Below are 57,671 nucleotides of genomic sequence, written 5' to 3'. Positions count from 1 at the left end.
GCGCGCTTGACACGTGCCATAATCTATTCCTCAGCTTTCTAAAACGTTTTTTCGCGAATCGGCTTCAGGCGGCTCAGCGGCCCAGCAGCTTCTTCATGACCTTGGTCTGCGACGGAGCCAGCACGGCATCGGCCTTCAGGGCGCGACGCTTGCGAGCGGACTTGTGCTCCAGGTTGTGGCGCATGGCGCTGCCATTCTGAACCAGCTTGCCCTTGCCGGTGACGCGGACGCGCTTGGACGCGGCGGAATTTGTTTTCATCTTCGGCATTGCTGCCCTCCTTGTTGGTTACTTCTTTTCGGAAGTCGTGTTGTCTTCGGTGCCGTTGACCGCGGCCTTCGCCTCGGCTGCGGCCTGTGCCTGGGCCTCCTGCTTGGCGGCCAGACGAGCGGCCTGGCGCGCCTGGCGTTCGGCGCGGGACTGGTCGCCGCGGCGGCGCTGTTCGGACTGCGTGTGCACCTTCTTGCCCTTGGGCGCAAGCGTCATGATGATGTTGCGGCCCTCCTGCTTGGGAGCGGACTCGATGGTACCGTACTCCTGCACGTCGTCGGCCAGTCGCTGCAGCAGTTCCACGCCGCCGATCGGGCGGGACTGTTCGCGGCCGCGCAGCATGATCGTGACCTTGACCTTGTCGCCGCCGCTCAGGAAGCGGGTGACATGGCCCTTCTTGACTTCGAAGTCGTGGTCGTCGATCTTCAGGCGGAAGCGGATCTCCTTGATCTCCGCGGTGCTCTGGTTGCGGCGGGCTTCGCGAGCCTTGATCTTCTCGTTGTACTTGAACTTGCCGTAGTCGATGAGCTTGGCGACCGGAGGCTTCGCGTTGGGTGCCACCTCGACGAGATCGAGGTTCGCTTCCTTGGCCAGGTTCAGGGCGACGGAAGTCGCGATGACTCCCACCTGCTCGCCGTTCGGTCCGATCAGACGCACCTGGGAGACGCGAATCTCGTCGTTAATGCGTGGTTCGTCGCTAATGATGACTCCAATCCTCATGTTCCTTCAGCAGGTCACCCCGGACGGACGCGATGCATCGCACGAATTCATGGCATGCCATAGCAGACGTCAACCTACGTCCTCAACACATCGAATCATGTGCTTCATGTCGTTCGCGACATGTTCCGGCGTCTCGCCGCCGGTCTTGGCTGTTGCCGTGAACCCGAGGCCATGACAGGCTTCCAGGTGGGGTTGCCCCGCTTTCTTGATTTCTCAAGCCTTGTAGATAATACCATATGCCTCGACCTGCGCGTGTCGCGGCCGAACGGCGGCCGATCGGCGACCGTATACAGCCGATCGCAGCCGTCCCGCGACCGATCCCAAGGTCAGGCGAACACGGTCTGTACCAGCACCATATACAGGATCGTGCCGCCCGCGATCGACAGCAGCATGTTCTTCTTCCACATATGCAGTCCGATGATCGCCAGCATCGCGATCGCCTCAGGGATGCCGTGGCTGCCGGAAGTCAGCGACACGTCCTTGAGCGAATACACGACGAGCAGTCCGGTCATCGCATACGGCAACACCTTGCCGAGGTAGCGCACGAACCGTGGCGGCTCCTTCGATTCGGGGAACAGCAGGAACGGCACGAACCGGGTGAGCATCGTGCCCAACGCGACGACCGCGATCGTCGCCACGGCCTGCCACAGGCTCATCGTCATCGTCCGTCCTCCTTGCGCCCATCACTATGTCCGCGCTGTCCGTCGTCCGCCGCCGCAGCAGCGATCGCAGCCCTGGCCCGTTCGTCCGTCTTGACGTCGTCCAGATACGGACGCAGCGCGACGAACAACGCCAGCATCAGCACCAGCGAGGGAATCATGAACCGGTCCGCGCCGAACACCAGCAGACACGCGGCCGACGCGAGCACGCCGACCATCGCCGGCACATGCCGCTTCTCCCCCATCCACTGATCGAGGAAGATCACCAGGAACAGCGCGGTCAGCACGAATTCGATGCCGCGCGTCGAGAACGGCAGCAGCCCGCCGACCAGCCAGCCGAGCGCCGTGCCGCCGATCCAATACCAGCGGTTGAGCAGCGAGACGAACAGCATGAACCAGCCGCGGTCCACGTCGTCCGGGATCTTCGCGGACGAGTTGATCGCGAACGTCTCGTCGCACATCGCGAAGATCAGGTACGGCTTCTTCCAACCCATGTTCCTGAACTTGCCGAGCATCGACAGACCGTAGAACAGGTGCCGCGCGTTGACCATGATCGCCAGCAGGAACGCGGCGATCGGGTCGAACGCCGACAGCAGCAGGTTCACTGTGACGAATTCCATCGATCCGGCGAAGATGAAGAACGCCATCGAGACCGGATACCAGAACGCGAAGCCCTTGGCGTGCATGAGCAGGCCGTACGAGCAGCCGAGGAACAGGAATCCGGCGGCGATCGGCAGGGTCAGCGGCATCGCGGCCCCGAACGCGCGGGATATCACGCCCCTGTTGGTGCCGTCGTCCGTGCCGCCTCCGCCAGCGAGTCGCATGTCGCCTCCCGTTGTTTCATCCGCCGTTGTGCCGTGACCTTATCTTAGACCGCGCGCCGACAGAACACCGGCCGGAGACCACGCGCTCACGAGGACAGCGGCAAGGTGATGAGCATCGCGGTGCCGCCCGGCGACGACGATTCGACGTCCAGCGTGCCGCCGTAGCGGTCGGCCACGTCGCGGGCGAGCGCGAGTCCCAGCCCGTAGCCCTGGTGCGCGGCGCCGTCGTCGTCGCGGGCGAACCGGCGGAACAGCCGCTCCGGGTCGCCGCCGATGCCAGGTCCGCGGTCGGTCACGCGGATCGCCGCGTCGCCGTGACGGTAGCCGAGCGATACGGTGACCTCGGAGCCGTCCGGCGCGTGCGCGACCGCATTGTCGAGCACGGCCACGACGCAGCGCGACAGGCCGACCGCATTGCCGGAGACGACGAAATGGTTCCGTTCGCCGTCGATGCGCGTGGCGATCGTCACCTTGCGTTTGTCGGCGAGCGGACGCACCGCGTCGGCGGACTGTTCGATCACGCCGGCGAGCGCGACCGGTTCGGTGTTGACCGCGCCGCGTGCGGCGACGAGCAGGTCGGTGAGGATCGCGTTCATGCGGTCGACGTCGCCGCGCAGGTCGGCGAGCGGCTTGTCGATGCTCTGGCCGTGCGAGCGGCGGAAGTCGATGAGATCGATGCGCGTGGAGATGACGGCGAGCGGCGTTTTCAGCTCGTGGCTGGCGTCGGCGACGAAATCCTTCTGCAAGGCGAAGGCGCGTTCGAGCGGTTCGACCTCCTTGCGCGAGTAATGCCATCCGACGATGGCGACGGCGGCGATCACGCCCACGACGAAGAGCAGGGTGAAGGCGACGGCCTTGCGCGTGTCGATGACCATCATGCCGGAGCCGAACTGTTCGGTCACGGACATGGCGTTCGGGTCGAGGCCGCGTTCGGTGAATTCGTGGCGTGAGCCGAGCAATACGCCGGCGACGAACAGGATGCCGCCGATCAGGGTGACGATGCTCATGGCGATGGTCATGCGCAGGCTGATCAGCCCGGCTTTCGTGCGACCGGGCCGCAGTCCGTCGCGCAGGACGGCGGCGATGGACTGCCATCCGTGGTGTTTCGTGTCGTTCATGAGTCCAGGTTTCTCGTACAGGATGGTGATGACGGCCGGGACCGACGCCGGTCAGCGGGCCATCGGGCTGCCGATGCGGTAGCCGCGCCCGCGTACCGTGTCGATGATCGTACGGTCGGTTTTGCCGCGCACGTAGGAGACGTACACGTCGACGGTGCCCGCGTCGGCGCCGTCGGAGAACACTTGGCCGAGCAGTTCGTCGCGGGAGAACACGTGGTCGGGCGACGCGGCGAGCGTGGCGAGCAGCTTCGTCTCGGAGTCGGTGAGCGAGACGGCGCGTCCGTCCGGGTCCTCGATGAGGTTCGACCCGGGCTTGAGCAGCCAGTCGCCGATCGCGACGCCGGCGGCCTGCGCGTGGAATCCACGCAGCAGCGCGCGCAATCGGGCTTCGAGTTCGACGAAGTGGAACGGTTTGGCGAGATAGTCGTTGGCGCCGGAGTCGAGTCCTTCGACGATGTCGTCGACGCCGGACAGGGCGGTGAGCACGAGCGCCGGAACGGCGATGCCGCTGCCGCGCAAGGTGCGGATGAGGTCAAGCCCGTCGCCGTCCGGCAGACGACGATCAACCACGAGCACGTCGTAACGGCCGGATTGCAGCCGCTTACGGGCGGCACTCACCGATTCGACCCAGTCGACACGGTAGTCCGGGTCGAGCATTTCGCTGGTCATCGAACCGAGGTTCGGATCGTCTTCGATCAGCAGCACCGCGGGCAGCAGCAGTCGCATCGGATCGTGCATCGCATCGGTCGCACGCTGTCCGCCGCCGGTGTTCGTCTCATTCATCGTCCATCACGTTCCTCATTGTAGTGTCCGCGGGAATCGGTCCCGGGCAGTCAGATCCATCGTTGCGCACGTGTCTGCGAGCGGCCGCGCAACCTTCCTGCTATCGCATCGTCCACTCAATGCCAAGCCGTCTAAGAGAACGCTTAGAATCGCCGCAAATGGCCGTATCGTCGCGTTTCCTCGTAGCATTGCGAGCATGAAGACAAGTACTCAACCACTGTTCACGGCAGAACATGCGACGTGCCGGATGCCGAAGACGACGACGGCCGTGGCGGACGACTCGGTGCGGCTGCCGTCGCTGTTCCGCGGCTTCGAGCGTAGGCATGACGACGTCGAGTTCAAGACCATTTTCTCCGACGTGGCGTTCACGCTGCATCGCGGCGACATCGTCGATCTGGTCGGCCCGTCCGGCACCGGCAAGAGCACGCTGCTGACGACCGTCGCGCAGCTCAACCCGTATGCGAGCGCCGATCTGACGTTGGAGGGCACGCCGAGCACGGCGATGACGCCGGAACGCTGGCGTCGCGAGGTCGCGTACCTGCCGCAGCGGCCGACGCTGACCGGTTCGAGCGTGCGCGAGGCGATTCTCATGCCGTTCACGTTGCGCGTGCACCGGTTCTCCGACGACGGCTCGTCGCTGGAGGAGCGCCGGCCGGACGAGGCGACGCTGCGGCGCACGTTGAACACGGTGGGCTGTTCGGACATCGAGTTGGAGCGTCCGCCGCAGGATCTGTCGGTGGGCCAGCAGGCGCGCGTGTGTCTGCTGCGCACGCTGCTCACGTTGCCGAAGGTGATGCTGGCCGACGAGGTCGATGCCGGTCTGGACGAGGAGAACGCGGACAAGGTGGGCGATATCCTCGCGTATGCGGCCCGGGAGAAGGGCATGGCGATCGTGCGTGTGCGGCATCGTGCGGCGGATGGCCGGGCGACGCGCACGCTGCATCTTGAGGCGGGCGTGCTGACGGAGATCACGGGGGATGCCGCGGACGCGCCCACGCAGGCGCATGGCGGCGAACGTAAGGAAAGCGAGGCGGCGCGATGAGCACCGGGAATGCGGGAGCCTATCCCATTGACGTATGGGGTCTGATCATCACCATCGTGCTGGTGGCCGTGGCCGCCGGATTGTCGTATGCGATGCGGCTCGGCGTGCACCGGCAGATGCTGTGGGCGACGATCCGTTCGCTCATCCAGCTGCTCGCGATGGGCTACATCCTCAAGTTCGTCATCGAACAGAACAACCCGTGGCTGGTGTTCGCACTGATCGCGGTGATGATTCTCGCGGCCGTGCAGATCACGATGTCGCGTGCGACGAACATTCCGCGATCGGTCATGCCGTCGGTGTTCCTCACCCTGACGGCGAGCGTGATATTGCAGGTGTGCGTGGTCACGGAGATGGTAATCCGCCCGCATCCGTGGTATGCGCCGACCGTGCTGGCGACGATGAGCGGCATGCTGCTGGGCAATGTGGTGTCGGCGATCGCCGTGGCGATGAGCCGGTTCTTCTCCGACATGGACGCGCGGCGCTATGAGATCGAGATGATGCTCAGCCTGGGCGCGACGCCGTTCGAGGCGGCCAAGCCGTCGATCATCTCATCGGTCAAGCTGGGCATGATCCCGACGATCTCGCAGCTCGCATCGAGCGGCATCGTGCTGATTCCGGGCATGATGGCAGGACAGGTGATCGCGGGCGCCGACCCGTTGACGGCCGCGAAATACCAGTTCGTGGTGCTGGCGGTGATCAGCGCGCTCACGTTGATGGCGGATTCGCTCATCATGATCCTGATCTACAAGACCTCGTTCACGGCCCTGCACCAGTACAAGACCGCCGACGCGCGATAGCGCGGGGCGGTTCGCGGCGGAATCGTGCTACGCGCGATCGATCAAGCGGCTTCGCTGCGAGTATTATGGACGGACTTCGTCCGCGTTGTCGTTGGCGGCTGGCGCCGTGTAGGTGCCCCACCCGTCAGCTTCAGGACACCCGCTCTGCTATGGACGACCTGACGGCCGCGGTGTCGTAAGCGGCTTCGCCGCGAGTACCCCAACCCGGCGCTTCGCTGCCACCCGTCCTGCAATTACGGACGGACTGCGTCCGCGCTGTTGTTGGCTCGCCTGTCGGCTCGCACTTCGCCTACAAACGCCGCCGGCGTTTGCTTCACGGCGAAGTCCCTGAAAGGGGAGGGAAAGATCAAAACACTTCCCTCCCCTCTTAGGGGAGGGTGCCCGGCGTAGGCCGGGCGGGTTGGGGTACTGCGGCGAAGCCGCTTAATACAACGCGACCGTCAGGTCGTCCATACCTCAAAGCCGGGTGCTCAGCGACCCATGCGGAACGGGGCGCGCTTGATCTTGGAGTGACGGCGGCGCGGACCGTCCGTGTTGCCGTATTTGGCGATCATACGCCGCTCGTGGCGCTTGACGGCCTCGCCGCGTTCGTCGGTGATGATGCGGTTTTCGTCCTTGCGGTGGATGCGCTTGCCTCCGCCGTTGCCGTCATGGCGACGCGACTGGTACGCATCGTGACCGGCACGCCCGTTGCGGGCTTGACGGTCGCGGTCGGATGAACGGCCGACGCGATCACGGTCGCGGTCGGCACCGCGGCTCCTTCTGTCGTTGCGTTCGTCGGACGATGTGGCCCGGCGATCGGCCCGATCATCATGCTTGCCCGGCGTACGCGGCTTGCCGCCGCGGCGCTCCTCGGGATGTTCGAACAGGTAGTCGCGGCGTTCCAACGCGGGATCGCTCAGTCCCGCCCGGCGTTCGGCGCGGTTCTGCTTCGCGGGCTTGGTCTCGACGGTCTCCTGCGCGGCGGCCTGTGCGCGTTCGAGCCGTTCGGCCGCGCGGCGACGGCGACGTTCCTTCTTCATCGCGTTGCGCTCATGCATCAGCCGTTCCGCACGCTTCTGGCGGCTCTCGCCGCCCGTCTCGTCGGCGTCGTCCACCAGATCGGTGCCGGGCATATGGCGAAGCGCCTTGCCCCGGTCGCCGCCCTTGCGATCACGCGACTTGCGTCCTCGACCGCCGGCCGGCTGTGTCTGCTCAAGGCTCCAGCCTTCCACCAGTTCGGCTCTCTCCCCCACCAGTTCGAGCACTTCGGGCGAATCGTGGCGCACCTTGACCGTCTCGGCCTCGATGCCGGCCGCCTTGAGCAGACGCCGGGCCTCGCGCCGCTGGTCCGGGGTGACGAGCGTGACCACGACACCGGACTTGCCGGCACGCGCGGTGCGTCCGGAACGGTGCACGAACGACTTCGGCCCTTCCGGCGGGTCGACCTGCACGACGAGCTCCACGTCGCTCACGTCGATGCCACGTGCGGCCACGTCGGTGGCGACCATCACGTTCACGTCGCCTTCCTCGAACGCGGCGAGGTTGCGGTCGCGCTGGTTCTGCGACAGGTTGCCGTGCAGCTCGGATGCGGGGATGCCGGACTGGGTGAGCTTCTTGGCGAGGTTCTTCGCCTGGTATTTGGTGCGCGTGAACAGGATGCGACGGCCCTTGCCGGAGGCGAGCGTGCGCACCATGTCGTTCTTGTCGGCCTTCTCGATCTCGAACACGTACTGTTCCATCATGTCGGCCGCGTCTTCCGGCTCGGCCACGCTGTGCACCTTCGGGTCGCGCAGGAATTCGCGCACGACCTCGTCGATGCCGTGGTCGAGCGTGGCCGAGAACAGCATGTGCTGCGCGTCGGGACGGATCTGTTCGAGGATGCGCTTGACCGGCGGCAGGAAGCCCATGTCGGCCATCTCATCGGCCTCGTCGAGCACGACGACCTGCACGTCGGACAGCACGAGCGCCTCCTGGCGCAGCAGATCCTCGAGTCGGCCCGGGCATGCGACGACGATGTCCGCGCCGGCCTTGAGGTCGCGGATCTGACGGCTGTATTTGACGCCGCCGTACACGGTGGTGGTGGTCATGCCCGCCATGCCGGCAAGCGGTTCGAGCACGTCGTTGATCTGGTTGGCCAGTTCGCGGGTCGGCGCGAGGATGAGTCCGCGCGGATGCGGCATGAAGCCGTCGGCCGTACGCTCCTCGTGGCGGGCGGCGCGGACGGCCTTGATGTTGCGGCGGTAGTCGGCCATCGGCATGCCCGGCTCCCATGCGGCCTCGCACAGGCGTGCGGCGAGCGGGATACAGAACGCGAGCGTCTTGCCGGAGCCGGTGCGGCCGCGGCCGAGGATGTCACGGCCGCGCAGCGAATCGGGCAGCGTGTCGGCCTGGATGGGGAACGCCTCGGTCTTGCCGTCGGCGGCGAGGACGCGCAGCAGCGGCTCGGGCACGCCGAGTTCGGCGAACGGGACCGGCTCGATGTCGACGGCGGCCGTGGTCACGGCGAACGGCTCGGCGGTTTCCTCAGTGAAGGTCTTCTTGGTCTTGGAGGGCTTCTTCTTGGTAAATTTCTTGGGCACAGCGGCCTTTCATGTCAGGTTCTCGCGCAAGGTGCGCAAACCTAGCCACTATAGCTGGTTCCCGGGATTTTTCCGCAATAATCCCGGGAACCACGGCCTGTGCGGTTTTCCGCCGGAAAGGGCGGCAATACGCCGATCCTCACATGTGCGTATGAGCGAAAATGTACGGTTTCCGGTCCCCGGGATGATTCCGCCCGATCCCGGGAACCCATCTCACACGTAGTTGCGTTCGATGAGAATGTCGGAGACGGTCAGGTTCGCGTCGTTGACGAGGTTGAACAGGATGACCTCGGCCAGTTCGGCCGGATTCATGAACGTGTGCTGCTTCTCCTCGGACACGTAATCGTGGCTGTCGCGGTAGAACGCGGTGTCGATGCCGCCCGGGTAGACGCCGACGATCTTCACGCTCGTGCCCTTGTAGGCCGCCTTGAGACTTTGCGTGTATCCCTTCTCGCCCCATTTGGTCGCGCAGTACACGGATTCGTTCGCGTTGCCGCGCGTAGCGGCGGTGCTCATCACGTTCGCGATTTTGAGATCGGTCTCCCCGTCGGCCTTGAGTGTTTCGACCGACCACAGGATCATGCCTTTCAGGCCCTTGAGGCACTTGTCGATGTCGGCGGCCTCATAGCCTGTCGGCACCTTGAACGACGGCTGGCCGGCATTGTTGACGAGCAGGTCGATATGGCCGAGCGCCTTGATTTCGGCGACGGACTGCCGAACGAACGCCTCGTCGGACACGTCGCCCACATAGCCGCGGTACACGTCGGACGGGAATTCCTCGGCGAGCGCGTCCTGGCGTTCGGCGTTGAAGTCGATGCCGGCGACGAACCAGCCGCGTTCGATGAGCTGCCGGGTCAGCTCGTAGCCAAGCCCGAGCGCGCTGCCGGTGACGATCGCGATCTTCTTGCCGTGTGCGGTTGCCATGATTGCCTCCTTGCCGTCGCGTGTATCGTGGGTCAGCTTACCGAATCGTCGTGACGCCACGAAAAACGGCTCCCCTCCTACTTATCGGAGGGAAGCCGTAACGATGGACGACGCGAGCCGGCTGTCGGCTACAGGATGTCCGGATCGTTCTTGTCGATGGTGCCGGTGGCCTTGCCGATGGCCTTGAGGCCGTGGTAGGCGACGAGGATCACGATCGTGCCGATGGCGATGCCGTTGAACTGGATGCCGTTGAACGCGAACTCGAACTGGCCGATGGCGATGATCATGACGATCGCGGCGACCATGATGTTGAGCGGCTTGTCGAAGTTGACCTTGTTCTCGACCCAGATGCGGATGCCCATCATGCCGATCATGCCGTAGAGCAGCGTGGTCACGCCGCCGAGCACGCCGGCGGGGATCGTGTTGATGATCGCGCCGAACTTCGGGCACAGGCTCAGCAGCAGGGCGAAGCCGGCGGCGCACCAGTAGGCGGCGGTCGAGTAGACCTTGGTGGCGGCCATCACGCCGATGTTCTCGCCGTACGTGGTGGTGCCGGAGCCGCCGCCGAAGCCGGCGATCGCGGTGCCCAGGCCGTCTGCGAACAGGGCGGTGCCCATCTGGTTGTCGTAGTCGCGGCCGGTCATCTGCGCGACGGACTTGACGTGGCCGACGTTCTCGGCGACGAGCACGAGCACGACCGGCAGGAACATCGGCAGGATGGAGAAGTCGACCTGCGGGGTGTGGAAGTGCGGCAGGCCGATCCATGCGGCCTTGCCGATGGCGGAGAAGTCGACCTGGCCGCGCGCGCAGGCGTACGCGTATCCGACGATCACGCCGAGCAGGATGTTGAGTCGGCCCGTCAGCCCCTTGAACAGCACGGCGACGAGCAGCACGGCGACCAGCGTGACGAGCGCGGTGTCGGGCGCGGCCTTGAAGTTGTTCCACACGCTCGGCGCGAGGTTGAAGCCGATGATCGCGACGATGGCGCCGTTGACGACCGGCGGCATGATGATGTCGATCCACTTGGAGCCGGCGTAGTGGACGGCCACGCCGACGAGCGCGAGCAGCAGGCCGGTGACCATGATGCCGAAGCTGGCGACCGCGGGGCCCTTGTGCGCGGTGGTGACGGCGGTGATCGGCGCGATGAAGCCGAACGACGAGCCGAGGTAGCTCGGCAGCACGTTCTTGTTGATGAGCAGGAACAGCGCGGTCGACAGCGCGGTGAAGAACAGCGTGGTCGACGGGTCGAAGCCGGTGAGGATCGGCACGAGGAAGGTCGCGCCGAACATGGCGACGACGTGCTGCGCGCCGATGCCGGCGGTGCGCGGCCAGGTCAGGCGTTCGTCGGGTTCGACGACCTCGCCGGGGGCGAGCGTCTTGCCGTCGCCGTGCAACGCCCATGTGAACAGGTTCTTCATAGATGAACTCCTTCGGTTCTCTCCGAGCGGGCGCGTTACGTCATGCGCCCGCGCATCGTGAGCCATTGTAGCCTGTTCACCAGTCCTTCACGTTTCGGTTCGGCCTTCCCGCTCCCCTAATCGGTCCCGCCGGCAGTCTTCCCGAGCGGGACAGGCCGGGTGGCAGCGCCATGTGCTCACAGGTGCGGGTCGACGGCGTGCACCACGTCCACGAGGTCGCCGTTGGACAGGGTCGGCTTCTTGAACGAACGCCAGTCGGTCACCTGCACCTCCCATTTGCCGTTCTCCTCATTGAGCACCGGCCGCGCGGTCTGCTCCCAGCGGAACCGCTTGTACGTGCGCCCGGTCGCCGGATCACGCCGTGAATAATGCAGACACGTGCAGTTCGTGATCTGCCATTCCGCAGAGGCCGCGCGATGCATGAACTCCTCGTCCGAGAGGTCCTCGAGCACGAGCATGAGCGCGAGCATGAGGTCGCCGTGGCTGACCATCACCACCGACTGCGCGTCGGATTTGCGGTCGAGCGAGGTGAGCAGGTTGTGCACGCGGTTCTCCGCCACGTCGGCGATCGACTCGCCTGCCGGCGGACGCCAGTACAGCGGATCGGTGTTCTTGAACATCCAGTTGCGCGGGTAGTTGCTGCGGAAGTCGTCCTTGGTGATCGTGTTGATCTCGCCCCACGAACGCTCGCGCAGTACGCGGTTCTCCTCCCATTTCGCTTTCGGCAGCGCCATCGTGGCGGCCGTCTCGCGCGTGCGCACGTACGGCGAGACGAGATAGCGGTCGAACAGCTGCTGCTGGTCGACGAGCCACCGGCCGATGCAGTCGGCCTGCTTGCGACCGGTCGCGGTCAGTCTCCATGAACGGTCGGGCACGGTGACGTTGTCCTGCGTGTACAGCGAGTTGTCGCCGCGGTCGCCGGCGCTGATGATCACGTTCGCCTCCGATTCGCCGTGGCGAATCACGTATACGTCGAGCGGCATTCCCATAAGCCTTGCTCCTTTCGTTCTGTCAGGTCTTCTGTCGTTTTCAACCGGACAATTCCGCGCGACACGCCGGGCGACGCTATTTGACCTGTGTGATCCGGTCGCCCTTGACCATGTACGCCTTGCGTGCCATGTCGATCATCGGCTGGTCGAACTTGCTGTCGGTGTAGAATTCGTCGATCGGCGCGTCGCCGAACAGTTCGCGGAACCGTTTCGGCTTGTTCGTGTTGAAGTTCAGATAGGTGACCTCCAGCGTCTGCGGGTCGATCGTCGATGCGACCAGATTATGCAAGCCGAGTCTGCGGCATGCCTCGCCCACGGTCACGTCGAACGATGCGGTGAGGATCACGTCGTCGGACTGCGGATGATACCACGGCTTGATCCTGCGCATGTTGCGGTCCCAGAAGCGGCTGACCAGCGCCTCCAGTCCGCCGTTAAGCCGTTCGTCCTGCGCGACGATGCGCCCGGTTTCGACGTCGTGCGCGACGCCGTCCAGAATGATGTCCAGATCGCCCGGCTGTCCGTCGGATTGTCCGTCTTCCGGTTCGCATAGGGAGTTCACCTTGCGCGACCGGGCGAGATCATGCAGGTATTTGCGGGCGATGTCGCCGACGCCGCGTTCCATCTGTTCGAGCGTGGCCTTGCCGAGCTTGTATTTGATCGCATACCGCAGCACCGGCGCGAGATGGCGGAATACCTTGGGATCGTAGCGGGCGCTGAACAGATACAGGTCGAACAGGCTTTCGCCGTCGTAGATCGTGCCGTCAAAATCAAAAACCCGCATACCGCTCCCTGTTCCTTTGATAGAGGCCATCATAGCGGACACGATACGGAGCGCCGGCTTATCGCCGGCTAATGTTCCCCTGCGTTCGGCAACCGTTCACCCACGCGTAAGCCGGCGGAGCTCCGACGGCCGAGCCGTCAAAGAAACAGTCCGGTGGACTGTTTCTAGGTTCAGTGAGCCGCCTGCGGCGAAGGCTGCCGTCCGCGCAGCTCGGACGGCAGCACGAAGTGCATGTTCTCCTTGATCGTCTCCACCGAGGACACGTCGGTGAACCCGCGGGCCTTGAGCGTCTCGATCACGCCGGCGACCAGTTCGTCGGGCACGGACGCGCCGGACGACACGCCGACCGCCTCCACGCCGTCGAACCATGCCGGGTCCATCTCCGAGGCGTCGTCGACGCGGTGCGCCGTACCGCGGTCACCCAGCGCGTCCTGCGCGACTTCCATGAGCCGCACGGAATTGGACGAGTTCGCCGATCCGACGATCACCACGCAGTCGGACTGCTCCGCGATGAGCTTGACCGCGGTCTGGCGGTTCGACGTGGCGTAGCAGATGTCCGAGCTGGGCGGCTCCTTGAGCCACGGGAACTTGGCCTTGAGCGCGGCGATCGTGCCGGCCGTCTCGTCGATGCTCAGCGTGGTCTGGCTCAGCAGCACGAGCTTCGTGCCGGGCGCGAAGTCCAGCGAATCCACGTCGCCGGCGTGTTCGATCAGGTGGACGTGCTCGGGGTTCTCCCCCACCACGCCGACCGCCTCGTCGTGGCCCTTGTGCCCGATGTAGATGATCTCGTAGCCTTCCTTGACGAAGCGCAGCACTTCGCGGTGCACCTTGCTCACCAGCGGGCAGGTGGCGTCGACCACGTGCATGCCGCGCGAGGCGGCCTCGGCCTTGACCGACGGCGACACGCCGTGCGCGGAGAAGACGACCGGAATGCCGGCCTTCGCGGCCTCGTCGGGGATTTCGGCGAGTTCCTGCACGAACACCGCGCCCTGGGACGCGAGGTCCTCCACGACATGCTTGTTATGCACGATCTGACGGCGCACGTACACCGGCGGCAGCCCGTCCTCGCGCGGCGCACGGGACGCCTTGAGGATCGTCTGCACGGTCAGAATCGCCCGATCCACACCCGCGCAGAAGCCGCGCGGGTCCGCCAACACGATCCGTTTCGCCATCATATCCGCCTTTCGTTTTTCGCATGTCCCCGACCATAGTAATCGACGCACGCGCTACACTGGAGCGTTAGCGGTAACATCCGTTACCGGGCACACGAAAACCACACATACCTCACTATGGAGTGATGCATATGACGAAGAACATCCCGCCGCGCACCGGCCAGCAGTATTCCATCCACTACGGCGACTGGGCCGCGGTGATCACCGAGCTGGGCGCGACGATGCGCAAGGTGACCTATCAGGGCAAGAACGTGATCGTGCCGCTCGGACCGGACGACCCGGTCACCTGCTGCCACGGCCAGCTGCTCGTCCCGTTCCCGAACCGCATCGAGGCCGGCACCTACACGTTCGAGGGCAAGACGTACACGCTGCCGATCGACGAGCACGACCGCAACACCGCCATCCACGGCTACGGCTACCGCTCCTACTGGAAGCTCGAGGAGCTGACCGAGAACTCCGTCACCCAGTCGTGGCGCGTGCCGTTCCTGCTCGGCTACCCGTTCGACGTGATCGTGACCGCCAAGCATGAGCTGGACGCCGACGGACTGCACATCACCGTGAGCGCCTACAACAACGGCAAGACGGACGCGCCGTGGGCGCTGGCGATTCACCCGTGGCTCGACAACGGCTTCAACGGCTACGGCGACGAGATCGACGGCCACAACGCGCAGTGCCGCCTGACCATCCCGGCCGACACGCACGTGACCGTGGACGAGAACCTGATCCCGACCGGCACCGAGCCGGTGGACGGCACGAAGTACGATCTGCGCGAGCACCCGCTGCTGACCGGCCAGCCGTTCGACGACGCGTGGACGAACGTGCACCACGATGCGGACGGCACCGTGACCGCCACGTTCACCCGCCCGGACGGATTGGAGATCAAGGTGGGCGGCGACGAGACGATCACCTCGTTCCAGGTGTGCACCGGTACCGGCTTCCCTGCGTTCCAGCATCCGGCCGGCACCGCCGTCGAGCCGCAGACCGCGTACGCGAACGCGTTCAACACCGGCAACGAGCTGATCGTCATCAAGCCGGGCGAGACGAGCACGACCAAACTGTTCATCAAGGCCGAGCAGCACTGACCGCAGGTTCGGCCGACGGCAAGTTGCGAACGTCTGCGGGATGTGCGATAATCCCGTAGGCTTATTAATCTTGTAGTAAAGGAGTCCATCATGGGCATGCGCGGACGTAAGCGCAAGGATCGTCGCAAGAAGGCTGCCAACCACGGCAAGCGTCCGAACGCCTGATCCGAGCCTGTTTCAGGCTGCGTGAATAACGCTGGAAAAGCCCCCGTGCCATGTCGGCAACGGGGGCTTTTCGCAATGCTTGGCTCCCTCGGCTGAGGGAGCTGTCAGCCGCGGGCTGACTGAGGGAGCGTCACAGCATAACACCTCATATGCATACCATCGGTCTTAATGCGACCACACAGCGCCCATCGCCTATTCGTCCGAATCGCAGCAGCAGTGGTCGAGCGTCTCGCGCAGCCGGCGCATCAGACATTCGGGGGCGACGTCCGGGCGCAGGTAGGCGCGCATCATGTCGATCAGCGCACGCTCGCGCGCATCGCAGCAGGTGGCCGGATCAAAGCACTCCTCGGCCTCGTCGCCGGTGCCGCAGAGCGCATCCGGCTGCACGCCGGGGCGGATGGCCGGATCGGGATGCACCGCGGCAACGTGCACGTCGGTGCGGATCACCGTGCCGTCGGCGGTCTGACGGGTTACCGAGATATGACGCTCCATCTGCTCGCTCATGACCGCTCCTTATGTCCGACTTCGACCGTCTTCCTGCTCTCTTCTCCATTATCGCCGTCCGCAACGCGCTTCGCGGACAGTGAACCGTCGGCACCGCGGCCGTCGCCCTTCACGTATCCCCGCTCTCTCGCATACGAGGCCAGGTCGCGTTTGAGCTGCGTGCGGGCGCGGTTGAGCCGGCTCATCACCGTGCCGATCTTCACGCCCTGCTCGTCGGCCACCTGCTGATAGGTCTTGCCGTCGATCACCGTGTCGATGAACACCTGCCGGCGTTCGGGCGACAGCCGGTCGAGCGCGACCATGATCTCCTCGGGCGCGAACGTGTCGAGATACTCGTCCTCGGCGGATTTCAGGCCCTCCGACGAATGTTCGGACGCCGAGTAGATGTCCCAGTCGTCGTATTCGCCGGTCGAATCGTTGGCCCGCTGCGGACGGCGCTTGGCCTTCGCGTACTGGTTGAAGTAGGCGTTGCGTTCGATCGTGGTCATCCACGCCTCGAAGTTCGACCCTTCCTGGAACGAGTCGAACGCCTTGAACCCGCGTTCGAACGTGTCCTGCACCAGATCCTGCGCGTCGTCGGAATTGTTGGTCAGTTTCATCGCCTGACGGTACAGCGCGTCCACGGCCGGCATGGCAAGCCGTTCGAACCGTTCGCGTTTCGCCGCCATCTCGGGCGTCATGTGCCCCGCACGCCCCGGTTCATCCACGGCGCGCCCCCGCGCCGTCCGACCGGCGTCTTCCCCGTCCCTCTCGCGTTCGTTCACGTTTTCGTCTGCCACGGCTCCCATTGTAACGGCAGCGGCACGGCTCGTCCGGCCAGTAGGCCGGGACACGCCCGGGGCCGCCACCGAACGTGCACATGGCGCACGGTAGAATGGCTAGTCGTCACGAACATAAGGGAGAGCATCATCATGGCTTTGACGTTGCAATCGGCCGCCCGACTGCTGGACGAGCATCATCTGCTGCGCGAGATCATCGCCGGCGACCTGTGGACGCTGAACGCGACCGACGTCAACGGATACGACCAGCCGTTCTCCGACGTCACGTACGACACGCGTCAAGTCGGCGCGGGAACGCTGCTGTTCTGCAAGGGCAATTTCAAGCCGGACTACCTGCGCGACGTCGATGCGCACGGACTGGCCGCGTATGTGGCCGAAACCGATTTCTCCGCCGCGACCCGCGCCCCCGGCCTGATCGTCGACGACGTGCGCAAGGCGATGAGCCTGCTGTCGGCCGCGTTCTTCGGCCGCCCGCAGGACGAGCTGACCGTGATCGGCATCACCGGCACCAAAGGCAAGACGACGACCGCGTACTTCACGCAGGCCGTGCTCAACGCTTACTCCGGCGGCCGTTGCGCCCTGTTCTCGTCGGTCGACAACTGCCTCGACGGCCACACGTACGCCGAATCCGCGCTGACCACGCCGGAAAGCCTCGACGCGTTCCGCATGATGCGGCAGGCGCTCGGCAACGGCATGCGCTACCTGGTGATGGAGGTCTCCTCCCAGGCGTACAAGGTGCAGCGCGTCTACGGGCTCACGTTCGACGTGGCCGCGTTCCTGAATATCTCACCCGACCATATCTCCCCGATCGAGCATCCGACGTTCGAGGACTACCTGCATTGCAAGCGGCAGATCTCGTACAACTGCCGCACGCTGGTGCTTGGTGAGGACTGCGACCACGCCGATCTGATCCGTCAGGACGCGAGCCGGGCCGGCGTGCCGATCGTCACGTTCGCGCTGCGCGACCAGGCCGGCGACGATGACGGCATCGACGTCGTCGCCACGCCGGACCCGCATCACCCGACGCAGTACGTGTTCCTCGATCACGGCGCGACGATCGGCGATTTCTCGCTCGAACTCGAAGGCGGCTTCAACGCGGCCAACGCGGCGGCCGCGATCGCACTGGCCCGCGAAGCCGGCGTGCCGCAGGACTCCCCCGCGTTCGCCGCGCTCGAACAGGTGCGCATCTCCGGCCGTATGGAACGGTTCGCGAGCGCCGACGGCAACATCGTCGCCTATGTCGATTACGCGCATAATTACGTGAGCACCAAGACGCTTGCCGAGTTCGTGCTGCGCAAGTATGCTGACCGCGCTCCGAAGCTCGTGCTGGTGACCGGTTCGGTCGGAGACAAGGCCGTGGACCGCCGTCAGGGCATCATCGACGGCGCGCAGGACAAGGTCGATCGGATCATCCTCACCTCGGAGGACACCGTCAAGGAGCCGATGGCCGACATTCTGAACGAGATGCGCGGCTACATCACGAACCCGCATGTGTCGTCCACGATCATCCTCGACCGCGCCAAGGCCATCGAAACCGCGGTCGACGAGGCGCGTGCCGACGCGGCGGCCGGACGCCTGACCGTGCTGCTGGTCATCGGCAAGGGCGAGGAGCAGTGGATCAAGGTCGGCGGCAAGCATGCACCATATGAGGGCGACGGCCATGTGATCCGTCGTCTGTTCGGCATCGCGCAGAACTGAACGCCGCACGGACGCCACACGCCCATCGCACCCACGTATCCCGCCGTCCGCCCCGCCATCGTGCGTCACGGCCCGTACCTACACTCGTCACCAGTCAATCGCAAGGAGCATCATGATCACGCTGGAAGCCGTCACCCCCGAAGCCTTGGAAGCGTCCGCCGCCGAGCACGGCGTCAATCTTCCCATCGAACAGACCGCCGTATGGGCGGCATATCAGGCCGACATCGACGGGCGCACCCCGTGGGGCGCGTATCTGGTCAAGCGCGACGGCGAGACGGTCGCGTTCGTCTCCCTGATCGATTTCGAAACGCACGGCTACCACTATCTGCGTTCGGTGCATGGTCCGACCTGGATCGCCAAGCCGAGCGAGGACGAGGAGCATGCCGTGATCGACGCGCTGGCCGAGGCAGTGCACAAGAAGGACGGCAATGTCGCGTTCCTGCGCATCGACACGTGGTATACGGCCGGTACGGTGCCGGTGCTGTCCACCGTGCCGTACGATCAGACCGTGGTGATCGACGTGACCGGCGGCGATGACGCGATCCTGGCGCGTATGAAGCGCCGCGGCCGCCGCGACGTGCGCAAGTCGCTGCGTGAGTGCCCGGCCGAGTGCGCGGACGAGACCGCTCAGGCGATGGCCGATTTCAGCGAGTATTACGACGTGATGGTCGAGACCGGCGAGCGCGACGGGTTCACGCCGGCTCCGATGAGCGACTATTCGGATATGATCGGCGCGCTCGGCGCGGACCACTGCCGCGTGTTCGCCGCCCGCATCGACGGCCGTGTGGTGGCATGGTCGATCGTGACCGTGAACGGAGCGCATGCGGTGCGCTACTATGCCGGCATGCGTTCCGAGGTGATGCGGCTGCATGTGACCGACAAGCTCCTGTATCAGGAGTGCTGCATCCTCGGCTCGCAGGGCATCGCCGAATACGATCTCATGGGCATCGGCTCCGATTTCGCCCCCTCGCTCATGGGCCTGAACGAGTTCAAGACCAAGTTCACCGAGGAGGTCACGCCGGTGGCCCCGGCGCGCGACGTGCCAATCAAGAAGGTGTTCTACGGCACGCTGACCGCCGTGCAGAAGGTGCGCAAGTCGTTGCGCAAGTAGGCGCGCCCTTCCCTGTTCATAATGCGCATGGACGAAGAGAGGGTGCGGTTTTCCGTTGCAATTCGGAAAGCCGCACCCTCTCTTCGTCTATGCGCGACGGTTACTTCGTCATATCGCGGTAGATCGGGTTGTTCTGCCAGTCGAACTTGAAGTTCTTCAGATCCTTGCTGGCCACGCCGTTCGCGTTGCCGTAGTACAGCGGCACGCTCGGCAGGTCGTTGAGCAGGATCTCCTCGGCGGCCTGGTAGTCCTTGATCGCCGCGTCGGTGGAGGATTCCTGGTTGCCCTTCGTGAGCAGCGCGTCGAACTTGGGGTTCTTGTAGTCGCCGGTGTTCGCGCCGTTGCCGTCGGCCGCGGCGGTCGTGTACAGCGACGTCATGTAGTTCTCCAGCGACGGGTAGTCCGGCGACCAGCCCATACGGTGCGGCTTGTGCAGCGTGCGACCGTCGGTGACCTCGCTCAGTTCGGCGCTTGTGGCGAACACCTGCGTGGCCGCATCGATGCCCAGCGTGTTCTTGATCGAGTTGATGACCGCGTCATACACGCTCTTCATACCGCCGTCCGAATTGTATGCGATTTCGAAGGTGCCGCTCCACGGGGAGATCTTGTTGGCCTCCGCCCACAGCTCCTTGGCCTTGGTCGGATTGTACTTGAGGTTGTCCGCGCCCTTGAGCGAGTCGGAGTGGCCGTTGATCGTCGGCGCCGCGAAATCGGTGGCGGGGGTGCACAGGCCGGCCATGATCTTGTCGCAGATCTGCTGGCGGTTGATGGCCATCGAGATGGCCTGACGGCGCAGCTGGCCTTCCTTACCCGGTTCGAAGTGCTTGTAGTCCTGCGTGATCACGAACATGGTGATCGACGAGCCGGACTGGTTGTACACCTGCACGTTCTTCGCGGTCTTGAGGTTGCCGGCCACGGTGGACGGCACCGCGTCCATCACGTCGAGGTTGCCGGAGAGCACATCGGCGTATGCGGACTGCGGGCTGGTGTACAGCATGAAGTTCACGCCGGCGTTCTTCGCGGGGAAGTTGCCCTTGTAGTCGGGGTTCTTCACCACGTCGAGTTCCTTGTTATGGTCCCACTTGACGAACTTGTACGCACCGTTGCCGACCGGATGTTCGCCGAACGCCTTCGGGTCCTTGTAGAACGATTCCGGCAGCGGGGCGAACGCGGTGTATCCGATCTTGATCGGGAAGTTCGAGTTCGGCGCGTTGAGGTCAACGGTGAACGTGTGGTCGTTGACGACCTTGAGTCCCTCGAGTTGCGCGTCGGAGGCCACGCCCTTCTCCTGCAGCTTGTCGTAGCCCTTGATGTCGGAAAAGAAGTTCGCGTTGATCTGCGCGTTCGTCGCGTCCGCCGCGTAGCTCCACGCCTTGGTGAACGATTCGGCGGTCACCGGCGTTCCGTCGGTGAACTTCCAGCCGTCCTTGATGGTGATGGTGAACTGCGTCGCGTTGTCGTTGGACTTGATTTCCTTGGCGACCTCGTTGACCGGCTTGCCGTTGGCGTCGAAGGCGATCAGCTGGGAGAACAGCAGGTCAAGCACCCTGATGCCCGGAGTGCCGTTGCTGTTGCCGGGCAGCAGACCCGTGGCCATTTCGGTGTTCATCGCGGTGATCGTACCGCCGTCCGCACTCGAGGCTGAATTATCCTTCGTTCCGGTCGAACCGCATCCGGCCAGGGCGAGGGACATCGCCGCGATCGCGGACGCCACGGCCATCGCCTTGGAATGACGCATGTCGAACATAACGTTCCTTTCCTCATGTCAACCTTGTCGTGAATAGGCATACTTCCTTAACAATTCCGGAATGTTACCGACAATCGAATCGTGAGACAGAATCATGGTTATGAACGATGAGGACCACCGCGCAGCCGATATGTGGTAGTGATAGTGGCCATGTCGACACATGATCTCTTCAACGGCAACAATGTTTGCATTACCGTCGAGTCGGACGGACGACGGCTTACGATCGGCAACGCGATGGTCGAACGCGTTTTCTCGTTGGAAGACGGCCGCCTGTCCACGATATCAGTCGGCAATCGCCGTGCGAACGTGACGTTCACGCCCGCTCACGGCAGCGCGGAGTTCGTCATCCGTATGACGCGGAAGACGACCGACGGAGAACCTCGTACCGACGACGACCCGTCGGATGGACGCGAACGGTACGAGTGCTCCTCCGCCGATCTGACGTTGGACGGCGCACCGTCGGTCCGCGATGTCGTGTGTCGCTCGAACGACGTGCGCGATGCCGCGACGGACGGCGGGCAGCCGGGCCGGACACCGCAGCAGCCGGACGGATGCCGGCACGGCAAGGAGGTCGTCTTCTCGTTCCTCCCCTACCATTTCCGCGGCGTCGAGTTCACCATCCGCGAGCATATCGTCATGTTCGACGGCGACCACTACATGCGCAAGTTCCTCGAGATCGCCGTGCCCACAACGCAACGGGACGAGGCATCGATCGACCGCATCGACCTCGAGTCGGTCGCCATCAACCCCGCAACGGACACCTGCTGGACCATCCCGACCGGCACCGGCGGCCTGGTGGGCACCGACGAGTACACGTCGAATCTCGGCCAGCCGATCTACATCGACGGCATGTTCCTCGGCTGCGAATTCCCGCAGACCGACACGCAGATCGTCGACCGGCTCGGCCGCATCCGCTACTACACCGGCAAATCGTTCTCGCGACTGCTCGCCGACGGTCAGGCACGGCTGTCGGCCGACCGGCGAACCATCGTCTACGCCACGTGGCCGACCGTGCTCGGCGCCGCGCGCAGCCGCGACAACGCCGTCATCCAAGCCGATTTCTTCCGCTACATCGCCGACATCGCCACGCCGACCAAGTTCCGCATCCAATACAATTCGTGGCTCGACAACATGATGACGATCGACGACGAGAAGATCCTCGCCTCGTTCCAGGCGGTCGCCGATCATCTGCGCGAGGCCGGCGCACGGCCGCTCGACAGCTACGTCGTCGACGACGGATGGAACAACTACAACGACACCGACGTTTCCGTGGACGAATCCTGTTCCGGCGTCGGTCGCAACACGTCCGGATTCTGGGCGTTCAATTCCAAGTTCCCGCACGGATTCGGGCCGGCCAGCGCCCTGGCGCACCGTCTCGGCAGCAATTTCGGCGCGTGGATCGGCCCGCGTGGCGGCTACGATTTCTACGGCAATCTGGCGAACATCCTGACCGCCAGCGGCAAGGGATCGAGCGCCGGCGGCTCCGTCGACGTCGCCGATCGCACGTACGTCAGGGAGTTCTCCGCGATGGTGCGCCGCTGGCAGCACGACTACCGGATCAACTATTGGAAGTGGGATGGGTTTGCGGATGAGCGGCAGTACGCCGCGTTCCCCGCGACCGACGGCGTACCGGGATACGCGAACCGGCATATGACCGGCGGCGCGCATCACATGTACCATGTGACCGACCTGTGGGAGGCGTGGATCGGACTCATGCGCGAGGCCCGGCGGGACGCGGCCTCGCTGGACATCGACCTGTGGATCTCACTGACCTGCTATGTCAATCCCAGCCCGTGGCTGTTGCAGTGGGCGAATTCCGTATGGCTGCAATGCGCGTACGATCAGGCCGACGCGGGAGCCAGCCCCAGCAAGATGGACCGGCAGCTCACCTACCGTGACGCCGCGTACTACGACTTCATCACGCGGCATCAGTTCCAGTTCCCGCTCGCCCACCTGTACAACCATGATCCGATCTACGGCAAGCACGGCACCGGCATCACCGCCGACACGGCGAACGACGCGCAGTTCAGGAACTATCTGATCACGCAGGCCAGCCGCGGCACCGCGTTCTGGGAGCTGTACCTGTCCGCGAGCCTGATGAACGCCGGCAAATGGCGCATTCTGGCCGATACGCTCGCATGGGCGGAACGCAATCATCATATTCTGCGTCACGCGGTGATGTTCGGTGGCTCACCGAACCGCGCGATACAGCTTGACAGTCACACCAACGGCGACGATTTGGGCGACGCCTACGGGTTCTCCGCGTTCGACGGCACGGACGGACTGGTGATGATGCGCAACCCGTCCACGAAGCCGGCCGATATCGTCTACCGGTTCGACGATTCCAACGGAGTGCCGGCCGATTCGGGCGTCTTCCGCGTCTCGGTCGAGCACTCCTACAATCCGTCCGCGGCCGACGCCGCCACGCCGGGCGATCCGCGAGTGCAGGGCACGCGTGAGTTCGCCTATGGGCGGGACTACACGTTCACCCTGCAGCCGGACGAATCGATCACCCTGCGCGTACGGCGATGAACCGCGCTCAGTCCCGTTCCACAAGCTTCTGGCTGACAACCGCCGTCACGCCGTCCGACCGCATCGTCACGCCATACAACGCATCCGCAATACTCATGGTGCGCTGCTGATGCGTGATGACGATCAGCTGGGCGTGGTCGCGCAGCTGGTCGAACGCGTCGAGCAGACGGGTGAGGTTCACGTCGTCCAGCGCGGCTTCGACCTCGTCCATCACGTAGAACGGGCTGGGTCGCGCGGTGAAGATCGCGAACAGCAGTGCCAGCGCGGTCAGCGACCGTTCGCCGCCGGACAGCAGGCTCAGCTGCTTGACGCGTTTGCCGGCCGGGCTGGCTTCCACGATCACGCCCGTCGAGAGCAGATCGTCCGGGTTTTCCAGCCGCAGCCGGCCGGTGCCGCCCGGGAACAGCGTGGCGAACACCCGCTCGAACGCCGCAGCCGTATCCTCAAACGCCTGGCGGAACACGTCGATCATGGTCGAGTCGAGATCGCGGATCAGCTGCATGAGGTCGTCGCGCGACTTGGCCACGTCGTCGCGCTGGCCGTGCAGGTACTGGTTGCGGGTCTGCAACGCATCGTATTCCTCGGTGGCCAGCGGGTTCACCTTGCCGAGCGCGGTCAGATCGCGTTTGGCCTTCTCCAGGCGCTTCACCTGCTCCTCGCGCACGTACGGCACGGTCTGGTACTGCGGTTCGCTTTCGGCAACGTGGTCATCGTCGCTGTGCTCGGCCGACGTCTGGTCCGGTTCGTCGGTCTGGTCCGGTTCGACCGGCACGGGGTTGCCGGCCTCGTCCAATACTGGCACCGGCCGGTCCGGCCCGTAGTCGCGTACGAGTTCGTCCAACCCCATGCCGAGTTCGGCGGCGACCTTGCCCACGATCTGCTCATAGTCGGCCGTCGCCCGTTCGCGGTTCACGTCGAGCGTATGCTCGCGCATGACCAGCGCGTTGACCGTCGGCTCGATCTCGTCGCGACGTGCGCGCAACATTTTCAGCTCCTCGTCATGGCTGGACGCGGCCTGTTGCAACGTCTCACGCCGTTGCGCGACCTGTGCGACGCTCTGGGCGGCCAGTTCGGCCACGGCCGTGGCGTCGGCGGCGATGCGACGGGCGCGTTCGGCCTTGTTCCGGCGCTGCTCGTTGGCGGCGTGGATGCGTTCGCGCCGTTCGGTCGCGGCCTTCGCCTGATCGCGCAGCAGACCGGCCTGGCGTTGCAATGATGCTGTTTGCCGTTGCGCTTCGCCCCAGGCGAGTTTGGCGGCCATCTCGCCTTCCCGAGCCTCGTCCAACGACCGTTCGAGCACGTGTTCGCGTTCGGTCAGTTCGTCGAAATCGCCGTCGGCCGTATCCGCCGACTGCGCTGCGGCAAGCGCACGGTTCAGATCGTCGACTTTCAGCTGATGCGATTCTCGGACATGCCCGGCTTCGGCGATCCGTTCGGCGGTCGCGTGGATCTGCCGTTCGAGATCGGCGATGCGATCGTTCGTCTCGCGCAACGACTGCGCGGCCTGTTCGATCATCATGCGCGTCTCGGTGCGCTTGGCGGCCGCCTGATCGACGGCGAGCCGCGCCTGATCACGAACGGCCCTTGCCTGGTCGACCTGCTGGTCCAACTCATCGAGCTGGACGCGCAACTGCTCCACCTGGGCGAGCGCCTTGTCGCGACGGGCGGCCAGCGACAGGTCGCTTTGCGCCGGCGATGATCCGCCGACGGCTCCCACCGGGTTGACGACCTCGCCGGCCTTGGTGACGGCCTGCGCGAACCGGCGCGACGGCGCGTCCGCCGGCCGATCGTCGTCAAGATCCTCGGCGGTGGCCGCGATCGCCTCGTCCAACGTGTCTACCGCGGCCACGTCGGCCAGCAGCGAGCGCACGGCGCGGACCACGCCTTCGGCCTGATGCAAGTCCTGCGCGGCCGGATTCACGTCGATCAGTTCGGCGGCGGAACGCCATCCGGGCACCGACGGCACGGCTGCGGCACCCGTATCATCCCCGTTGACCGGATCGTCCACCGGCGTGATCACCACGGCTTTGCCGAGCCGGTCCTCACGCGCGTATTCGAGCGCATGCAGCAGGTTCTCGCGCTCCGGCACCACGAGCGCGCTTGCGAACACGTCGAGCGCGTGCGCGACGGCCTCCTCCCAGCCTTCGGCCACATGGATGAAGTCGGTGAGCTTGCCGAGCGTGGGCACCGTGTCGTCGCGTTCCAGCGCGCCGGACGCGTTGCGGTTCTCCAACGTGTCGGTCAACGCGTCGGCCTTGGCCTGAAGCGCGATGATGCGGGCGTTGAGGTCGCGTTGGCGGTTCTGCAGCTCGTTCAACGCGTCCTGTCTGGCCGCCAGTTCCCGTCGGGCCGTATCGAGCGCGGCAGACCCGTCGTCTTCGGCATGGCGCTTGCCGGTGCGATGCAGCGCGTCGCGTTGCGCGACGACCGCCTCCCGTTGGGCGATCAGCTGGCTGCGCTGCGCTGTGAAATCCTTGCCGCGCGTGTCGGCAAGCTGCACGGCCGACTCCTCGCGGGCGATCATCTCGCGCAGGTTCGCCACACGCGTCTCGCGTTGCTGCGTCATGCGGCGCAGTTCGTCGAGCGTCTGGCGGACCGAGACGAGCTGGCGTTCCTGTTCGGCGCGGCGTTCGCTTGCCCGGTCGAGCGCCAGCTTCCCCTCCTGCGTTCGTTGCATCAGCTCGGCATGCTGCGCGTCGAGTTCGTCAGCGCGACGGTTCAGCAGATCGGGGTCCTCGCCGAAGTTGGTCACGATCTGCCCGTCCAGCGCCCGGGCGCGCTCCTCGGCCACGGATGCGAGCGCGCGCAGTCGTTCCTGCACGCGCGACAGGTCGTGCCACTGCTGGTTGGCTTGGGCGATGGCCGGCGATGATGCGGCGCTCATCGCCTCGACCTGTTCGATGCGTACCTTGACCCGGGCCAGTTCGCGCTGGGATGCGGTCAGGTCGCCGCGCACGTCGGCCAGTTCCCGGTGCAGCGTGTCGCGTCGGCTCATGGCCTGGCGGGCGTCGTCGGCGTAGATGCGCGAGGTCGCGTCGCGTAGCGTGACCTGGATGCCGTCGGCGCGCCGCGAGACGCGGGCCTGCCGGCCGAGCGGGCCGAGCTGGCGGTGGATTTCGCCGAGCAGGTCGTCAAGTCGGGCCAGATTAGCTTCGGTGTTGGCGAGCTTGCGCAGCGCGCGTTCCTTGCGTTTGCGGTGTTTGAGGATGCCGGCGGCCTCTTCGATGAACGCGCGGTGGCCGCTCGGATCGGCTTTGAGGATCTGGTCGAGACGGCCCTGGCCGACGATCACGTGCATCTGCTGGCCGAGGCCGGTGTCGCTCAGGAGTTCCTGGATGTCGAGCAGTCGGCATGGGCTGCCGTTGATCGCGTATTCGGAGCCGCCGTTGCGGAAGATGGTGCGCGAGATCGTGACTTCCGTGTAGTCGATGTCGAGCGCGTGGTCGGTGTTGTCGATGGTGAGCGTCACCTGGGCGCGGCCGAGCGGCGGGCGTGAGGACGTGCCGGCGAAGATCACGTCCTCCATCGCGGTGCCGCGCAGGTTCTTCGCGCCCTGTTCGCCCATCACCCAGGCGAGCGCGTCCACGATGTTTGACTTGCCGGAGCCGTTGGGACCGACTACGGCCGTGATGCCCGGCTCGAATCGCAGGGTGGTTGCGGATGCGAAGGATTTGAAGCCTTTGAGTGTGAGTTCCTTGAGATACATCTGATGTTTCGTCTGTGGCGGCTCCGTGGGAACCGGTCGGATCGTACTACTGCTCGTCGCCCGCGTTCGACGCGTCGTCGGCGTCCTGCTCGGCGGCTTCCTTGGCTATCTTCGACAGTCCGAAGTCACCGAAGTCGTCCAGGTTGAAGTCCGGGTTCGCGTCGGTTTCGAAGTCGCGGTCGGCGTCGGCCGACGGGTCGGCGGCGTCGGCTGCCGTGGTGCCGTCGGCGCGCACGACGGGTCCGGAGCCGAGGTTCGGTTCGACGCGTTCGGCCTTCGGCTTGGCAAGATCGGCGTTCATGCGTTCCTTGAGCAGCACGCGCGCGTCGCCGGCGGTGACGAAGCTGCCGCAGATCAGGACGCCGTGGCCGTAGCCGACGCCCAGTTCGTCCTCGGCGTCGACCATGTTGACGGCCTCCTGGATCGCGTCGGGCAACGAATCCTCGCGGATGACGCGGTCGCGGCCGAACACGCGCACGGCGACCTTTTCGAGTTCCTCTGCCGGCATCACGCGGTCGCGCCACGAGTTTTCGGTGACGATGATCTTGCTCAACACCGGTTCGAGGATGCCGAGGTACTCCTCGACCTGCTTGTCGCCCATCATGGCGACCACGCCGACGAGCTGCTGGAAGTCGTAGTTCTCCTCGATCGCGGCGCGCAGCGATTCGGCTGCGTTCACGTTGTGGCCGCCGTCGATGATGATGGTCGGCGACGTACGCACCTGCTCGATGCGTCCGGGGATCTTCACGCCGCTCAAGGCCTCGCCGACCAGATCGCCGTCGAGCGCGCCGGAGACGGGGATGACGACTTCGGCGGCGGCGAGCGCGGCGAGCGCATTGTGCGCCTGATGCTCGCCGAACTTGGCAATCGGCACTTCCGTGTAGGTGCCCAGCGGCGTGGAGAGCGTGGCGACCTGACCGCCGACAGCGGGCATGCGGTTGACGACCTCCATCTCGTAACCGTCGCGCACAAGCGTGGCGTGATTGCGGCGGGCGGCCTCCTCGAGGATCGGCATGACCTCCTCCTCGTGCGGCTGGCGGCCGATGATGGCGGTGCAGCCGGGCTTGATGATGCCGGCCTTCTGTTCGGCGATCTTTTCGACCGTGTCGCCGAGCCACATCATGTGGTCCATGTCGACGGGGCCGATGATGGCCGCGTCCGCGTTGAGCACGTTGGTCGCGTCCGTCAGGCCTCCCATGCCGACCTCGACGATGGCGACGTCGACCGGAGCGTCGGCGAACTTCCAGATCGCCATCGCGGTGAGCACCTCGAAGAAGCTCATGCGCGGCTTGCCCTGTTCGCTCATCTTGGCGTCCACGAGGTCGACAAGGTCCTTGACCTGATCCCAGATGTCCACGAAGTCGTCATCGGACAGCTCCTGGCCGTCGATGGCGATGCGCTCGTTGATACGTTCGAGATGCGGGGACGTGTACAGGCCGGTGCGCATGCCGTACGCGCGGCAGATCGCCTCGGCCATGCGCGCGGTGGAACCCTTGCCGTTCGTGCCGGTGACGTGGATCACGCGGAACGATTCCTCCGGGTGGCCGAACAGGTCGAGGATGAGGTTCATCCGGTCGAGGTCCATGTTCGTGGTGTTGTGCTCCGGCGGACGGCCCATGATGTCGCGTTCCACGTCGCGGATGGTCTCGTTGTTGCGGTTCGGATGCTCGTATGACATGCCTGTGCAGCTCCCCTCAAGGACATTACTCAAACTTCCCCTAGTGTAATGTCCCGCCCCGAATTCATCCACCGGCTCATTCCCGCGACAATCCTCATAGCGCCGGCGGCGTATCATGGCATGGCGGTTTTGAATGATCACCTTCCTGCATTTCGGCGTGTATGCGAATCGTTCATTGACATCGGAATCATGCTGTCACGCTTTGATGAAACGGCTCGGAACCGACAGGGTGTGACGTGACATGATGTCATACCTAGAGATTTCTCCGGGATTCTTTCCAAGTGTGACAGGACGCCAGTCCGGCCGCTTCCCGGCCGATAGACCATTTGCTTGGAATTCCAAGGGCTTGCGGATTGTCGGGTTTGTCAGGCTAGGTTCCGGCAAGGTCTTTCTCGTGATGTGTGACAGATCGGTTGTCACACCTTGCCAACGATGCCCGGTTCTGTCAAAGAGTGACAACACCAGACAATAACAGCAGCCGCCAGCCACTTCAACGACATTGAGCATGTCTCCCATCCATAACACCGCAGTACGGAGAACAAGAGAAGCCGCCGGAAAATAGCTGAACATAGCATGTCTTGCCTTGGAATCGCGTTACATGTGATTCTGCAATATGTACGACCGACGGCCGTGGCGCTCTCTCAATCAGCCCGACAAAGCACTAATCCAAAACTACACTTACTCGCAGGCGACGCCGTCGCCGTCTCGGTCGAGCTTGGCGCGGTAGCCGGGCTGGCCCTTGTAGAGGGGTGCGGCTCCTGCGGCGCGGGCGGCTGAACAGTTCTGGTAGTACACGTCGCCATTGGTGTCCGTGCCGGCGGTAGCACCTTCGGAACCGGTGTTCGATGTCGACTGCTGGTCGGTGGATGACGGGGACTGGTCCTGCTGTGTGGCATCGTTCGCCGCGTTGTTGTCCGTCGTGGTGCCATCGGTCGTGGCATCGGATGAACCGGTATCAGTCGAGCCGGTATCGCCCGTCGTGTCGTCGGCGCTTACGCCGCCGTGTTCGGGCACCCGCTGGTCGGGGCAGGACGCGAGCACGTTCGCCATCGCGTCATGTTCGGCCTGGGTCACCCACAACGAGTACTTGTGCTTCACACCGATCTGGCGCGCGACGTACGTGCAGCGGAACGATTTGTTGGCCGGCAGCCATGTCGCCGCGTCGCCGTCGCTTTTCTGCTGGTTGGATGGCCCGTCCACGGCCAGCAGATTGTACGGGTCGTTCGCCAGTTGCTTGCGCTGGTCGGAGGACAGCTGCTGCGCGCCCTTCTGCCATGCGTCGGACAGGGCGACGACATGGTCGATCTGCACGGCCGAACTGGTGTTCTGCCCGCGCACGAAATCGATCGTCTTGCCGGTGTATGGGTCCGCGAGCTTGCCGGACGCGACGACGCAGTCATGCGTGTTGGCCTTGTAGGTCTTGTCGGTCAGGTCGCGGTTCAGGATGTCGTTGCGCGTGTCGCAGCCGTTGTGGTCGACGTCGGCCCATGCGGCGCCGAACTGGTCGCGCGAGTATCCGGTCTTCGGCGCGCGTCCCTTGACCGGCAGCGTCGCCAGCACCGTCGTCGCCAGATCGTCGGCCGCACCGCCGGCATCATTCGAAGCTGACGATGACGAATCACCACTCCCCTGCTGCGCCGCCGAATCGTCGCCACCGGTATCGGCACCCGCGTTCTTGTTGTCGGTCGACGAATCGCTCTGCGTCGAAGTCGTGCCGCTGTTCGCGGCATTGGTGTCGACGGTCGACTGGCATGCTCCCAGCGGCAGGCACAGTCCAACGAGCGCAGCCAGCGCGGCGCACCATGTCCAAGTCTTGCGTCCCATCATCATCGTTCTCCCATCCGTCATCGGAACTGTTCATAATAGTAAACCGGACAACTTGCGGTCCGGGTAGCAAAGGGGAACAGCATGGGCATCGTCTTCCACGAATCGGGCAACGTATTCCACATCATGAATCGTGAATTCAGCTACATCTTCACCGTGCTGAAGAACGGCCAGCTCGGCCAACTGTATTTCGGCGCCCCGCTGGCCGACCGCGACGGCTTCGAGCATATGCTGGTCGCCGCGCACCGCGATATGGCGCCCTGCCCGTTCGAGGGCGACGGCGATTTCTCGATGGAGGACATCAAACAGGAGTATCCGGTCAACGGCAACGGCGACCTGCGCAACGTCGCGTGCATGATCGAGACGCCGGACGGCGCGCGCAACGCGGATTTCCGGTACGTCTCGCACCGCGTCTTCCCCGGTAAGCCTCGACTCGACGGACTGCCGGCCACGTACGTCGAACGCAATGACGAAGCGGAGACGTTGGAGATCACGTTGCGCGACGAATTGCTGGATCTGCGCATGATCCTGAGCTATACGACGTACCGCGATCTGCCGGTGCTCACACGCAACGTGCGGTTCGTCAACGACAGCACCGCGGACGACGACAACTGCGCGACCGGTAGCGGCACGACCGGCGGCAGCACCGGCACGGTCACGCTGCGCCGCGCCCTGAGCGCCAGCCTCGACCTGCCGGACGCGCACTGGAGTATGATGCAGTTCACCGGCGCGTGGGGCCGCGAGCGCCGCCCGCAGACGTTCCGGCTGCATACCGGTGTGCAGGAGATCTATTCGTTGCGCGGCCACAGCAGTCACCAGTTCAACCCGTTCCTGATACTGAAGCGTCCGAACACGACCGAATCCGCGGGCGAGGCGACCGGCGCGGCGCTCGTGTACAGCGGCAACTTCCTCGGTTCGGTGGAGGTCGACAACTATCACGTCACGCGGCTGATGATGGGCATCCATCCCGAAGGGTTCGCGTGGACGCTGCGGCCCGGCGAATCGTTCCAGACGCCGGAAATGGTGATCGCGTACACGCGCGACGGGCTGAACGCGTTGAGTCAGTCGTTCCATACGCTGTTTCGCACGCGACTCGCTCGCGGCTACTGGCGCGACCGGCCGCGGCCGATCCTCATCAACAGCTGGGAGTCCACGTACATGAGGTTCGACGAGGCGAAACTGTTGTCGATCGCCGGCAAGGCGCATGAGCTGGGCATCGACCTGTTCGTGCTGGACGACGGTTGGTTCGGCCACCGCGACGACGCGACGAGTTCGCTGGGCGATTGGACGGCGGACCGGCGCAAGCTGCCGGACGGCGTCGACGGTCTGGCGCGGAAGATCAACGATCTGGGCATGATGTTCGGTCTGTGGTTCGAGCCGGAGATGGTCAGTAAGGATTCCGACCTGTATCGTGCGCATCCGGATTGGATGATTCGCGTGCCCGGCCGGGAGCCTCTGCAGGGACGCAACCAGTACGAGCTTGACCTGAGTAAGAGCGAGGTGGTCAACTATCTGTTCGCCGCGATGGGCGCGATTCTCGCGTCCGGCCGCATCTCGTATGTCAAGTGGGATATGAACCGCAGCATCACCGACGTGTTCTCGCAAGGTCGGCCGGCCGCGTTCCAGGGCGAGCTGCTGCATCGGCAGATCCTTGGCGTGTACGCGCTGTATGAGCGGCTGACAGCCGCGTTTCCGAAGGTGCTGTTCGAGTCGTGCGCGTCGGGCGGCGCTCGGTTCGATCCGGGCATGCTGTATTACGCGCCGCAGGGTTGGATTTCCGACGATACGGATGCGGTGGAGCGCGTGAAGATCCAGTTCGGCACGTCGTACGCGTATCCGGTCTCCAGCATGGGCAGTCATGTTTCGGCGGTGCCGAACCATCAGCTCATGCGCGTCACGCCATTGAAGACCCGCGCGGACGTCGCGTATTTCGGCACGTTCGGCTACGAGCTGGACGTGAATCGGATGACGGCCGATGAGCAGGAGCAGGTGCGCCGGCAGATCGCGTTCATGAAAGCGCATCGCGAGCTGATCGATACGGGCGACTTTTTCCGGCTGATCAGTCCGTTTGACGAGTCGGAGGTCGGTTTGCAGCCGGGCGCGGAGGCCGCGTGGATGGTGGCGTCGGCCGATCGGCGGCACGCGCTGGTCGGCTACTATCGCATGATCATGCCCGTGAACGAAGGCTATCGCACGTTGCGATTGGCCGGACTCGACCCGGCTGTGACGTACGCGGTGCGCGACACCGAGTTCCCGTTGCCGGCGTCGCGGTTCACGTACGGCGGCGACGAGCTGATGGCCCGCGGCTTCGACATCTCCGACACCGGGTTCGGCCCGTTCACCACCGACATGTATCAGGGCGACTATCTGACCCGCCTGTTCGAGGTCGACGCGATCTGATCGTCGCGGCCGCCATGTGCCGCTCCGTGCCTCGCGTACGGATCTCGTAACATGTCGCCGCCCGTTTTGGACTACGATATGCGTGGAACACAAGTCAATCCACGTCCATAAAAGGAGTACTGACGGTGAGCGAAGTGGTAACCGACAAGGACAAGGAATACGAGGCCGAGGAGTCGAAGACGGCCCCGGGCGCGAACCAGCCGATGAGCGATCGCGTGAACAACCGGTCGCTGCGTCCGAACAGCGACGCGTTCAAGGCGTTCATGAAGACCGGCTGGGACAATCAGGAGCCGGCCGTCGAGCCGTTGGAGTCCTCGAAGTTCACGCCGGCGCGTCTTGAGGCGCTCGGCAAGGCGTTTCCGGGCGAGCGTCTGGTGATCCCGGCGGGCCAGCCGAAGGTGCGCAACAACGACTGCGATTACATGTTCCGCCCGGATACGTCGTTCGCGTATTACACCGGCCTAGGTCAGGATTACGAGGCGGGCGCGGTGCTTGTGCTCAACCCGGTCGACCCGGATTCTGACGAGGCGAAGGCCGGCAAGACGCATGTGGCCGAGCTGTTCGTGGCGCCGCGTGCCGACAATTCCACCGAGGACTACTACCGTGACCCGCATTACGGCGAGTACTGGGTCGGTCCGCGCGCCGGTTTGAAGGAACTGCATGCGATGACCGGTCTGGAGACGCATGACATCGCGCAACTGGCCGACGCGCTCGGCAAGGACGTCGGCTCCGAGGCCGGCGCGGTGCGCGTGCGCGTGATCTCCGACGCCGACCCGCAGATCACCGCGCTGGTCGAGGGTATTCGCGAGGCGAACGGCTATGCGGACCCGGACAAGAACGCCGCGGACGACGACAAGCTGCACGAATTCTCCGCCGAAGCCCGCATGATCAAGGATTCCTATGAGATCGGCGAGATGCGCAAGGCGATCGCCGCGACCAAGGACGGTTTCGACCGTATCCTGACCCGTCTGCCGCATGTGATCGACAAGCCGAACTCGGAGCGCATGCTCGAGGGCGCGTTCAACTCGAACGCGCGCGAGGAGGGCAACGGCCTGGGCTACGACACGATCATCGCGTCGGGCGAGCACGCACCGATCCTGCACTGGATGCGCAACACGGGCGTGGTGCGCCAGGGCGACATGCTGCTCATCGACGCCGGCGTGGAGGTCAACAGCCTGTACACGGCCGACATCACGCGTACGTTCCCGGTCGGCGGCAAGTTCACCGATCTGCAGAAGCGCCTGTACCAGGCGGTGCTGGACTCCCAGCAGGCCGGTTTCGAGGCGGCCAAGCCGGGCGCGACCTACTCCGACATCCATCACGCGTGCATGCGCGTGATCGCGGAGCGTCTTCACGAGTGGGGCATCCTGCCGGTCGACGTGGAGGAGTCGCTCTCCCCCGAAGGCCAGCAGCACCGCCGTTGGCTCGCCTGCGGCGTGGCGCACCACCTTGGCCTTGACGTGCACGACTGCGCGCAGGCCCGCTACGAGTCGTATCAGGGCGCGAAGATCACGCCGGGCATGATCTTCACCATCGAGCCGGGTCTGTACTTCGCGAAGAACGACCTGCTGCTGCCGCCGGAGATGCGCGGCATCGGCATCCGTATCGAGGACGACGTGCTCATGACCGAGCACGGCCCCGAATGGCTCTCCGCCGGCATCCCGAAGCAGATCGACGAGGTCGAGACCTGGATGGCCGACCGCGCGACCGCCGCGCTGGTCTGACCGCCCCCTCCTCGGCTCCCCTTGTCAGGGGAGCTGTCGAACGCAGTGAGACTGAGGGGTAGTCAAGCGCCATGACGCACATCCTTCCGACTACCCCTCAGTCGGCTTCGCCGACAGCTCCCCTAGCAAGGGGAGCTTGTGTATAAACACGAAAGGACTTATCTATGCCAACCCCTGATTTCGTGCTTGAGTTACGTAAAAAGATCGGCCATGATCTGTTGTGGCTCATGGGCGTGACCGGCTGCGTGCTGGACGATGCCGGCCGCATCCTGCTCGGCCGCCGTTCCGACACCGGCGAATGGGCGATGGTCTACGGCATCAACGAGCCGGGCGAGCAGCCTGCGGACACAGTGATCCGCGAGATCAAGGAGGAGACCGGCGTGGACGCGGTTGTCACCGATCTCGTGGCCGTGATCTCCTCCGACAAGGTCATCACCTACGCGAACGGCGACAACACCATGTACATGGACCATTCGTTCCTGTGCACGGTCAAGCCGGGCGGCAACGCCGACCCGTTCGTCGGCGACGAGGAGAGTCTCAACGTCGGCTGGTTCGACCTTGACGCGCTTCCCCAGCCTCTCGCCAAGAGCACCATCGAACGCCTAGCCCTGTTCCGCCGCTACATCGACAACAAACACCACGGCGACGCCCACGCCTTCTTCATCACCGACGGCGAGCTGCACTGACGAGACACAGGCCGTATCAGGTATCCCACGCAGACCTCCGTATGGATCGGCCCGACTTCCCCTATCGGCCGGCGCCGGTTATTGGATCAGTGGCGGATCGTCATGGTGTTCGAGCACGGCCGCGACGATCACGTTGATGGCGTAGCGCGTGTACTCCGCGAGATCGACAGGGCTGTCGTCTTCGGACGTTTCGGTCTCGTCGTTCTCGTCTCCCTGCTGCAGCAGCCACTGATATTGCAGGCCGTCCATGACCGCAATGATGGCCGAGCTCGCCATCTCGGCCTCGGCCATGTTGATGGTGGCTTTGCGCTCCTTGGCCATCTGGACGAACGAGGCCATGAGGTCGTTGCGCAGATCGCGGTAGCGGTCCCGGAAGTACGGCATACTGGTGTTCTTCTTGACGACCGATTCCCCGGACATCATGGTGAACAGGCGTACCATGCCCGGATGCTTGGCATTGTCGTCGGCCGTGGCGGCAAGATGGCGGAACCAGTCCTCGCCGTGGTCGATGTGCGTCTGCTCACGCCGCTGGCCGCCAGAAACGTCGCGGTTCTTCACCACTTCCATCAGCAGGGCGCTTTTGGATCCGAAGTGGTGGAGCACGCCGGCCCGCGTGAGACCGGTACGTTCGGCGATCTCTTCCAGCGTCCCGTCGTTGAATCCCTTTTCCGCGAACACCTGCGACGCGGCGGCGATGATCTCGCGTCGCTTCTGCTCGGTTTCCGGGCGGTGCTTGCGGGGTTTGCCCCCGCGGCCACGTTCATTGTGCTGCGCATTGTCCTGCATAATTGACCTACCTACTACGATCAGGGTTTCCCATGCGGCGTTTGACGACCCGATCAGGTCGTCACGGCCGAACCGTTCCCGAGCACGCCCACCGGACGAGCCACGTCCTCACATAGCATGCCAGCCCGGGGAAGAAAAACAGCGCCACGAACAGCAGCCACGGCACGAACACCACCGACAGCACGGCCGTCAGCAGCACACACACCATCAGCGCGGATTGCAGCACATGTCCCAGTCCGGCACGGGCGGCCTTACAGAACAGCACCGCCACCGGAACGTCCAACGCCGGCCGAGACGCAAGCAGAGGAAATACGTTGACGCATGTTAGCATCCATACGGCTCCGACCACGTTCAGCGGCATCAGCACGTACTGGCTGCCGCCCGTCAGCATGGAGACGCCCCAGTATACGGCAAGCAACAAGACGAATCCGGCGACCACGATCAGCCACGCCGGCACTGCACGCCTCAAGGCACGCAGGTAGGCCGACCAGAAACGGGACGCGACCGGCACGGAGCCCTCTTCGATCATGTCGAACCGCACGCGGAACATCGCCGCCTCGCTCGCCCCGATCGTGACGATCGGCACGGAGCCAAGCAGGAACAGCAGGCTCAGTTCCATCACCTGCCAGACCAGTTCAAGCGTGCGGTACAGCTTGCCGTCAATGGAAAACAGTTTCATCGCATGCCATTATTCTCGTCGTTCCAGACCACGGTCAGCGCGGCCCTTGTCGGCATCGTCGCCGTGCGCGACGAACCGTCCACGCCGCGCATTTCCACGCCGACTCGCACGGCATGATCCGTGTCGTTGAACAGCACTGCGACCGTCGAACCATCCGTATTGCGGCAGGCCAGAGAACGCACGCCGGCGGTCTGATCGCTGTCGATGCGCACCGCGTCGGGTCGGATGAACTTGCTGAAATGGGCCAGACCGTAATAGTCCAGCGTGTATTCCACGGTCCGGTCGGCCTGATTGACGCGCAGCAGGCCACGACAGGTGCTGCGACCGAAACCGGGGACGACCGGCCCGTTGTGCTCGTCGAGCGCGAGATTCCACAGGATGAACGATTTCGACCCGTTGCGCAGGATGTCGATGCCGGTGCGCATGAGGTTGCTGAACGCCGGCTCGAATTCGGGGATCCATTCGCCGCCGGACCCCTCGGTGAAGTATACGTCCTTGTCAGGGAAGATCGCCGCGACGCGCGACTGGCTGACAGGCCGGCCGCCGTACCAGTGCCATGCGATGCCGTCGAACGCGTCGGCCGCGTCGTCGAGCAGGTTCAGCGGGTAGTCGATGCGGTCCCAGTTGTGGTCGTAGCCGAACACGCGTGTGTCGAGTCCCGCCTCACGCAGGGCGGGACGCAGGAAGCCGCGCACGAAACGCGCCTCCTGATCCGCCGGCATCAGCATGCCCGGATAGTGACCGGGCACGAACAGCGGCTCGTTCTGAGGCGTGACGGCGAAGACCGGAACCCCCTGTTCGGCGTACGTCTGGAGGAACCGCACGAAGTACCGGGCGTAGACCTCGTAGCGGTCTTCCTTGAGCTCTCCGCCGATCATGGAACCGCTGGTCTTCATCCATCCCGGTGCGCTCCACGGAGAGGCGATGAGTTTGAGCTGCGGGTTGAGTTCCATGGCCCATTTGGTCAGTGGAATGATGCTTTCCTCGTCATGATGGATGGAGAAGTGCTCGAGTTCCATGTCCTCGCGCCCGTCGGGCATGTCGTCGTAGCTGTAGATCGTGCGCGCGTAGTCCGAGGCTCCCATCGGGTTGCGCAGCAGGGACAGGCCGATGCCGAGTGCGGGATCGAACAATTTAGACATCGCGTACGTGCGATCCTCATCGTCGAGCACCTGTCCGATCAGGTGGGCGGACGCATCAGTGAACGACGCGCCGAATCCGTCGATACTCTGATGTCGGTGTCCGGGGTCGATGGTTATCGTCACGTCGACGGTGCCGGCCGTATCCTCTTCGATCGGCGTGAACATATGTTCCGGGCCGTCGGTCATATACATGGTGTTCATGAACGTGGTTTCCTTATTCATACGTGTCTGGACGCGAGACGTTTCCGGTCTGCCCCGTCACGGGCAGACCGGAAACGCTGGCTTACTCGCCGAGCAGCTTCTCGTTGCTCTTAATCTTCTCGTTGCGCACCTTGTTGATGGCATCGATGTCGTTGTTCTTCAGGAACGTCTTGTACTGGCTGACGATCCTGTCGAACTGCTTATCCGAACCGGCCCGGATGAGCGAGACCAGCGTGGACGACCATTTGGTCGTGATGGCCGAATACGAGCGGGCTTCCAGCGTGCCGGCGTCCGGCGTGATGTTCTCGATCTCGTACTGTGGGGTCAGATACTGCTGGTTGTGCTCCTGGAACTGCTTGATGGCGTCGGCGAAGGAGTCCTTGTTGAGCGCCTTGTACCGGTCGTGACCGAAGAGCACGAACTCGCCCATGCGGTATTCCTTCTGCCACTTCTCGGAGTCGTTCAGGCGGATCTTGTCGGCTTCGGGCGTCCATGAGACGGTGCCGTCGGCGTTCGTCGTGTAGGTCTTGCCTTCGATGCCGTAGTTGACGAGCATTTCACCGTAATCGGACAGCAGGTAGGTGAAGACCTGGATGGCCTTGGACGGGTTCTTGCACTGTTTGGTGATGTAGCTGACGGTCCAGCCGCTCAGGCCGGTCTCACTGAGCGTGGGCTTGCGCCCCTTGGTGCTGCGAATGCCGTCGATGGCGACGTACTGGCCGTCCGGGTCGGTTGAAGCCCACTGCTGCAGAGGCGCGCTCTGGCCGACGAAGCTGGTTACCAGCATGGTGGCGTATTTGCCGGTGCTCTCCTTCTCCTTGAAGGTATCGCCATCATCGGCGAAGCTGTCGTCGGAGATGTTGCCGTCCTCGTGCACCTGCCGTAGCGTCTTGAGCCAGGTCAGGTAGTCCTCGTCCATCTGCCGGTCGTAGAACGTGCCGTCCTTGCTCAGCGTGGGCACGCCGAGCATGTTCTGCAGCACGGTGTCGAGCGAGCTGTTGCCGCCGCTGAAGTCGTTGAAGCCGAACGGCACGAGGTCGGGGAACTTCTCCTTGATGGCCTTCATGCCGGCGATGAACCCTTCGGGCGTGGTGAAGTCCTGGTCGCCGATGGCCGCGAGCACGTCCTTGCGAATGACGAACGCCTGCGAGGTGTGGATCATGCCTGACTTGTAGTCCTCGGACGTGTTGGAGTACGAAGGGTATCCGTGTGTCTTGCCGTCGGAGAGCTTGAACCAGTCAAGCGTCTCCTTCTTGGCGACCTTCATGAAGTACGGGTCGTATTTCGCAGCAAGGTCCTGCAACGGGTACGACCAATTCTTCGCGGCCTTGGCAACGCGCGACGTACTATCGAACACGGTGATTACGTCGGGCAGGTCGCCGCCGGCGAAGTACGTGTTGAGCTTGGTGTCGTCGCCCGTGACGAACTTGATGTCGACGTTGAGATCCTCCTTGATTTTCTTGGTGATCAGGTCCTGACCGAACGACTTGTTCCACCAGTCGGCGTTCACGTACCAGGTGAGCGTGTTATCTTTGGAGGTGTCTGACTGCCACGCGGGCTTGTCCGCGGAGACCGTGTACGTGGGGTCAGGCAAAGCGGCGACTGTGTTCTTGGTGTAGGCGTTGTCGACGCCGCATCCGGCCAGCGGGGCAACCAGAGCGATAGAGGACAGGCCGATAATTACGTTCCGTATGATGCGAGTGTGCTTCATTGCTGTGTTCCTTGAGTTCATTGCCGTTTCAACCCTTGACTGCGCCGAGCATCGTGCCGCCGACGAAGTAGCGCTGCACCAGCGGGTAGAGCACGAGAATCGGCACGATCGTGATGATGATGGTCGACAGACGCACACCTCGCGTGGTGGTATCCAGAATGGCCGAAGCCATATTGCCGTTCTCCGACGCAGCCTGCGACTGCATGATGATGTTGTATAGGCGCATCTGCAGCGGGTACAGTTGCTCGTTGTTGACGTACAGTTTCGTGGTCATGAAGTCGTTCCACTGAGCGACTCCGTGGAACAAGCCGATTGTGGCCAGACCCGGCATCGACAGCGGCAGGATGATTGACGTGAAGATACGCCATTCGCTCGCACCGTCGATCTTCGCCGACTCGATGAGAGATTCGGGGATCTGACGGAAGAAGTTCATCAGAATGATCACATCGTAGTAGCTGAACAGCGCGGGAATGATGTACACCCAGAACGTGTCAAGCAGGCCGAGCGACTTGATGAGCAGGAATGTAGGAATCATGCCGCCGCCGAAGAACATGGTGATGATGCCCATCGCCGAATAGAACTTGCGCCCCCTGAGATACGCCTTGCTCATCGGGTAGGCGAACAGCGCGCAGAACAGCGTGTGCGCGACCACGCCGACCGCGGTCTTCGCCACGGAAATGAACAGAGCGTTCCACATGCCGTTGTTGGTGAACACGGCCTTGTAGTTGTCGAGCGTGAACTTGTCAGGCACCAGCGCGAGCCCACCGGTCGAGCCAGACGCGGAGAACGATGCGACGACGATATTCCACACAGGCACGGCAATCAGCAGCGTGAAGATGACCAATAGTGTGCAGTTGACCACGTCAAATGCACGGGAGGAGTGGCGGATGCGACGCTTGGGATCAAGCGCGAGCGATTTGTCTTGTACCATGATGCCGCTTCCTTACAGTACCGACTGGTTGTCGTTGATTTTCTTGGTGACCATATTGGTGATGACCAACAGAATCGCGGAAATGACCGAGATGCCAAGTCCGACCGCAGTGGCGTAGGAGAAGTCGCCTTGCGTCATGCCCATGCGGTAGACGTACGAGTTGATGACCTCGGCCTTGGCCTGGTTCTGAGAGTTCATAAGCACGAGGGTCTGGTCGAGGTTCGAGTTGAGGATGCCCGAGACCGACAGAATCAGGTTGAGCGTAATCATGTTGCTGATACCGGGCAGGGTGATGTGCCAGATGCGCTTGATTTTCGACGCACCGTCGAGTTCTGCCGCCTCATACAGGCTCTGGTCGATGCCGGCCATGGTGGCCAGATAGAGAATCGTGCCCCAACCTGCTTCCTTCCACACGTCGGACAGCGATGCGATTCCCCAGTACTTGTCGGCGTCAAGCAGGTAGTTCGCGCCGGCATTAATGCCGAAGACATGTAACGTCGAGTTCAGCAAACCGTTGGAAGACAGCCAGCTGATCAGCATGCCACCAAGGATGATCCAAGAGAAGAAGTGCGGCAGATAGGTAAGGGTCTGCACGATCTTCTTGAACGGGCCCCATGGCACCTCGTAGATCATCACGGCGAGGATGATCGGCAGAATGAATCCGAGGACGAGCTTGATCACGCTGATGCCCAGCGTGTTGACGACGGAATCCCAGAAATAGGAGTCGCCGAGAATGATCCTGAAGTTGTCGAGCCCGACCCACGGGGCATCGCCGATCGTGTCCACCACGGTGTAGTTCTTGAATGCCAGCACCAATCCGTAGATCGGGATGTAGTTGAAGATGATCATGAAGATGATGCCTGGCAACACCATGATCTGCAACTGCCACTGGTAGAAGAAGCCCTGCCACCAGCGCGCGAACCGCACGCCCAACGACGCGCGTTGCTCCGCAACAGCCATGCCTGTTCCTTTCCTTGTCTCGTGGATGCGCGGCAGCGGTGCCGTCCCTGGCTTTCTCTGCATTGAGGGAATCCGCTGCGCTTCGACATCTGAAGTATATTACTCAGAGTAATCGAAGTCAAATCCATGAATCGCGGCAGATTGTCACTATTTTTCGTTGAAATTTCAGCTTTTTAGTCATATATACACCCACGCCGCAAAAAACACGTTAAACTTACTGTCAGTAACTCAATATTAGTTGTTCCTTGCCATGCCCACATACGGCAACGGGCGGAACAATCGCAGACCAAAGGAGGAAACCATGCGCCCAGCAGCTGCACGGCGGGCACGCCACAAGCCGACAACCTCTGAGGACCCAACCGTTGTATCCACGCGATACGGCCTGCTGAAAGGCCTTTGCACGGTCAACAACAAGGGGCCGGAGGACCTCGTCGAATACCGAGGCATACCCTATGCCGAACCGCCGGTAGGAGCGTTGCGCTGGAGACCACCGCAGGATCTCAAACCTTGGAAAGGCGTGCGCGAAGCCTATCACTACCAACCCATGCCCATGCAGGACCTCGAATCCGACATTGAACCGTGGTGCTCCGACTTTTACTACGGAACCGTTCCGCAGACGAGCGAGGACTGCCTCTACCTCAACATCACCACCACACAGTCCGCGTTGATCGACACGACCAAACGGCCGGTTTACGTATGGTTCCACGGAGGAAGCCTCGACAAGGCGTATGCATACGAGCAGGAAACAAACGCCGCGGCTTTTGCAGCCCACGGAATAGTCGTCGTCAGCGTCGAGCAACGACTTGGAGCTTTCGGCTATCTCGCCCTAGAGCAATTATCAAATGAACAGGGCCATAGCGGCAACTACGGTCTGATGGATCAGATCAAGGCCATGCAATGGATAGTCGACAATATCGCGGCCTTTGGCGGAGATCCATCCAGCATCACCATCGGCGGACAATCGGGCGGCACTACCAAATGCATGGCGATGGCGACCTCTCCCAAGCTGTCCGCACCAATACGGGGCATGATTCTCGAAAGCGGGCTGAAATGGACCGATACCTATCAATCCCAATCAGCTGCCGAACAACGAGGAGCCATCTATCTCCACGATCTCGGCCTCGCTCCAGACATACCGCTGGATAAGCTACGCTCCATGAGCGCCGAACAGCTCATGGATACCGACAGTGCAGGTTGGACGGGCCATATAACGCAGGATGACAATTACATTGTCCATGCATCGGCGGCCGATGCGATACGCGCCGGGGCACTCGACTCGATCAACATACTCACGGGCACCAACTACGGCGAAGGTGACAACCACGGAATCATCACGGCGCAGGATTTCTACGTCCACTATCGGCAACTACTTGGAGACCTATACGACGAATATGACTTCAGAAACCTTGTCACCGTCACCGACCAGACCGCAGCGTATACTGCGCGTGAATTGGAAACATACGGGCTCGGCACCAACGGCGGCAGGAATTTGATGGTCGCCCGCGCCTTCGGCAGGATGATGAACAGACGCATCGGCAGCAAACAGGCCACATACGCCTATGTGTTTTCGCATATCACCCCACAAAGCATTGGTGACATCGGCACCGTCCGGTCCCGAGCAGCAAACTGGGCATGGCATTCCAGCGAACTGTGGTACACCTTCGACTCGCTGGATGCCGGCGTGCCGCCGACACGTCAATGGACCGCCTACGACCGAATTCTGGCCAAGCAAGTCAACGCCTATTGGTCCAACTTCATCAGGACCGGCGTTCCCAATGGTCAATCCGAGGGAATCCCATTGCCTGCATGGCCTAAAGCCGACGACTCGCTGGGCTACATCGATCTGGGCGATGGCATACAGGGTCATGTCAAGGAATCCTCACGACTGGAGCAGCTTCTCGACGAATACGCCACCAAGGCATTCGAACTGGGCTGAATCAACAGCGAAAGCCGACGATTCAGCGGAGCCTTCATCACCACTCCGGCCACCATCACACATCAGCACATCAACGAAAGGAAACCAATCATGGACGAAACAGCACACATCGCCGATCTCATCGCGACCCGCACACAGGAACGACACCTGAACGTGTACTACATACAAACACGACGAGCCGGAAAAATCACCGCCGACTTGCACCGACTTCCACGCAAAACCCGACTGAACATGTACTCCGTCAGCAAAAGCGTCACATCCATCGGCGTAGGACTGGCCATTCAGGAAGGATTGACCGAACTCGACGAACACATATGCGACGCCCTTCCCGAATACGTTCCAGACAACCCCAGCACCAATCTTCAAGCGGTCACCGTGCGAGACCTGCTCACCATGAGCTCCGGGCTTCGCGATCCGCTATTCTTCTCGGAGGACGAGAACCGATACCGGGTTCATGACTGGATCTCGTACTTCTTCCATGCCGATTTCGCGAACCAGCCGGGTACACGGTTCCTGTACAGCAATTTCAACACCTACATCGCCAGCTGCATCGTGGAACGACGGGCAGGACAGAATCTACTGAACTACCTGCGCAACCGTCTGTTCGAGCCTCTAGGCATCGGCAATCCGGACTGGACACTCTGCCCGCAGGGTCACGTCCACGCCGCCAACGGCCTATACCTCACCATCGACGAACTCGGCAATTTCGGACAGATGCTCTGCCAGAACGGTGTCTTCAACGGTCTGCATCTCGTCGACGAACGATATGTGCGGGATGCGACGACCAAACACATCGACACCGACCCAGACCATAAGGAAAAAGCGAGTCACTCATACGGATACGGATACCAGTTCTGGATGGCGCCGTGGCCGGGAGCCTTTCTCTGCGACGGCAGATACGGCCAATATTGTCTCGTCATCCCCGACCAGGAAACCGTAGTCAGCATCATGTCGATGGACCCCAATTACGGCGAGATACGCGACATCATGCTGAACAGTACCGCCGAAGCTCTCGCGATCTAATCCTGCATCCCCTTCTTCAGGTCCGGCTTGTGTACCGCGCTTTTCCTTCGTTCGAATGGAGGAGTGCTATGGCAGCATGTGTTCGGCGTCGATCAGGTGCAGGTTGTCCTCCAGTTCGGCCTTGCGTCGGGTGGTTTCGCTTGCAGGGTGTTTGGTGAACAGGTAGTAGATCCGATCTCCAGGCTCCTTGACCAATGGCGATCTGCTTTTGAGCGTGTCGATGGTTTCGGTCTCGTTCACGCTCTCACGCCATTTGCATTCGCCCAACAGCACTCTGTGGTTGAACGAGTCGGCCATGACGATGTCGATGTCGGCCTGTTCACGGCGCATCGGGTCGTTGCCCCACCATTTACCCATGTTGGTCGGAACGAACTCGTCCTGATCGTCGCCGTAATGCCTCAGCAGCCACTGCTGGCACATGGTCTCAAACTGCTGGCCGACATACGTATCGAACGCCGGCCCCTCGGTGCCGACACGGCCGGCCGCGCGCCCACGCCGCGCGTCGATCATCTGAGTGGCCGGTGCAACGAACCGGTACCAATACGCGAAGAACGGATCGCGCAGCTTCCACAATCCCTTGCGAGAATGGGCCGGGTCCTCGCCGAACGGGACCTGCCGTTCAACGATCTTCAACTGTTCGAGCGTGCGTAGGTAGGCGCCGATCGCGTTCTGCTCGATGCCGGCGTATTCAGCGATCTCCTTCGGACGGGTCCGTCCCGAACCGATCGCGTCAAGCACGGAACTGTACGCGGCCGGCTCGCGCAGCTCCTGTCGCAGCAGCATCACGGGCTCCTGGTAGAGCAGGCCGGATTGGCTGAAGCACTGTGCCATGACATTCTCCCGGAACGACTTCGTCGGGTCGATCTGCTCGAGATAGTAGGGAGTGCCGCCGAACACCGCATAATATTGGATGCGATCCTTCCAATCGGCGTTTCCGGGCATCATGCGGCACGCGTCGAACAGGCCGAACGGCTTGAGCTGGATCTGCGCGTTACGCCGGCCGTACAAGGGACTGTGATAGCCAAGGACCTTGCCTTCCATGAACCCCTCGTTGCTGCCACACAACACCATCATGACCCGGGTGCCCTTGAACTGGTGGTCGATGGCTATCTGCAGAGCGGACGGCAGACTCGGCTCCACGGCGGCCGCGTACGGGAACTCGTCGAACACGAACACGAACCGCCGCCCATCCTCGCCGGCCTTCCTCGCGACATACGAGAACGCGTCCTCCCATGTCCTGAACGGCCCGCTGTCCTCGGTCTCCCCGAAGAACCGGCGGACCTCCGTGGAAAAGCCGCGCAGGTTCATCGCCGCGCTTTGCTCCTTGGCCGTGAACCACAGCGTCGGACGATCCTCGCAGAACCTGGACAGCAACGCGGTCTTGCCCACACGGCGCCGACCGTACACCACGATCATCTGGAACTTGTCCAACGAATAGTGGTAGTCCAGCGTGTCAAGCTCCTCATCCCTGCCAACGAATTCCATATGCTGCCTTCTTATTCGCAATGTGTCTTATATAATGTTCATACAGTAACATTATATACAGCAACATTAAAGTTAAATAATGTTAGCAAGGAAACACAATACTTACTGACAGATTAACGGAACATTGCGATGCATCGCACTTGGGCTTATTCCCACTCCCGAACGCGGGCACGGCAACGCCGAGACATCCGCTCCCCGTATGATGGTGGTTTATGAGTGTTTCCTCCCTTCTCGACGGCGAGCTGCGCGAGTATGCCGACCGCCGTTTCGTCGAACGAGCCGATCTGATCGCCAAGCTTCCTGCGGCATCGTCGCTGATGGATACGTTGTCCGGCGACCGGCTGACGCTGATGCGGCTCGCGTACGGCACGCTGCCGGCCAACGATGTCATCGACTGTGATCCGGCCATGCTGCTCTCGTTCGCGGACCATGCGCTGATGCTACGTCGCACGATGCCGTGGACGCGCGATCTGCCGGTCGATCTGTTCGTCCATTACGTGTTCTGGCCGCGCATCAACAACGAGGCGCTGGCCGATTGCCGGCCGCTGTGCTATCGGGAACTGGCCGACCGCGTGCAGGGTCTTGACGCCACGCATGCGATGCTCGAAACGAACTACTGGTGCGCCGAACACGTCACCTATCATCCGTCCGACAACCGTACGCTCAACGCGATCGGCGCGTTGAACCTCGGTCTTGGCCGTTGCGGCGAGGAGTCGACGTTGCTGGTCACCGCCTTGCGTGCGATCGGCATTCCGGCCCGTCAGGTGTACACGCCGCGATGGGCGCACTGCGACGACAACCACGCATGGGTGGAGGCGTATGTGGATGGCCGTTGGCGGTTCCTTGGCGCGTGCGAGCCGGAGGAAGTGCCGGATCGCGGCTGGTTCGACAAGGCGTCGACGCGTGCGATGCTCGTGCATGCGCGCGTGTTCTGCGATTTTTCCGAGGGCAACGTTGACGCGTCGGCGAGCGCGGGCGGCGACGGCACGATGCTGCTGTGTAATCTGACCGCCGACTACGCGCCGACGACCGATCTCGTGGTGACCGTGACGGACGGCGACGGGCGGCCTGTCGCCGGCGCGAACGTGGCGTTCGAGCTGCTGAACATGGCCGAATACTATCCGATCGCGACCGCGGTCAGCGACGATCAGGGTCGTGCCCGCATGACGCTCGGTCGCGGCAGCATTCGCGTGCACGTCAGCCACGACGGTACATTCGCCGACGCGATCGTCAACACCGCCGATACCGATGCCGTCACCGTCGTACTGCCAATCAACGCTGCCATCAATAAGCTGAACGTCTCTCTGTCATCTCAATCGAGCGACTCCTCACTGTCATCTCGACCGAGCGCAGCGAGCGGAGAGATCTTGTCATCTATCACGCACAACTCCCCATCCTGGGCACCCATCGACCTCGTCGCTCCCCCAAGCGGCACGCCACGCAGCCTGCCATTGACCGACGAGCAGCAGCGTCGCACGATCGAACGCCGCGCACAGGCCGAGTCGATGCGCGCCGAACGAGTGAAGGCGTTTGCCGATCTCGTCGACCAACCGACCCGTCACTCGCTGGCCGATCGATACCAATCCGTATCGCCCAACGCCGCCGATACCATCTCATCTCTGCTGACCACTGCCGGAGCCAACGCGCCCGTCATCGCGTCGTTCCTGCTCGCTGACACCGACGCCGATCCCGGCATCGCCGACCGAGACCGTCTCGCACTGCTGTCGGCGCTGAGCGTCAAGGACCTGTGCGACGTGTCTGCCGCCGCACTCAATGATGCCGTTCATTCCGCCTCCAAGGTGCGCGGCTATGCGCTGGACGTCGCCCTGTCCGACATCGCGCAAGCCGACCGGTACGATCTGTACGCGCGCTACGTGCTGGGTCCGCGAGTCGGCAACGAACCGCTGACCGGCGACCGCACGCGGCTGCAAGCCATGCTCGAACGCACGGCCGACACGGATGTGCTGCGCGCCCGGCCGCAGCTCATCCGTCAGTATCTGCTCGATCATGTCGACGCCGCGCAGTCCGGGGAGGAGACGCCGGAGCCGATCTCCTCCACCGGCATGCTGACGGCCGGCATCGGCACGCCGCGTTCGTTGGACACCGCGTTCGTGACCGTCTGCCGCGCGTTGGGCGTGCCGGCGCGGTTCGATCCGCAGACCGGCGAACCCGAGTATTTCCAAGGCGATGCGTTCCATCATCTGCCGGCGATGCATGCGACCGATGATGCCGCCGCAACGGTCGAATCGACGGCGACGCTCATCGTCGTCGCGCCGACTGGCGAGCACCCCGCGTACGGCGCGGATTGGAGCATCGGCCGACTGGTCAGCGACGCGCACGGCACCGATTTCGCGTCGCTTGACCTGTGGGAGCGCGCGTGGGACGGCGATCGCATGGCGTTGACGGTCGAAGCGGGACTGTACCGGCTGATCACCACGGTGCGTCTGCCGAACGGCGGCCAGCAGACCAATGAGGCGATGTTCCGGCTGGATGCCGGCGACGAGCGGACGGTGACGTTGGTGATGCGCGAGCCGAGCGAGGACGAGTTGCTGGAACATATCGTCGTCGATGACGTGACGTTCCACGCGGCGGCATGTGACGACACGAACATGGTCGGTGACGGAACCGAGACGGCATGCGATCGCCGCGATGGCCACATCGGTTCGGACGAGGCACGTCATCTGTCGCAGCTGCTGCCCGACCGCGCGATTGTCGCGATCCTCGACGCGCATGGTTCGGAACCGAGCATCCATGTACTCGATGAGCTGATCGCGCGTCTGCGCCGCGATGCGCACGATGACGGTTTCGCCGGCGATACCACGACCGATGACATTCCGGTCGTGTTCGCCGCGTGTCCGGTCGATGCACCGCTGAGCGCCACGCTGCGCTCGATGTTCGACCGGCTCGGCGACGACTCCCCCGCCGTGTGGCGTTGCGACGCGACGACCTACGAGCGGCTGACGCGCGGCATGTACGTCGACCCCGACAAGCTGCCAATGATCCTCGTCACCCGCAAGGACGGCGACCGCATCATCGGCACCTACGCCTCCACCGGCTACAACGTCGGCTCCGTCGACCTCGCCTTCCGTCTCGCGGCGAAGTGACGAGGTTGCGAGTATCGGAATATTGAATCGGCCTTCGGCCGATGCTGCGTTGTTGGCGGCTTCGCCGCGTACCCCAACCCGTCAGCTTCGCTGACACCCTCCCCTAAGAGGGGAGGGAAAGGGCTGAACACCTCCCTCCCCTCTTAGGGGAGGGTGGCCGGCGCAAGCCGGGCGGGTTGGGGTACGCGGCGAAGCCGCCACCAACAACGCGGACGAAGTCCGTCCATAATTACAAAACGTGTACCCGCGAAGCTGACGGGTTGGGGTACGACGACGCGCAGCGTCGTCAAAACACAGAATCGGCCGCACAACAGTGCGGCCGATTCCATACCCCCTATTGGCGATCCCCTATCAGCGCAGCTTACGGCCGGCGCACCAGACCTCGCCGACCTGCCAGGTGGCGGGGTCGGTGAGCAGCAGGTCGGCGGCATAGCCGGGGGCGATCAGACCAAGCGGCGCGCCGGTGACCGGGTTCGGCCGGTCGAAGCCGAACGCGCGCGCCGGCGTCAGGGTCGCGGCTTCGACCGCCGCGGCCGCGTCGAATCCGAGTTCGAGCACCGCACGCTGCACGGCGACCTCCAAGAGCAGCGTCGAACCGGCGATCGCGCCGTTGGAGACGAGCCTCGCGTGCCCGTCCACCACATTCACGTCAAGCGCGCCGAGCTTGTACGCACCATCCGGGCAGTCGGTCGCGGCCATCGCGTCGGTGACGAACGCGATCCGATGCGGCGCAAACCCGAATCCGAGCCTGACCATCGGGTTCTGCACGTGGAATCCGTCGTTGATCAGCTCGATGGTGACGCGCGGGTCCTCCACGGCCGCCGGAATCGGGCCGGGTTCGCGGTGGTGCAGACCGTTCATCGCGTTGAACATGTGGGTCATGATGCCCGCGCCCGCGTCGAAGCCGCGCTTGGCCGTCTCGTAGTCGGCGTCGCAGTGGCCGACCGCCGGCACGACGCCGGCCGCGGCGAACTGCTTGATCGCGCCGATGCCGTGCGGCAGTTCGGGCGCGATGGTGATCTGGCGGATGCAGCCGTCGGCCGCGTCAAGCAGCTCGTCGACCAGCTCGGGCACCGGGTCCTTCAAACATTCGGGATCGTGCGCGCCCTTGCGGGCGAGCGCGAGGAACGGGCCTTCCAGATGCGCGCCGAGAATATCCGGGCGTTCGTCCATCTTGGCACGCACGGTGCGCACGTTGCGTTCGATCACGTCGATCGGATTGGTGATAAGAGAGAGCACCTGACGGGTCGTGCCGTGCACTGCGTGGCCGGCTCGCGCGACGTCGATGCCGTCCGGGCCGTCGTCGAAGCTCTTCTCCCATGCGCCGTGCGCGTGGATGTCGACGTAGCCCGGCGTGAGCACGCGCCCGCCCGCGTCGATGATCGCGTCGTCGTCGGCCGGGTCGATGCCCACTGATCGGCATGCCGATTCGAACGCCTCCTCGTCGGTGCCGGTGGCGACGATCACGCCGCGCGCGTCAGAGACGACCCAATAGTGGTCCTGCACGCCGCGCGCGTCCACCTTACGCGCGTGGTGGATGGCGATGGCCGACGGCTCGCCGGTGAGCGCGGCCGTCACCCGGGCGACGGTCTGTTCGCGTGATTCAGTCATACGAATTCCTTTCCGTACATGTACACGACAATGATAGGTGCACAAAGACGGGCTCCCTGCCTTACAGGGAGCCCGTCAACGAATCAGATGCCCTGCCACGCCGGCTTGTGCTCGAACGCGTAGCGGTAGTAGTCCTTGTGACGCAGACGGCTGGCGGCCTCCTCGTCGATGATCACGGTCGCATGCGGGTGCAGCTGCAGCGCGGAGGCCGGGCAGAACGCGCTCACGCCGCCCTCGATGGTCTCCTCGATGGCCTCGGCCTTGCCCGAGCCGAACGCGAGCAGCACGAGATGACGGGCCTTCAACACCGTGCCGATGCCCTGCGTGATGCAGTGGGTCGGCACCTGGTTGATGTCGTCGTCGAAGAAGCGCGCGTTGTCGATGCGGGTCTGCTCGGCGAGGGTCTTCACGCGCGTGCCGGACGCGAGCGAGGAGCCGGGCTCGTTGAAGCCGATATGGCCGTCAGTGCCGATGCCGAGAATCTGCACGTCGATGCCGCCCGCGGCCTCGATGGCCGCATCATAGGCCGGGCCGGCGGCGGCGATCTTGTCGCCGTCCTCGAGCGGCGCGCCGTCAAGCACGTCGCCCGGCACATGCACCAGCTCCGGGTTGAGGCCCAGAGGCTCCACGACCGTGCGGTGGATGGTGGAATGGTAGGACTCGGGGTGGGTCAACGGCAGACCCAGATACTCGTCGAGCGCGAAACCGCGCACCTGAGACACGTCGATGTGCTCGGCCTTGACTTTGGCGGCCAGCGCCTTGTAGGCGGCCAGCGGGCTGGAGCCGGTAGCCAGGCCCAGCACCGCGTTCGGCTTGCTCTTGATCAGTCCGGCGACGCAGTTCGCGTAGATCTCACCGGCTTCGTCCTCGTTCTTGACAATGATGACTTCGGTCATGGCCATCCTTTCGTCCTTGTACCCGCAAAGCCCGACAGTCGCCCACGATGGCCCTGCGCACTTTACGCGTATCCGTTGTATTCGCTACAGGCCCGCCGCACGACGGCATGCACACCATGTCATGCGTCCTCAACGACACCCGTAATTGTTAATAGTACTTACATAAATAGAAAACCGCCATCTTACGGCGTTTTCCCGGTTGCCACGCGAAAAGTACCCGTTATAATGGAAAGACAGTTATTAGGAATTCGATGACGCATTCCTTGACGTAACGACTCACGCATGGGACCATCGCAAGGAAAGGCGGCAGACATGGCCGAACACACCTACACGGGATCGTTCCCGTTGCACACGCCGGGGAAGATCACCAAGGCCAGTCCATCGGATGTGCGCCGCAAGAACCGTTCGCTGATCTTCAGTCTGCTGTTCCCCTCCAACCAATGCTCGCGCGCCGAACTAGGCCGGCGCACCGGATTGTCGCGCGTGGCCGTTTCCGACGTGGTCAACGACATGCTCGACGAGGGTCTGATCCGCGAGAACGGTTTCGAGACTGCCACCACCGGCAAGGGCAAGCGCGGCACGCTGCTGAGCATCGACACGAACCGTCTGCGCATCATCAGCCTCGATCTGTCGCAGGCCAATCTGGTACAGGGAGCCGCGACCGATCTGCTCGGTCTGCCGCAGCAGCGCATGGAGATCGCGCTCGGCCCCGACAATCCGATCGATGTGGACATGATCGTCCAGTTCGTCGACGAACTGCGCGCCGACCTCGACGTCAACCGCATCATCGGCATCGGCATTTGCGTGCCCGGCGTGATCGATAACGGCGTCGTGCGCGAATCGACGGCACTGGACTGGCATGACGTCGATCTCAAGGCCACGTTGGAACGCCGGTTCGGCATTCCGGTCACGGTCACGAACGACGTGGTCTGTTCGATGCTGACCGAACGGTTCTTCGGCCAGGGAGGCCCGAACATGCTGTTCGTCAAGAACGACATCGGCATCGGCTCGGCCACGCTGATCGATGACGTGCCGGTGGTAGGCGAGCATCATGCCGGCGGCGAGATCGGCCATATTTCGATCGATCCCGATCATGGGCCGCAATGTCCGTGCGGCAAGCGCGGTTGCATGGAGCGGCTGATCTCCGCGACGGCGTTGCGCGAGCGGCTGGCCCAGGTGCCGAAATCTGAGCGTCCCGACATCATCCGCAGGGCCGGTGAATACTTGGCGACTGCGCTGGCGATGCCGATCGGGCTGCTGGACATCGCGGACATCTGCGTGTATGGGCCGGCCGACATCATCAACAACACATTCCTTGAGGCGGCGCAGGACCGGCTCGACCGCGCCACCGCATCCAAGTCCCACGCCCGCAGCATCGTCCGTCGATGCCAGTGCGGCGCGGACATCACGCTGCGCGGCAGCTCCATCGCCGTCATCCGCCATTACATCGAAGAGGGCTGATCCGGCTTTCGAGTCACGGCAAACGGCCGTATCTGAGTTGACATGGTGCGTCATGGACTCAGGTACGGCCGTTTATTATGCCGATGGTCACGCCAAAGCGGCGCCGATGGCGCCGAGCGGGGCGTCGGCCGGGGCGAGACGGATGCGCGATGCCAGATCCAGTCCTTTGAGGAACGGGCATGTGGCTTCACGCCGGTGCAGTTCGTCGGCCGTGACGTCCAAGAGCGGCTGGCCGGTTTTCGCCATGCCGCCGCCGAAGATGATCATGCGCGGGTCGACCGATTGCGCGGCGATCTGCACCGTGTCCACGATCGCATGCGTCACCATGCCGAGCACGCGTATCGCATCTCCATTGCCGCCGCGGGCCTTCGCGATGAGGTCGGGCATGGGCGGCACGCCGTCCGCGGTCGGCCACAGTCGCGCCACGGACGCGCCCGAGCACACGGTTTCCAGGCACCCGCGCTGGCCGCACGGGCATGGCAGACGGTTCGGGTCGACCGGCACGTGACCGATCTCCCCCGCCGCTCCGCTGGAACCGTGCTGCAGCACGCCGTCGATGAGGATGCCGGCGGCCAGTCCGGTGCCGAAGTTCAGGAACACGATCGTGCCACTTACATCGTCGCCGCACAGCACGCTCGCCGCGCCGACGGCCGCCGCGTTCACGTCGTTGTCGACGTGCACCGGCATACCGCCGAGCCGTTCGCTCACCAGCGGCCCCAGGTCGAGCGTGTCGATGTCGAGGTTGACGACATTGGCGATGCGGCCGGTCGCCGAATCCACCCTGCCGGGCGTGCCGATGCCGACGCGCGCCACATCGGACAACCGTTCGCCGGAGACCTCGCGCACCAAGGCCACGACATCCGCGACGACGTTGTCGCCGCCGCGACGGGCCGGCACACGGTGCGACGCGACGACGGCGTGCGCCGCGTCGAGTAGCACCGCTTCGATCTTGGTGCCGCCGATGTCGACGCCGACCAGATATTGACGATCAGTCATGGTCATGCCACCTTACTGTTGCGTGAATCCGAGCGACGCCAGGAACGCCAGCGTCTGCTCCTTGCGTTTGAATACGGCCGTGTTGACGAGGATGCGTTCGCATACGCTGCCGAGTTCGTCGTGTACGGCCGCGCGGATCGCGTCGCGGTCGCGCGAACCGTCGAGCATGGCGGTCAGTTCGTCCCAGACCATCGTGAACTCGCGGACTTCCTGCGGCAGCGGGCGGCCTTCCGCGAGCGCGTCCTCGATCGTGCCGAGCTGGCCGACAAGCCGACCGGGCAGGATGAACAGGCCCTGCGCCTCGATCAGTCCGATCGGCTCCTGCTTGATCGGCCAGTATTCGGGGTGCGCGTGGAACACGCCCTCCGGGTAGTCGTCGCTGACCGCGTTGTTGCGCAGGATCAGGCTCATCTCGTAGCCACGACCAGTCCTGATGACGCTGGGCGAGAGCGCGGACTGCCGATTGCCATCCGCGTCATGGCTGGCGATGTTGGCCGCCGCGTCGTCGTAGTCGATCCACGCCTTGCGGATGATGTCGGCGAGCGCGACGATCTCGTCTCGAGAGTGGGAGACGACGCGCATCGCCGTTCCCGGCCAGTCGAGGATCTCGACCGTCGCGTCGTCATGCCCGGGCAGCGTCAGGCTCGCCCATGTGGCGGCCTTGAACATCGGCAGGATCTCGCCGCCGCCCTGATAATGGTCGTGGGCGAGCACCGAGCCACCGATGCGTGGCAGTGCGGCGTTGCAGCCGAGGAAGTAGCCGTCGAACCGGTCGACGAAGTCGAGCAGGTGGCCGAACGTGTCGCGGTCGACGTGCATGGGCGTGTGCTCCATGTTCACGCAGATGCCGTGTTGGTTGAAGTACCCGTACGGCGAGAACTGCCAGAACCACGGGGTGCCGCCGAGCGTGACCGGCATGGTGCGCAGCGTGCGCTTGTCGCGTCCCGCGAAGCCTTCGTTCTCGTGGCAGATCGTGCAGGCCGGGTAGCCGCCCGCGACCGCGTTGCCGGCGGCCGCCTTCTTCATGTTCTTGAATTCGGGTTTGGCGAGGTTGATGGTGACGACGAGGCCGTGCGAGTCGAAGCGCGGGTTGCGTTCGAGCGTGGCCTTTTTGACGTACGTGTTGGCGACGCAGTAGTCGTAGAACCAACGCATCGCCTCCATGCCGCCGTGCTTCGCTTCCACGACGGCGAACCGGTCTGCGATGGCGGAGGGAGCTGCGGAGAGGATACCCATGACCTCGTCCGCGATCGATGCGCCGTCCTCCGGTTCGATCAGCCCGGCGTCCGCGGCGGCTGTGCAGAGCGCGGCCACGAGATCGTCGACGGTGCTCTCGCCGGCCGTCGCGCCGGTCGGATGGTACGAGCCGAGGCCGAAGAGCGCAAAGATGCGGTTGCGCGTCCAGTCGGCGTCGCGCGGATCGAGATCGAGATGGCGGATCGCATGGTCGACGAGCGCGTCGATGGCCGCGTACACGGCGTCGAGCGGCGTTGCGGCCGCGGCTGTCTGCCCGCCCATCAGTGTGTCTCCCCCATCACGTCGGCGACGATCGCCGCAGTGTCGGCCGCCTTGGCTTCCATCTCCTGCACGAGTTTGATCTGCGTGCGCGTGCGCACGAGGTTGTGCTCGGGGTATTTGGTGGCGAAGTACACGTCGCCGGCCAAGTAGTCGGCGAGGAATCGCATGCCGCATTCGATCGTCATCATGATCGCGCCCATCGGCAGCAGTTCGGCCTCGCGCGCGGTGATGCTGCTACGCAGTTCGCCGACGAATCCTTCCGTGTACGCGCGGAACAGGTCGGTGCTGAAATGCACCTTGTCGAGATCCGGTTCGTCCTCGAGCGCGGTGGAGGCGCCGAAGCGGATCGAATCGCCGAAGTCGTAGAGCATGGAGCCGGGCATGACGGTGTCGAGGTCGATGATGGCGCGCGCCTTACCGGTGTCGGCATCCATGAGGATGTTGTTGAGCTTGGTGTCGTTGTGGGTGACGCGCAGCGGGATCGTACCGTCCGCAAGCCCGGAGGTGATGGCGTCGTAGATGTCGGCGTGGGCCATGTAGAAGTCGATTTCGCTTTGGCAGGTCTTCGCACGGTCCTTCACGTCGGCGGCGACCGCGGCCTTGAAGTCCTCGAAACGGTGGGGCGTGTCGTGGAAGTGGGCGATGGTTTCGGTCAGCTGCGAGGCGTCGAAGCCGGAGAGCTGGTTCTGGAACGCGCCGAACGCCGCGCCCGCGCCGCGGAACACGGCCGCGTCGGAGACGAGGTTGTAGGAGACGGTGTTCTCGATGAACGCGTAGACGCGCCATGCGCCGGACGGTTCAGTGACGTAGGTCGCACCGTCGTTGGCACGGATGATGTCGAGCGTTTCCTGGCCCTGTTCGCGCAGGTAGGCGGTGACGAGTTCGACGTTGCGCATGAGATGCACGACGTCGGGGAAGATGTCGGTGTTCATGCGCTGCAGGATGTAGCGTTTCGCGTCCGTTACGACCAGATAGGTGGCGTTGATGTGGCCGTCGCCGTATGGGGTGATGCTTTCGACCGTTCCCTCAAGCGGGAAGCGGGAGGCGACTTCGGCGAGCGTGGCGTCGGTGTCCGTCATGGGAACCCTCTTTCATAGCTGATCCAGCCGATCGATGATGTACGGCACGGTGAGCCATGCACGACCGCATGGCCGTCACCCGGCGACATCGTTATTTGTTAATACTATATACATAAATAAAGGACGGCAATGCCGGCGTTTTCGACATCGACGGCAATGTCGATGGTCGACCATATGCCGAATTGCCCGCGGCGGATGGCGTCTACACGGATTCGCGGGTCTGCCGCACCGCTTCACGGATGAATGCCGTCATCTGCGGCACACGAGGAAGCATGGCGTTCCGTCAAGGTATCGGCCCGCACCGTTGCGCGGACGATGCTGTGTTGTCGGCGACGCTACGCGTCGCAGTACCCCACCCGTCAGCTTCGCTGACACCCTCCCCTGAAAGGGGAGGGAAGTGTTTGGCCTTTCCCTCCCCTTTCAGGGGAGGGTGTCAGCGAAGCTGACGGGTGGGGTACTG

Annotated in this window: 46 protein-coding genes (1 of these 46 running past the window's edge); 14 read left to right on the top strand and 32 right to left on the bottom strand. The window is 63.6% G+C overall.

What is annotated here, in order from left to right; genetic code table 11:
• The 7 genes from rplT to AC1A0G_RS09140 all read right to left on the bottom strand — a co-directional run.
• Positions 1-20, bottom strand: the 5' end (the start) of a protein-coding gene (rplT, locus tag AC1A0G_RS09170) for a 50S ribosomal protein L20 (protein ID WP_152357323.1). Its footprint begins 364 nt before the window's first position; only the first 20 of its 384 coding nucleotides appear in the window; it begins with the start codon at positions 18-20; its stop codon lies beyond the left edge, outside the window.
• Between the two features lie 53 nt (positions 21-73).
• Complete coding sequence (gene rpmI, locus AC1A0G_RS09165; protein WP_152357322.1) at positions 74-268, bottom strand: 50S ribosomal protein L35; 195 nt, start codon at positions 266-268, stop codon at positions 74-76.
• 18 nt (positions 269-286) lie between these two features.
• On the bottom strand, positions 287-988 hold the full coding sequence (gene infC, locus AC1A0G_RS09160; RefSeq protein ID WP_163232035.1) for a translation initiation factor IF-3: 702 nt from the start codon (positions 986-988) through the stop codon (positions 287-289).
• A 326-nt stretch (positions 989-1,314) separates the two neighbouring features.
• Positions 1,315-1,650, bottom strand: coding sequence for a branched-chain amino acid transporter permease (locus tag AC1A0G_RS09155; protein ID WP_476529119.1), 336 nt, complete (start codon positions 1,648-1,650; stop codon positions 1,315-1,317).
• Entirely contained in the window at positions 1,647-2,471 is an 825-nt protein-coding gene (locus AC1A0G_RS09150; protein ID WP_476529117.1) for an AzlC family ABC transporter permease, read from the bottom strand. Before AC1A0G_RS09150 ends, AC1A0G_RS09155 begins: the two co-directional genes overlap by 4 nt.
• Before the next feature lie 86 nt (positions 2,472-2,557).
• Positions 2,558-3,589: a sensor histidine kinase gene (locus tag AC1A0G_RS09145; RefSeq protein WP_476529115.1), complete on the bottom strand. Its 1,032-nt coding sequence runs from the start codon at positions 3,587-3,589 to the stop codon at positions 2,558-2,560.
• A 51-nt stretch (positions 3,590-3,640) separates the two neighbouring features.
• Entirely contained in the window at positions 3,641-4,372 is a 732-nt protein-coding gene (locus tag AC1A0G_RS09140) for a response regulator transcription factor (protein WP_476529113.1), read from the bottom strand.
• A 247-nt stretch (positions 4,373-4,619) separates the two neighbouring features.
• Between AC1A0G_RS09140 and AC1A0G_RS09135 the strand changes: the two genes are divergently transcribed.
• Together AC1A0G_RS09135 and AC1A0G_RS09130 are read left to right on the top strand one after the other, a co-directional pair.
• The gene (locus AC1A0G_RS09135; protein WP_476529111.1) at positions 4,620-5,414 is read left to right on the top strand and encodes an ABC transporter ATP-binding protein; all 795 of its coding nucleotides are present in this window, start codon (positions 4,620-4,622) and stop codon (positions 5,412-5,414) included.
• Positions 5,411-6,211 carry an ABC transporter permease gene (locus tag AC1A0G_RS09130; protein WP_476529109.1) on the top strand — a complete coding sequence of 267 codons (801 nt, stop codon included), beginning with the start codon at positions 5,411-5,413 and terminating at the stop codon, positions 6,209-6,211. The genes AC1A0G_RS09135 and AC1A0G_RS09130 overlap by 4 nt, the downstream gene beginning before the upstream one ends.
• A gap of 470 nt (positions 6,212-6,681) precedes the next feature.
• On the opposite strand, the gene AC1A0G_RS09125 is transcribed toward AC1A0G_RS09130, so the two are convergent.
• From AC1A0G_RS09125 to AC1A0G_RS09100, 6 genes are all read right to left on the bottom strand, one after another.
• Complete coding sequence (locus AC1A0G_RS09125; RefSeq protein ID WP_476529145.1) at positions 6,682-8,694, bottom strand: DEAD/DEAH box helicase; 2,013 nt, start codon at positions 8,692-8,694, stop codon at positions 6,682-6,684.
• A gap of 291 nt (positions 8,695-8,985) precedes the next feature.
• Positions 8,986-9,696, bottom strand: coding sequence for an SDR family oxidoreductase (locus AC1A0G_RS09120; protein WP_476529108.1), 711 nt, complete (start codon positions 9,694-9,696; stop codon positions 8,986-8,988).
• 128 nt (positions 9,697-9,824) lie between these two features.
• Entirely contained in the window at positions 9,825-11,114 is a 1,290-nt protein-coding gene (locus tag AC1A0G_RS09115) for a uracil-xanthine permease family protein (protein WP_476529107.1), read from the bottom strand.
• Positions 11,115-11,290: 176 nt separating this feature from the next.
• Positions 11,291-12,103 (bottom strand): histidine phosphatase family protein, encoded by an 813-nt coding sequence (locus AC1A0G_RS09110; protein WP_476529106.1) that lies wholly within the window; start codon positions 12,101-12,103, stop codon positions 11,291-11,293.
• Between the two features lie 76 nt (positions 12,104-12,179).
• A complete protein-coding gene (locus AC1A0G_RS09105; RefSeq protein WP_476529104.1) occupies positions 12,180-12,884 on the bottom strand; it encodes an HAD family hydrolase in 705 nt (234 codons plus the stop codon).
• Positions 12,885-13,054: 170 nt separating this feature from the next.
• The gene (locus AC1A0G_RS09100) at positions 13,055-14,107 is read right to left on the bottom strand and encodes a 4-hydroxy-3-methylbut-2-enyl diphosphate reductase (protein WP_476529103.1); all 1,053 of its coding nucleotides are present in this window, start codon (positions 14,105-14,107) and stop codon (positions 13,055-13,057) included.
• Positions 14,108-14,187: 80 nt separating this feature from the next.
• Here AC1A0G_RS09100 and AC1A0G_RS09095 point away from each other — a divergent pair, with 80 nt between their 5' ends.
• Positions 14,188-15,138, top strand: a complete 951-nt coding sequence (locus AC1A0G_RS09095; protein WP_476529101.1) for an aldose 1-epimerase family protein — start codon at positions 14,188-14,190, stop codon at positions 15,136-15,138.
• 90 nt (positions 15,139-15,228) lie between these two features.
• Positions 15,229-15,303, top strand: coding sequence for a 50S ribosomal protein bL37 (locus tag AC1A0G_RS09090; RefSeq protein ID WP_003817083.1), 75 nt, complete (start codon positions 15,229-15,231; stop codon positions 15,301-15,303).
• Between the two features lie 192 nt (positions 15,304-15,495).
• On the opposite strand, the gene AC1A0G_RS09085 is transcribed toward AC1A0G_RS09090, so the two are convergent.
• Positions 15,496-15,807 carry a hypothetical protein gene (locus AC1A0G_RS09085; protein ID WP_476529099.1) on the bottom strand — a complete coding sequence of 104 codons (312 nt, stop codon included), beginning with the start codon at positions 15,805-15,807 and terminating at the stop codon, positions 15,496-15,498.
• On the bottom strand, positions 15,804-16,475 hold the full coding sequence (locus AC1A0G_RS09080) for a sigma-70 family RNA polymerase sigma factor (protein ID WP_476529143.1): 672 nt from the start codon (positions 16,473-16,475) through the stop codon (positions 15,804-15,806). Before AC1A0G_RS09080 ends, AC1A0G_RS09085 begins: the two co-directional genes overlap by 4 nt.
• Before the next feature lie 243 nt (positions 16,476-16,718).
• Between AC1A0G_RS09080 and AC1A0G_RS09075 the strand changes: the two genes are divergently transcribed.
• Entirely contained in the window at positions 16,719-18,284 is a 1,566-nt protein-coding gene (locus AC1A0G_RS09075) for a UDP-N-acetylmuramoyl-L-alanyl-D-glutamate--2,6-diaminopimelate ligase (protein WP_476529097.1), read from the top strand.
• 112 nt (positions 18,285-18,396) lie between these two features.
• Positions 18,397-19,395, top strand: coding sequence for a lipid II:glycine glycyltransferase FemX (locus AC1A0G_RS09070; protein ID WP_476529095.1), 999 nt, complete (start codon positions 18,397-18,399; stop codon positions 19,393-19,395).
• A 100-nt stretch (positions 19,396-19,495) separates the two neighbouring features.
• Here AC1A0G_RS09070 and AC1A0G_RS09065 read toward each other — a convergent pair whose 3' ends face one another.
• Positions 19,496-21,133 carry a peptide ABC transporter substrate-binding protein gene (locus tag AC1A0G_RS09065; RefSeq protein WP_476529141.1) on the bottom strand — a complete coding sequence of 546 codons (1,638 nt, stop codon included), beginning with the start codon at positions 21,131-21,133 and terminating at the stop codon, positions 19,496-19,498.
• Between the two features lie 159 nt (positions 21,134-21,292).
• Here AC1A0G_RS09065 and AC1A0G_RS09060 point away from each other — a divergent pair, with 159 nt between their 5' ends.
• Positions 21,293-23,674 carry an alpha-galactosidase gene (locus AC1A0G_RS09060; RefSeq protein WP_476529093.1) on the top strand — a complete coding sequence of 794 codons (2,382 nt, stop codon included), beginning with the start codon at positions 21,293-21,295 and terminating at the stop codon, positions 23,672-23,674.
• Positions 23,675-23,681: 7 nt separating this feature from the next.
• Here AC1A0G_RS09060 and smc read toward each other — a convergent pair whose 3' ends face one another.
• From smc to AC1A0G_RS09040, 4 genes are all read right to left on the bottom strand, one after another.
• Positions 23,682-27,380 carry a chromosome segregation protein SMC gene (gene smc / locus AC1A0G_RS09055; RefSeq protein WP_476529092.1) on the bottom strand — a complete coding sequence of 1,233 codons (3,699 nt, stop codon included), beginning with the start codon at positions 27,378-27,380 and terminating at the stop codon, positions 23,682-23,684.
• 46 nt (positions 27,381-27,426) lie between these two features.
• Positions 27,427-29,058 carry a bifunctional folylpolyglutamate synthase/dihydrofolate synthase gene (locus AC1A0G_RS09050; protein WP_476529090.1) on the bottom strand — a complete coding sequence of 544 codons (1,632 nt, stop codon included), beginning with the start codon at positions 29,056-29,058 and terminating at the stop codon, positions 27,427-27,429.
• Between the two features lie 195 nt (positions 29,059-29,253).
• The gene (locus AC1A0G_RS09045; protein WP_476529088.1) at positions 29,254-29,628 is read right to left on the bottom strand and encodes a hypothetical protein; all 375 of its coding nucleotides are present in this window, start codon (positions 29,626-29,628) and stop codon (positions 29,254-29,256) included.
• A 108-nt stretch (positions 29,629-29,736) separates the two neighbouring features.
• On the bottom strand, positions 29,737-30,906 hold the full coding sequence (locus AC1A0G_RS09040; protein ID WP_476529086.1) for a GmrSD restriction endonuclease domain-containing protein: 1,170 nt from the start codon (positions 30,904-30,906) through the stop codon (positions 29,737-29,739).
• Between the two features lie 60 nt (positions 30,907-30,966).
• Here AC1A0G_RS09040 and AC1A0G_RS09035 point away from each other — a divergent pair, with 60 nt between their 5' ends.
• From AC1A0G_RS09035 to AC1A0G_RS09025, 3 genes are all read left to right on the top strand, one after another.
• Positions 30,967-33,282 (top strand): alpha-galactosidase, encoded by a 2,316-nt coding sequence (locus tag AC1A0G_RS09035; protein ID WP_476529084.1) that lies wholly within the window; start codon positions 30,967-30,969, stop codon positions 33,280-33,282.
• Between the two features lie 125 nt (positions 33,283-33,407).
• Entirely contained in the window at positions 33,408-35,006 is a 1,599-nt protein-coding gene (locus AC1A0G_RS09030) for an aminopeptidase P family protein (protein ID WP_476529082.1), read from the top strand.
• 164 nt (positions 35,007-35,170) lie between these two features.
• Positions 35,171-35,692, top strand: coding sequence for an NUDIX hydrolase (locus AC1A0G_RS09025; protein ID WP_476529080.1), 522 nt, complete (start codon positions 35,171-35,173; stop codon positions 35,690-35,692).
• A 78-nt stretch (positions 35,693-35,770) separates the two neighbouring features.
• Here the strand turns inward: AC1A0G_RS09025 and AC1A0G_RS09020 are convergent, their stop codons facing one another.
• From AC1A0G_RS09020 to AC1A0G_RS08995, 6 genes are all read right to left on the bottom strand, one after another.
• Complete coding sequence (locus AC1A0G_RS09020; RefSeq protein WP_476529078.1) at positions 35,771-36,478, bottom strand: TetR/AcrR family transcriptional regulator; 708 nt, start codon at positions 36,476-36,478, stop codon at positions 35,771-35,773.
• Positions 36,479-36,539: 61 nt separating this feature from the next.
• Positions 36,540-37,157 carry a DUF624 domain-containing protein gene (locus tag AC1A0G_RS09015; RefSeq protein WP_476529076.1) on the bottom strand — a complete coding sequence of 206 codons (618 nt, stop codon included), beginning with the start codon at positions 37,155-37,157 and terminating at the stop codon, positions 36,540-36,542.
• On the bottom strand, positions 37,154-38,500 hold the full coding sequence (locus AC1A0G_RS09010; protein ID WP_476529074.1) for a glycoside hydrolase family 30 protein: 1,347 nt from the start codon (positions 38,498-38,500) through the stop codon (positions 37,154-37,156). Before AC1A0G_RS09010 ends, AC1A0G_RS09015 begins: the two co-directional genes overlap by 4 nt.
• Positions 38,501-38,582: 82 nt before the next feature.
• Positions 38,583-40,211 carry a type 2 periplasmic-binding domain-containing protein gene (locus AC1A0G_RS09005; RefSeq protein WP_476529072.1) on the bottom strand — a complete coding sequence of 543 codons (1,629 nt, stop codon included), beginning with the start codon at positions 40,209-40,211 and terminating at the stop codon, positions 38,583-38,585.
• A 28-nt stretch (positions 40,212-40,239) separates the two neighbouring features.
• Positions 40,240-41,142 (bottom strand): carbohydrate ABC transporter permease, encoded by a 903-nt coding sequence (locus tag AC1A0G_RS09000; protein WP_476529070.1) that lies wholly within the window; start codon positions 41,140-41,142, stop codon positions 40,240-40,242.
• A gap of 12 nt (positions 41,143-41,154) precedes the next feature.
• The gene (locus AC1A0G_RS08995) at positions 41,155-42,102 is read right to left on the bottom strand and encodes an ABC transporter permease (protein WP_476529068.1); all 948 of its coding nucleotides are present in this window, start codon (positions 42,100-42,102) and stop codon (positions 41,155-41,157) included.
• A gap of 301 nt (positions 42,103-42,403) precedes the next feature.
• Here AC1A0G_RS08995 and AC1A0G_RS08990 point away from each other — a divergent pair, with 301 nt between their 5' ends.
• Both AC1A0G_RS08990 and AC1A0G_RS08985 read left to right on the top strand, forming a co-directional pair.
• Positions 42,404-44,038 carry a carboxylesterase/lipase family protein gene (locus AC1A0G_RS08990; RefSeq protein WP_476529067.1) on the top strand — a complete coding sequence of 545 codons (1,635 nt, stop codon included), beginning with the start codon at positions 42,404-42,406 and terminating at the stop codon, positions 44,036-44,038.
• A gap of 90 nt (positions 44,039-44,128) precedes the next feature.
• Positions 44,129-45,061 (top strand): serine hydrolase domain-containing protein, encoded by a 933-nt coding sequence (locus tag AC1A0G_RS08985; RefSeq protein WP_476529065.1) that lies wholly within the window; start codon positions 44,129-44,131, stop codon positions 45,059-45,061.
• Between the two features lie 66 nt (positions 45,062-45,127).
• Here AC1A0G_RS08985 and AC1A0G_RS08980 read toward each other — a convergent pair whose 3' ends face one another.
• The gene (locus AC1A0G_RS08980) at positions 45,128-46,546 is read right to left on the bottom strand and encodes an ATP-binding protein (protein ID WP_476529063.1); all 1,419 of its coding nucleotides are present in this window, start codon (positions 46,544-46,546) and stop codon (positions 45,128-45,130) included.
• 212 nt (positions 46,547-46,758) lie between these two features.
• Between AC1A0G_RS08980 and AC1A0G_RS08975 the strand changes: the two genes are divergently transcribed.
• Positions 46,759-49,650, top strand: a complete 2,892-nt coding sequence (locus AC1A0G_RS08975; RefSeq protein WP_476529062.1) for a transglutaminase domain-containing protein — start codon at positions 46,759-46,761, stop codon at positions 49,648-49,650.
• Positions 49,651-50,001: 351 nt separating this feature from the next.
• Here AC1A0G_RS08975 and AC1A0G_RS08970 read toward each other — a convergent pair whose 3' ends face one another.
• Both AC1A0G_RS08970 and nagB read right to left on the bottom strand, forming a co-directional pair.
• A complete protein-coding gene (locus tag AC1A0G_RS08970; protein WP_476529060.1) occupies positions 50,002-51,261 on the bottom strand; it encodes an N-acetylglucosamine-6-phosphate deacetylase in 1,260 nt (419 codons plus the stop codon).
• 83 nt (positions 51,262-51,344) lie between these two features.
• Positions 51,345-52,157, bottom strand: a complete 813-nt coding sequence (gene nagB, locus AC1A0G_RS08965; protein WP_476529058.1) for a glucosamine-6-phosphate deaminase — start codon at positions 52,155-52,157, stop codon at positions 51,345-51,347.
• 312 nt (positions 52,158-52,469) lie between these two features.
• Between nagB and AC1A0G_RS08960 the strand changes: the two genes are divergently transcribed.
• A complete protein-coding gene (locus AC1A0G_RS08960; protein ID WP_476529056.1) occupies positions 52,470-53,618 on the top strand; it encodes an ROK family transcriptional regulator in 1,149 nt (382 codons plus the stop codon).
• 87 nt (positions 53,619-53,705) lie between these two features.
• Here AC1A0G_RS08960 and AC1A0G_RS08955 read toward each other — a convergent pair whose 3' ends face one another.
• The 3 genes from AC1A0G_RS08955 to AC1A0G_RS08945 are packed head-to-tail and all read right to left on the bottom strand — an operon-like array spanning position 53,706 to position 57,211.
• Positions 53,706-54,620, bottom strand: coding sequence for an ROK family protein (locus tag AC1A0G_RS08955; protein WP_476529054.1), 915 nt, complete (start codon positions 54,618-54,620; stop codon positions 53,706-53,708).
• 6 nt (positions 54,621-54,626) lie between these two features.
• Positions 54,627-56,132 carry a UDP-glucose--hexose-1-phosphate uridylyltransferase gene (locus AC1A0G_RS08950; RefSeq protein WP_476529052.1) on the bottom strand — a complete coding sequence of 502 codons (1,506 nt, stop codon included), beginning with the start codon at positions 56,130-56,132 and terminating at the stop codon, positions 54,627-54,629.
• The gene (locus AC1A0G_RS08945) at positions 56,132-57,211 is read right to left on the bottom strand and encodes a phosphotransferase enzyme family protein (RefSeq protein ID WP_476529050.1); all 1,080 of its coding nucleotides are present in this window, start codon (positions 57,209-57,211) and stop codon (positions 56,132-56,134) included. The genes AC1A0G_RS08950 and AC1A0G_RS08945 overlap by 1 nt, the downstream gene beginning before the upstream one ends.
• Positions 57,212-57,671: the final 460 nt, after the last annotated feature.

The organism is Bifidobacterium sp. LH_230 (assembly GCF_056357555.1).
Note: the sequence above shows the minus strand (reverse complement) of the source record. Positions and strands in the feature narration are given on the sequence as shown.

Coding starts and splice junctions, on each gene's coding strand:
- AC1A0G_RS08950 (WP_476529052.1), bottom strand. CDS start 56,132: ATGGGCGGGCAGACAGCCGCGGCCGCAACGCCGCTCGACGCCGTGTAC.
- smc (WP_476529092.1), bottom strand. CDS start 27,380: ATGTATCTCAAGGAACTCACACTCAAAGGCTTCAAATCCTTCGCATCC.
- AC1A0G_RS09145 (WP_476529115.1), bottom strand. CDS start 3,589: ATGAACGACACGAAACACCACGGATGGCAGTCCATCGCCGCCGTCCTG.
- AC1A0G_RS09110 (WP_476529106.1), bottom strand. CDS start 12,103: ATGGGAATGCCGCTCGACGTATACGTGATTCGCCACGGCGAATCGGAG.
- AC1A0G_RS08975 (WP_476529062.1), top strand. CDS start 46,759: ATGAGTGTTTCCTCCCTTCTCGACGGCGAGCTGCGCGAGTATGCCGAC.
- nagB (WP_476529058.1), bottom strand. CDS start 52,157: ATGACCGAAGTCATCATTGTCAAGAACGAGGACGAAGCCGGTGAGATC.
- AC1A0G_RS08960 (WP_476529056.1), top strand. CDS start 52,470: ATGGCCGAACACACCTACACGGGATCGTTCCCGTTGCACACGCCGGGG.
- AC1A0G_RS09095 (WP_476529101.1), top strand. CDS start 14,188: ATGACGAAGAACATCCCGCCGCGCACCGGCCAGCAGTATTCCATCCAC.
- AC1A0G_RS09085 (WP_476529099.1), bottom strand. CDS start 15,807: ATGAGCGAGCAGATGGAGCGTCATATCTCGGTAACCCGTCAGACCGCC.
- AC1A0G_RS09025 (WP_476529080.1), top strand. CDS start 35,171: ATGCCAACCCCTGATTTCGTGCTTGAGTTACGTAAAAAGATCGGCCAT.
- AC1A0G_RS09020 (WP_476529078.1), bottom strand. CDS start 36,478: ATGCAGGACAATGCGCAGCACAATGAACGTGGCCGCGGGGGCAAACCC.
- AC1A0G_RS08970 (WP_476529060.1), bottom strand. CDS start 51,261: ATGACTGAATCACGCGAACAGACCGTCGCCCGGGTGACGGCCGCGCTC.
- AC1A0G_RS09050 (WP_476529090.1), bottom strand. CDS start 29,058: ATGTCATACGAGCATCCGAACCGCAACAACGAGACCATCCGCGACGTG.
- AC1A0G_RS09130 (WP_476529109.1), top strand. CDS start 5,411: ATGAGCACCGGGAATGCGGGAGCCTATCCCATTGACGTATGGGGTCTG.
- AC1A0G_RS08990 (WP_476529067.1), top strand. CDS start 42,404: ATGCGCCCAGCAGCTGCACGGCGGGCACGCCACAAGCCGACAACCTCT.
- AC1A0G_RS09005 (WP_476529072.1), bottom strand. CDS start 40,211: ATGAAGCACACTCGCATCATACGGAACGTAATTATCGGCCTGTCCTCT.
- AC1A0G_RS09065 (WP_476529141.1), bottom strand. CDS start 21,133: ATGCGTCATTCCAAGGCGATGGCCGTGGCGTCCGCGATCGCGGCGATG.
- AC1A0G_RS09075 (WP_476529097.1), top strand. CDS start 16,719: ATGGCTTTGACGTTGCAATCGGCCGCCCGACTGCTGGACGAGCATCAT.
- AC1A0G_RS09150 (WP_476529117.1), bottom strand. CDS start 2,471: ATGCGACTCGCTGGCGGAGGCGGCACGGACGACGGCACCAACAGGGGC.
- AC1A0G_RS08985 (WP_476529065.1), top strand. CDS start 44,129: ATGGACGAAACAGCACACATCGCCGATCTCATCGCGACCCGCACACAG.
- AC1A0G_RS09000 (WP_476529070.1), bottom strand. CDS start 41,142: ATGGTACAAGACAAATCGCTCGCGCTTGATCCCAAGCGTCGCATCCGC.
- infC (WP_163232035.1), bottom strand. CDS start 988: ATGAGGATTGGAGTCATCATTAGCGACGAACCACGCATTAACGACGAG.
- AC1A0G_RS09045 (WP_476529088.1), bottom strand. CDS start 29,628: ATGTTCAGCTATTTTCCGGCGGCTTCTCTTGTTCTCCGTACTGCGGTG.
- AC1A0G_RS09040 (WP_476529086.1), bottom strand. CDS start 30,906: ATGACGGATGGGAGAACGATGATGATGGGACGCAAGACTTGGACATGG.
- AC1A0G_RS09035 (WP_476529084.1), top strand. CDS start 30,967: ATGGGCATCGTCTTCCACGAATCGGGCAACGTATTCCACATCATGAAT.
- AC1A0G_RS09155 (WP_476529119.1), bottom strand. CDS start 1,650: ATGACGATGAGCCTGTGGCAGGCCGTGGCGACGATCGCGGTCGTCGCG.
- AC1A0G_RS09060 (WP_476529093.1), top strand. CDS start 21,293: ATGTCGACACATGATCTCTTCAACGGCAACAATGTTTGCATTACCGTC.
- AC1A0G_RS09135 (WP_476529111.1), top strand. CDS start 4,620: ATGCCGAAGACGACGACGGCCGTGGCGGACGACTCGGTGCGGCTGCCG.
- AC1A0G_RS09140 (WP_476529113.1), bottom strand. CDS start 4,372: ATGAATGAGACGAACACCGGCGGCGGACAGCGTGCGACCGATGCGATG.
- AC1A0G_RS09115 (WP_476529107.1), bottom strand. CDS start 11,114: ATGAAGAACCTGTTCACATGGGCGTTGCACGGCGACGGCAAGACGCTC.
- AC1A0G_RS09070 (WP_476529095.1), top strand. CDS start 18,397: ATGATCACGCTGGAAGCCGTCACCCCCGAAGCCTTGGAAGCGTCCGCC.
- AC1A0G_RS09015 (WP_476529076.1), bottom strand. CDS start 37,157: ATGAAACTGTTTTCCATTGACGGCAAGCTGTACCGCACGCTTGAACTG.
- AC1A0G_RS08955 (WP_476529054.1), bottom strand. CDS start 54,620: ATGACCATGACTGATCGTCAATATCTGGTCGGCGTCGACATCGGCGGC.
- AC1A0G_RS08995 (WP_476529068.1), bottom strand. CDS start 42,102: ATGGCTGTTGCGGAGCAACGCGCGTCGTTGGGCGTGCGGTTCGCGCGC.
- AC1A0G_RS08945 (WP_476529050.1), bottom strand. CDS start 57,211: ATGACGGACACCGACGCCACGCTCGCCGAAGTCGCCTCCCGCTTCCCG.
- AC1A0G_RS08980 (WP_476529063.1), bottom strand. CDS start 46,546: ATGGAATTCGTTGGCAGGGATGAGGAGCTTGACACGCTGGACTACCAC.
- rpmI (WP_152357322.1), bottom strand. CDS start 268: ATGCCGAAGATGAAAACAAATTCCGCCGCGTCCAAGCGCGTCCGCGTC.
- AC1A0G_RS09120 (WP_476529108.1), bottom strand. CDS start 9,696: ATGGCAACCGCACACGGCAAGAAGATCGCGATCGTCACCGGCAGCGCG.
- AC1A0G_RS09010 (WP_476529074.1), bottom strand. CDS start 38,500: ATGAACACCATGTATATGACCGACGGCCCGGAACATATGTTCACGCCG.
- AC1A0G_RS09105 (WP_476529104.1), bottom strand. CDS start 12,884: ATGCGGGTTTTTGATTTTGACGGCACGATCTACGACGGCGAAAGCCTG.
- AC1A0G_RS09080 (WP_476529143.1), bottom strand. CDS start 16,475: ATGGCGGCGAAACGCGAACGGTTCGAACGGCTTGCCATGCCGGCCGTG.